Source organism: Leptospira dzoumogneensis (assembly GCF_004770895.1).
In the GTDB taxonomy this organism is placed as follows: Bacteria; Spirochaetota; Leptospiria; order Leptospirales; family Leptospiraceae; genus Leptospira_B; species Leptospira_B dzoumogneensis.
On the sequence record NZ_RQHS01000001.1, the window covers coordinates 57,672 to 115,342 of the forward strand.

Sequence of the window (57,671 nt, forward strand, 5' to 3'; positions counted from 1 at the left end):
CATTTGATAGGATTCTTCCAAAATTCGGGCGTCTCTTAAAAGGTTTTCAGGATTACAGGAAATATAGATCAACTGGGAAACAGGGTTAGAATTTAAAAAGGCGCATAATTCGGGAGAAAGGCCGCTCCTGGGAGGATCTGCGATCACTACAGAATCCTTCCAAGGAAGATCCGCTGAGGACATTTTCTCCAAACCCTTTTTATGAAATAGATCAAATGCCAGAAATTCTATTTTTTTATCCGGGAAAATATCCTGCAGGAACTCCTCACCCGCTGATACGGAAGAAGATATAATATCTATCCCTAATATCCTGGAAAAATTTTCCCCGAATAGAATGGAGAAAAATCCACTCCCGCAGAAAAGATCCGCAAGATTTTCTGCCGGTTTAATTTTAGATTTGATAAATTCTAAAATTTTAATGAACTCTTTAGGGTTCGGTTGGAAGAAACCGTCAAAAGGAATTTTGAATTTTTTACCCCAGATCTCTTCTATCAGATAAATATTTCCTCGGATAGCGATCGCTTCTCCTGAGGCGGAAATTTCTCCCTTTTTGCGGTTAAAACAGAATACTATATTTTTGGCGCTTAGGATCTCCTTTGCTTTTTCCGCAACTTCATTCATCAGAACGTCATTTTTGAAATCTTCCGTGAATGTAAGAATACTCATGGAGTCATCATTGAATACCGATTTGCGAAGAGTGAAGTATTTCAAATAACCTGTTTCTTTTTTGCGGTCATATTCCAATTCAGGAAAACATTCCAAAAGTTTCTGGAATAAAGGCATTTCGGAATTTGCCCAATCGGATTGGATAGAACAATTTCCTATGGGTACAATCCTTCTGAAATTTCCGGACATTCTTAAGCCGACGACTCTCCCAGGAAAGACCGCAAAGTCCATACGGTTTCTGTAAGAATAGGAAGAGTCCGCGGGAGATAGTCCTTTATGGACCGGATTAAAATTTTCTAATCCTTTTAAGATCGGCCCGGATGTTAATTTGAATTGGTCTGGATAGGGGAGGTGTTGGCCGGAACATCCGCCGCATTCTCCGAAACTTGGACACTTGGGAGAAGAAGCCCTCTTTTCTAAATGAGTAGGGTTCCATTTATAGAAAACTTTTCTTTTTCCGAATTTGTACACATCGTATACGTCTCCCGGAAGAGAATAAGGGATTTCTATTTTTCTTTTTCCTAATGTACCTTCTCCTCTTAGGTTGGGCAGAAGGTTTTCAATTTCTAAAACTCCGAAAGGTTCCTGATCAAACATGAATTAAGGACGAATGTCTATATTCTCCAGGCCTTGATTCGTAAATATTTCTTCGTACTTGCTGATATAAGGAGCTTCTTTTTCGATCCTTTCTTCGATTGCCATAGAAGCAACACCGGTTTCTCCGTATTCTTGGAGGAAATCTCTTCTGGCCATTCTGTGGATTAGCTCATCCCAGAATAATTCATTATCGTAATCGGAGATGATATCGAATATATCGGTCTGGTCTTCGAATTTGCGGGTGGGGAAGTAGACATTATCCGCGGCATCATAGTCTACGAATTCCTGCTTCCCAAAATCTTTTGCAAAGGAAAGTATGTATTGCTCGAGTTCGGCGTAGGAATTTAATTCCTCGTCACCTTCGTTAAAAGCATTGATCATCCAACTGGAAATCGCGATGGATTTTAGTAAGGTTTCGTACTGCTCGGGTGTGAACTCAATTTTCATGAAAAATCCTCGAATTAAGGTCAATTTTAACCGGAGAGCCCAAGGAGCTACCAGATTTTTTCAGAGTATTGCTCGCTTTCGAACCTTCTTACTTTCTATTTGCCTGATTTTAGGGTTAACTTTTTGCACAAGCACTCAGAGATTCGACCAACTTAAAAAAGTAAAAGAAGACAAGGCACTTTTGTATGTGCTTAGACCTCAGAGACAGGCTCAGTCTTTATTCTCTTTTGCAGTAGAATTGTATAAATATCCGGGATCTTTCAAAGAAGGGAATCGTGTCTTATTCCAAAACTTCGGATTGGATTCGGGAGAATATAGAACCTTGGAGTTATCTCCCGGAGTTTATGCGCTGAAATGTAGAGATTTCGAAAAAGTATTTTTTGCGAAAGAAGGTAAGATCTCATTCTTATCCATAGAACTTTATAATACCGGAAACTTCTCTTTGCCGGAACTATTTATCCAAGAATCCAAACCGGAAGATGCACTAAGATCTTTATTAGAAGGTAAAAGAATGTTTTGGATCCCTTAGGAGAACTAAGGAGTCCAATGAGAGATCAGTTCTTCCAGGAATTTTACGAAATTTTTGGCGCCTTTAGACCTTCCCATTTCCATCCAATCTAAATGTCCTCCACCCTTGATTTCCCAGAAAATTTTAGGATCTTTTGCTTTTTGAAAAAGTTCCATCCCGTTCGGATAGGAAACGATCCGGTCATCCGTTCCATGAACGACCAAAAGTTTTACGGGAGAAATTTGATCCGCTACTTCTCCAGGGCTTAAATGATCGGAGAAGAAGAATCCGACCAATTGTCCTACCGGAAAGAAAAACACCTTCTCCGCCACGGTTTTCGCCACATGAGAATAATACGCGAAAGTTCCGTCACCTACAACCAGTAACAGTCCTTCTTTGTTTTGCATTTCTCCTACCGATCTGATTGCAAGCGCTCCCCCCATACTTTGTCCGTAAACGATCCAAGGGATTCCGAGTTCTTTCGCTCTATTTTGTTCGAATTTCAGAACTTCTTTAGAATCTTCTAATATAGATTCCTTCTCCGCTTCTCCTTCGGAATCTCCGTAACCTCTATAGTCCCATATCACTAATTCGTAGCCTTTTTCCACCAGCCAAACAAGACTGATATAATGGCTGGACATATTATCACCATTCCCATGGAACTGAAGGATGGTCGCCTTGGCTTTCCCTTTAGAAGGTTTGAAGATCCAAACTTTGATGTTCGTTCCATCTTTCATTTGAAGAGAAATTTTTTCGGGTTGGAATCCCATTTTTTCAGGAGGGATATACATTTCTCTCGTAGGATAAAATAACATAGAGGAGCAGTTGCCAAAAAATAGGAAAAGAAGAATGGAAAGGATATATTTAAAATTGATACACATAGGAGAAGCTGGCTTCATTATAATTCCTTTGGGCTTTCGCCTCTAATCTCAATTCATGATTTCTATGGATCGCATAACGAAATCCTAATTGTGCCTTGTAATCATCCGGGATTCCGTAAATCGAAAAAGTATAATAATGCAGGGAAAGCACCGCTTTGAAAGAATCGAAATTTGCGATCCAATAAGCCGCGATTTGAGGAGCCACTACCGCATTCGTATCGTATTTGCCGTTATATCTTACTTTTGCCCCCGCTTGAGCGGAGAATAAAAAACGTTTCGGTCCTTCCGAAAATTGGTCCTGAAAACTATAACCTAAGGTGGTTTCTATATTAGCATTTGTGACTCTTTCATATTTTTCCGATCTAGAAATTTCATCCAATCTGTAAAGTGTATATGATAGATCTTCTGGGCGAAGGATTGCCTGCCATTCTAGAAGTTTTTTATCTTCTTTATTTCCCTTTTTTTCATACACGGAGGAGTCGGCTCCTGAATCCACAAAATACGAAACGGAACGACCCAATGAATTATAAGGAGTCAAGGAAAGAAGCCGGATCAAATGAAATTCTTCCAAATGAAGTTTTTTAGAGTCTTGGTAATATCTCGCCTTGAGAGAAAAATAATCCACGGAAGAATTCGGGATATAACCTTGGTCAGTATTCAAAAGATCATGAACTGCTGCTCTATAACCGAAGCCTATAAAATTTCCCAGGTTGGATGTTCCGACTTCATTATACAAAGCGGAACTTCCGTGGCCCATATGAGGGCTTTGGGTGATCGGAGAATATCCGGAATCTTCATAGTCGGTTGGAAGTTTACTTCTGAATAAGAGTAATTGTTTATAAGTTTGGTCCCACTCTTTAGGAGAATCTCCTTCCGCTTTTTTATAACGAAAAGAATCCAGGATCGTGTCCGAAAGAAAAGAAGTCCTGATCTTGGGATCCGGTTCCCTGCTTGTCAAAAGGGAAATATTCCCGTTCTTCATTACATTTTCGTAAATGTCCTTTTCGTCCTCGTTCATTTTCCTGAGTTTTTGTATAATTTTACTATGTAAAGAAGGTCTATATTTTATATCTTTTACAAGACCTTCCTGCTCTATATATTTTTTAACAGTATCTCCCGGGATCACGAACGGAGCCTTATCCCTGAGATGAAGGCTTGGTCTTGCTACTTCTATCAAAGAAAATAGATGATAAGAACAGTTCTCGTCTAAAAAATAATAATCGAATGTGGCGGCTCCTAATTCCCAGAGATGCCTCGTCATTCTTCTAACTTCTTCCTCTTTTAGATCCAGTTCGTATTCCCAAAGATCTCTGCTTTCGATATCATTATATTCCGCTATTTTTACATAGTATGGATATAAGGAGAATGTTCCCGGATACCCGCCGAATAGGCCTAAAATGGAATAAACGATCGCGTTTGTAGATTCTGGATCTGCGTTTGCCGCGTAGTTCACTGAATATTCTAAAATTTCCTTTCGATGGAGATCTCCCGAATCTATTTTTAAGAGAGTATGACCAAAAATAGAAGCAGGAGCGTTCATATAATAAGAAGCGAATATGATTTTTGCACCTTTAGGGTTCAAAGTTGCGAACCATTTTTCGAATCTTCCGCAATCTACTTTTGCGAAATCGGAATCAGGGATGGAAAGTTTTTCTTGGATCCATCTTTTTCTTTCGGGGAATTTACATGCAGGATGCATCCAATTTTCTTCTTCCGGAGGAGGGGATATGTCCGTCATAAATGTTTGGATTGAACCTAGCAGCTCTTCTTCCGGATTTTTTCGTCCTTCTCCGGAAAGAAAAAAAGAGGAAGAGTCCGCTTCGCTTACCCAGTTCCCGAATGTGGTTTTAGTATAATGTAATAGAAGGATCCAGTATCTATCTTCCCAAAGTTTTTTGGTCCGGGCCAATTTTTGGTATTCCTGGATCTTTTCAGTGCTCGTCGCATAAACAGAGCTAAAAGTCCCGAAGATAGAAAATAGAATAAATATTATAAAAAGAGAATGGGACTTAGCTGGCACTTATAGTTTTAGATTTGTAGAATATTCCCTTCTCCTTTCGGAGAAGGGAATAGGACCTTATTTAAAAGGAGTGATCAGATTTTGCAACTTCCGACTAGAGCGGAGTTGTTTGCTACTTCGAATCTCATTTTTTCCAAAAAGGAATCCGGAGTGTTTTGGTCGAAAAGTGCGGAGAACTTCTCCTTTCCTACTTTTCCGAAAGTTCCCATATCGGAACAACCCATCAATGAAGCAAAAGCTTCCATTTTTTCACCGGAACCTTTTGCAAATTCCTGCTCCAAAGATTGGAAGTTCATGTGAACGAAGATCTGTTGCTCGGCTTGTTTTTGGGTAAACCCGCTGGTCTCACAACCTAAAGTTCCTGTGGAAATCCCGAAAGTTTGGTTTCCAAGAGTTCCGTTTACGGTTGCGGCGATCACTTGGTGAACTTTTTTGTTCTCGGTGATTACGATAGAACCAAGACCACATCCTGCAGCGCCGTGTTTAGCGGAAGCTACGTAAAGTGGAGAAGCTACTAAAGCGAGAAATAGAGATACTGCTAATATTCTTTTCATGAGTTATCTCCTTAAATTTTGCAGCTCTTAGAGAGTACTGCGTCTTTTCTGATCCCGTCTTTTACCGCGCTTAGTAAAGAAGAAGGAGTGGTTTCTTGGGTATACAATGCGTCGAAATTGGACTTAGTATATTCTCCCAATTGTACAGTTCCGTTTGTGGAGCAGCCCAGAAGTCCTGAAAGTGCTTCTAATTTTTCTCCTTTTCCTTTTGCCATTTCAACTTCCAAAGAATTGAAATTGAGGGAAACAAATACTTCTTGTACTTTTTCTTTATGGACTAATCCATCAGTAGCGCATCCCAAAGTTCCGGTAGTGATCCCGAAAGTTTGGTTACCTGAAACAACACCGTTTGTGGTAGCCGCTAAAAGTTGGTGGCCGCCTTTATTTTCCTTAAAAATCAAAGATCCAAGCCCGCAACCAGCTACACCATAGTCTGCGGCAGTGACTGAAATTCCCGAGGACAAGCAGAGTAAACCGACTAATCCTATCGATAGAAGTTCCTTTTTCATAAATGAACCTCTCCTTCCTTTTTTAATCGGAAAATATAAAATTCCTTCGAACGGATATGTCAACCAGAATTAGAGAAAACACATCAATTGCCTTCGTGATAACGGAAAAGTTCTCTCTTTGGAAAGAATTTTTTGCTTTGTGGTTTGTTTACTCGCAAAATCACGGATAATCGGAAAAATTTTTAAAAGCCTCTGTCCGTGTTTGCGGAAAATTCGGATAAAACTTTTCGTATGATTTTTGTCTCCCATTTAGAATACTATATTTGTAGTTTTTTTGTTATTTTTCTTTTTTTAAATCTTGACTCGAATCTTCTCAAAAAGATGATCCTCTCTTGAGTTTTTGCCTTCTAAAAATTTCTAAAGAAGGTATGACGTTCCTTTCTTATGTATTTTTATCTTGCCGAAAAATTTTCGGATCTAAACATCACGCAAAACTAAGCGAAAATAAACAAAAAAGTAATATAGTACACGGAGATAGATTCAATGAGAAAAATCATGTTATTAGCTGCGGCATTAGTATTTGCTTCTGTTGCCAGTAATTGTGCTGTCGTTTACGGATCTCTTTATACAAACGTAACCGAAAATGCGACCATCTTCAACAGAGACAACTCTCAAAAAGACGGAATCGGCGAGAAATCAGGAGAAGCTTGTGCATCTTCTATTTTAGGGCTGATCGCTACTGGTGATGCAGGTATTAAAGCTGCTGCTAAAAAAGGTGGGATCAAAATAGTTAAATCCATCGATTCCAACAGATCCAACGTTCTTGGATCCGTTTACGTTTCTGAATGTACGATAGCTTACGGAGATTAATCATCTCTTAGTTCGTTTTGTAACGAACAAAACTATCTGTGTTTCCGATTTGATCCATTCGGATCATCTAGGAGAAACGGTTTTTAAGGGTCGCGTAAATTTTAATTTTATGCGGCCTTTTTTATATTTCCTAAATTTTCTCCCTTCGTATTTCCTTCTTAGATGAGATCCAAAAATATGATCCGCTTCGGTTCTAGAATTTTTTTATTATTTTCTATATTCGCTTTTTCTAACTTTTGCAGCGGAAGGGCGGACGGAGACCTAAAGGTTTCCGATCCGGGCCCGGAAATGAAAAAGGTTTCCTGCGATACTCCTGCATATAGGGTCAAAAATCTTTGCGAAGATGAAAAGGCGTACTTGGATTGGGCCTCCAAGTCGTATCCTGAATTGGATTCATTGGACAAATTAACCGAGGAGAATCTTTTAAAAGTTTCAGATGAGACTGATGATATAGATAAGGGTGCCGCGATTTTTTATCACAGGATCATCAATGATCCGAATAATAAAAAATTCCTGGAGTATTTGGATAAGAAGGAAAAAGAATTTGCCCAAAAACGCCCCGACTTTTCTTCCAAAAAGATAGTACTCGTAATGGTGCCTGGAATGTTCTATGCGGATAATCCGAGCGTGGGGGCGGACGGTGCATCTATCCGCAAGATGGTGGCTTCCGTCGGAATTCGTTCCGATCTGATCCCGATCGGACAGGTTGGCGATGTGCGCGAAAATGCAAAGATCATCTGCGAATACTTAGAAGTTTCAAATCCGGAAGAAACAATGATTATTGCATCCCCGAGCAAGGGTTCTTCCGATTTTAGGATGGCTATCGAAAGATGTGGGAACGAGCCCTATTTTAAAAAGGTCAAGGGCTGGTATAGTATAGGCGGGATCTTAAAAGGTTCTAGAATGATAGAAGGGATCCTGAATGATTTTTGGACCAAGCTGGAAGTTAGAAGTTATTTTTTCTTCAAAGGTTATAATTGGGACGGATTTTTATCCATACGGAAGGGACAAGATGCTCCTTTAGATAAGGATTGGAAACTTCCTGCCGGGATCAAAATGATCAATTTGGTGGGAGTTCCTCTGTTCCGTCACGTTACGGAAAGAGCCCGTCCATATTATAATTTTTTAATGAATTACGGTCCGAATGACGGAATTATTCTTTTGTCTGATTCTATCCATCCTGGCAGCCTGGTATATCCTTCCTTTCGGAATGATCATTATTTTACCAGGCCTATGCCTCAAGAAAGGATACTTGCTATGATAGAATATCTTTTGGACCCTAAGGCTCCCGCACTTTAAGTTATAGTTTAGAGGAATGTAGATCCGATTCGAATTGATCGATTACTGCCTGGTATGCTTCCGTTTCAGTGGGATATATATAGTTTAACCAAAGAACAGGAAGAGTCAGTATCCAAATGAATGTCTTTCTCGTGATCTGATATTCGAATGTTCTCCAGACTGAATCGTCCTTATATACAGTAAATGTAATATTGGCCCCATCCTGACCGATATAAGCGGGAACTATGGTGAATGTCGCATAGGCTAAGTATAAAAATATCATCGATGATAAGGACGGGTCCTTTTGAAAGGATTTCATATCTATATAATATCCTTTTTTAGGCGGATAATTTTCGATCTCTACCCAACCTTTTTCGCTCAATGCTTTTCTTACGTCCGGCTCACTTCTGCTTATTCCCGGAAATCTGCTGATCAAAAATTGAATCTTGTTCTTCCTGTCTATGGGAGGTTTTCCGGGATTTACTTCTCTCCAGCCTCTACCTAGTAATTCTTTTCTTCTTTCCTCTGGATCCCATTCTTTAGGGTCCCTTACGCTGAAATAGATAGCAGGTTTCTCCGGGGCAGAAGTTTTGCCCTTTGTAGGAAAATCTGCATAACTAATGATACAATTCGGGAAATATAGAAAAAAAAATAGAATATAGCAATGGGGTTTCATGCAAGTTATGTGTCTTTTTCGATACAGAAATGATTGAAATTGTACCGGTTAAAGAGGCAAGGATTTTATTAGAGAAAGTTTACTCCATTTCCGCGAGAGAATAACCTGTTTCCAAATAGAATTGAAATGTTTTATCCAGGCTGTAAGGACCTGCATATCTGGAAAGGTCCTTCTCCAGTTCACCTGCTTTTAGATCCTTATACATGTCCTTCCATTCTTTGGAAACGATGAGTGCGGATTCTTCCGGTTCTGTTTCAGAGACGGATCTAAGTGCGAAAGCCAGTACTTCCCAACTAAAGGAAGAATGTTTTAATAGTACGTTCCATTCTTCTATACTTGGGCTTTTTTTTGTGCGGATGATCTCTTCTAAAAGTTCCGTTCCTAAGATCCCTGAATCCGATCCGATTTGTATATAATATCTTCTTAAAGGAAGAAGGTAGTCCTTATCCGGAAAAAGATTTTTTCTAAGAGAAAGTAAAAGTGCTCTTCTTGCTAATGCCGCGGATTCCACAAATCTTCTCTGGTCCAAATATTCCATGCTCAAGATATGATGAAAGATCGGTTCGTCCCTGAAGATATTCGCTCTTTGTAGTAGGCCTTCTTCATATAAATTGGAATCTTTGGATTTATAGGATAAGATACAAAGTCTATGTAAACTTTTGTTTCTAGGAAAGTAGGGCAGGAACCTTTTACATCTTGCGATTGAATCTTCTATTTTTCCTGCCTTTTGAAAACTTGAGATCTCATCTAATAGAGCTTGTTCTTCCGCGAGGTATGGATTGGAAGATTCTAATTCTTTTAAGGTGGCTTTATAATATTCAATGTCTCCGATACGAGAAGACCAGAGTAATGCTTTGTATCTTAGATCTCTATTCTCCGGATCTCTGGATAATAGTACCCTAGCAGTGTTCAATGCCTTGTCCGGAAATCTGAGTGAATCGTATAGATCCGTCATTTCTTCCAATAATTTGGTTTGGTCCGGATTCAATCGAAGGCTTGTTTCGTAACTTTTGAGTGCTTCTAATTCTTCTCCCTTTCCTTTTTGGGATTTTCCTAAAATCCAATAATAACGGAAGTCTCTGGGCTCTCCTGTCTCGTCAGCGATCTGTAATTTTTCTAACGCTTGTTGGTATCTGCCTCGTAAAGCTTCTTCTGCAGCCTGCTGGATCAGCTCTTCCCAAGAAAAGGTTGAACTCAAGGCCAGGACCGATTTTATAGTGCAAATAACTAAAAAGAACCAAATGGAAAGTGTACGTCTCATCTTACTTTGGGAAACACAGGTCCCATCTTTTTAATCCATCGGAAATTTTAAAAAAAAACAAGAGGTTTCCCTGAATGAATTCGGTAACCATTATTCTGGCTTTTGCCGTCCTGGCTATTTTGACCGCCGTAGTATACGCATTGAAGGTCACCAGGATCCAAATCGGAACTGAGGGCGGAAAAGACCAAGAATCCAAGAAATTGATCGAAATTTCTTCCGCAATCTCCGAAGGAGCCATGGCTTTTCTCGTGAGAGAATACAAGACCATTTCTCTCTTTATCGCCTTTATGGCAGTTCTGATCTTCTTCCTTTTGGACAATCCGGAAACTCCGGATTTTAACGACGGGTTGTTTACTGCGATCGCTTTCGTGTCAGGAGCACTTATTTCCTGTCTTTCCGGTTTTATCGGAATGAAGATCGCGACCATAGGAAACGTTCGTACTGCTCAAGCAGCTAAAACTTCGATGACCAAGGCTTTCAGAGTCGCTTTCGATTCTGGTGCGGTGATGGGATTCGGGCTGGTTGGTCTTGCGGTTTCCGGTATGATCGGACTTTTCCTGCTTTATACTCATTTATTCCAAAACGTTGGAACTCTTTTCCTTATGGAAGCTCTTGCCGGTTTTGGTCTAGGTGGTTCTGCTGTGGCTCTTTTTGGAAGAGTGGGTGGCGGGATTTACACTAAGGCTGCCGACGTTGGCGCTGACCTTGTAGGTAAGGTGGAGAAGGGAATCCCTGAGGATGATCCTAGAAACCCTGCGACTATCGCAGATAACGTGGGAGATAACGTAGGTGATGTTGCCGGTATGGGTGCTGACCTTTTCGGTTCCTGCGCTGAGGCTACTTGTGCCGCTCTTGTGATCGGTGCAACTGCTACTGCTCTTTCCGGTAACACTGACGCTCTTTTATATCCACTTTTGATCTCCGCTTTCGGGATCCCTGCTTCTCTTTTAACTTCCTTCATCGCTTCCGTGAAAGAAGGAGGAAATGTGGAGAAGGTCCTAAAGATCCAACTTTGGGTCTCGACATTGATCGTTGGTGCGATCATGTATTTTGTAACTGATAAATACATGGTGGATTCTTTCGAGATCGCTGGCAAAACGATCGGTAAATGGAATGTTTACATCTCCTTGATTGTGGGTCTATTCTCCGGAATGTTCATCGGTCTCATCACTGAGTATTATACTTCTCATTCTTATAAGCCTGTAAGAGAAGTTGTGGACGCTTCTAAAACCGGAGCTGCTACGAACATCATCTACGGACTTGCATTAGGTTACCAAAGTTCTGTGGTTCCTGTGATCCTTCTTGTTATCACCATCGTTACTGCGAATATTTTGGCGGGAATGTACGGGATCGCAATTGCTGCTCTCGGAATGATCTCCACTATCGCAATCGGTCTGACTATCGACGCTTACGGTCCAGTTTCGGATAACGCGGGCGGTATCGCTGAGATGGCGGAACTCGGAAAAGAAGTTCGTAATCGTACGGATACCTTAGATGCGGCCGGTAATACTACTGCTGCTATCGGAAAAGGTTTCGCGATCGGTTCTGCTGCTCTCACTTCCTTGGCATTGTTTGCTGCATTCATCACCAGAACTAAAACTACCGGTCTGGATATTTTAGACGCAGAAGTTTTCGGTGGATTACTTTTCGGAGCTATGCTTCCATTCGTTTTCACTGCGATGACTATGAAATCAGTAGGTAAAGCTGCTGTAGACATGGTAGAAGAAGTTAGAAAACAATTCCGCGAGATCCCTGGGATCATGGAAGGAAAAGCTAAACCTGATTATAAAAGATGTGTGGATATTTCCACCACTGCGGCTTTAAGAGAAATGATCCTTCCCGGACTTTTAGTTCTTTTAACTCCGATCGTAGTAGGTTACTTATTCGGAATTAAGTCTTTATCCGGTGTTTTAGCTGGAGCATTGGTAGCAGGTGTGGTTCTTGCAATCTCTTCTGCGAACTCCGGTGGTGGCTGGGACAACGCTAAAAAATACATCGAAAAAGCTGCCGGTGGAAAAGGTTCCGACCAACACAAGGCTGCAGTTGTGGGAGATACCGTAGGAGATCCTTTAAAAGATACTTCCGGTCCTTCTATCAATATTTTGATCAAGTTGATGGCGATTACAAGTCTAGTGTTTGCGGAATTTTTCGTGCAACACGGCGGATTATTACTTCGTTTGTTCCAATAAGAATTTTCTAAAATTCTAATATTAAAAAAGGGATCGGAAACGATCCCTTTTTTATTTTGGTTTCGCACCAAGCTCTCGGAGTTGAGTGGAAATGTAGGAATTCCTACATAGTTTTGAAGAGGAAGATTTTATTGACAGAGATAGGATTTTGTGATAAGGAGAACGGGCGCTCCCACGAGCCACTCCCCCCAAATCCCAATGCAGGGCGGGGGCGATCTTTGCCGATGTAGGAGTTCTTACACGGATTTTCTAAATCTCACATAGAACGGATCGAATCCCATCTTCTTCCAGAATTCTACCGCTCCTTCATTCTCGGAAATTGCTCTTAATTCTACAGCTAAGATACCTTTTTCTTTCGCGTAACGAAACGTTTCATCTACAAGAGGTTTCATATATCCGGATTTTCTTTTACCTTGTTTGGTGATGGCCAGGTCTATGAATAAATTTTTCTCCTCTAAAAGATACGGTTTTTCTTCCACTCTTGCGATCAGAAGAGAGACAAGTTCTTCTTCTATAAATCCACCGATAAATAATACTTTGTCAGTTGCCCTGAGTTTTAAGTAGATATCCACCATTTTGGCAGCGGCTCTAGGACGGATCTTGAATATTCCATCTAAAGGAAGCTTATTGACCATTCTAAAAAATTGATTTACCAATTCAATTGCTGCCTCCCTATTTTGAGGGAGGATCGGTCTTATCTCCAAAAGTTTTTCAGACATTAAAATAAAACTTTGCAAATGACCGGAGTTTGTGGAGTATTTTTTATAAAAGAAAAGAGAAGTTTCTCTCCTTTTTGCAAATAAATAAAAAAAGAAACGATTCCGGTTGTTACTAATACGAAGGCAAAATGATCTTTCGAGCACTTATAATTCTATCCTTCTTCTCACTTATCAATTGCGAAAACGGTAAATCGGAACTACCACCTGTAGTTTTGGGATATATAGCTTTGGATTATCTCATTCTAACGGACCCGGATCGTTCTTCCGTTTATTTTTCCACGGTCAGATCCCTTGATTTAGATATTGCTTATGAAACGGATGCGGAACCTTTCACTGGGAACTATATCGTCGGAGGTTCTAATATTTGGAATGTGACCGATAGTAATTTGCAGGATGTTTTTGCAGACAGAGGTTATCCTGTTGCAGTTACTGTTCCGACTGATCTTTCGGAGATGAACGAGATCCCGAATCAGAATAGATCCACTTGGAGTGTGAATCAACTTTTGGATCTGGTGCCTAGATATAGAAAGAAATCTTCCAATTTTCAATCCACTAGTTTCTTTATCGTGTATGTAAGAGGACAGTTGGCAGACGCGCCTGGTGTGATTGCGGTTACAATTTCAGGAGTTTTAGGAATTGGACCTCCCGTGATTTTTGTATTCAAAGATATGATAGAACAGTTTAGCAATATCGCTTCACCTGATAGAGTGAAGAAGGCGGAACAAATGACAGTGACCCATGAGCTTGGACATGCACTCGGGCTGGTTAATGCTGGGATCCCTTTATATTCTTCTCACCAAGACAAAGATCATGGAAATCATTGTACGAATTCATCCTGCGGAATGTTCTGGGCCTTAAGCGAGACCAAGGTCGAAACTTTCAGCCCAGCGAGTCCTTTAATTTTCGGACAAGAATGTAGAGACGATATTCGAAACTACAATCCTTGATTAAAGTAACTTATTCGCGAAGTAAGACTTTAAAGAATCTATGGAGACCCTTTCTTGGGACATACTATCTCTTTCTCTTACCGTAACGGATTTATCCGTTAAAGAATCATAATCTACAGTGATACAATAAGGAGTTCCGATCTCGTCCTGTCTGCGGTATCTTTTTCCGATAGCGCCGCCTTCGTCGTATTCCAAATTCCCTAAAGAAGATAGGTTCGCATAAATCGATTTTGCAAGTTCTGGAAGTCCGTCTTTTTTCATGAGAGGAAAAATCCCTATTTTCACAGGAGCAACTTGAGGAGCGAAACGAAGAACTGTTCTTGTTTCTCCATCCGCTAGTTTTTCTTCTGCGTAAGCGTCTGAAACGACCGCTAAGAATAAACGGTTTAAGCCCAGTGCAGGTTCTACCACATAAGGCACATATTTTTTGTTAGCTGCCTGGTCTTGGTATTTCAGATCTTCTCCGGAGAATTTTTCATGTTGGGAAAGATCGTAATCAGTTCTAGAAGCAATACCCCAAAGTTCTCCCCATCCGAATCCGTATTTGTATTCGATATCGGAGGTAGCTTCGCTGTAAAAAGAAAGTTCTTCTTTCTCATGTTCTCTGATCTTCAGATTTTCTTTTCTTAAACCTACATGATCCGTTAAGAACTTAAGGCAATATTCCACCCAATGAGAGAACCATTCTTTTTGGGTTCCCGGTTCGCAGAAGAATTCCATCTCCATCTGTTCGAATTCTCTGGTGCGGAAAACGAATTGTCTCGCCATGATCTCGTTACGGAAAGATTTGCCAATCTGAGCGATCCCGAACGGGATCTTGTTCCTAGTCGTTGAGATAACGTTCTTAAAATTGATAAAAATACCTTGGGCAGTTTCCGGGCGAAGATAAATATCCTGCGAATCTTCTGCGGAAGCCCCATGAGAAGTTTTGAACATCAAATTGAAGTCTCTTGCTTCCGTGAAAGTTCCTCTATTACCGCAGTTCGGGCAGGCGAAATTTCCTGCCTTAATGACCTCGTTCATTTTTTCCAGGGTCAATCCTGTTGCCGCGCCTTCTCCTTTTTGGTCTTCCAAAAATTTGTCGGCTCTGATCCTGGTCTTACAATTTTTACAATCGATGAGTGGGTCGTTAAAATTAGAAACGTGTCCGGATGCTTCCCATACTTTCGGGTTCAGAAGGATAGAAGAATCCAATCCGACAACGTCTTCTCTCAAGTGGACAAAATGTTTCCACCAGAGTCTTTTTAAGTTATGGAGAAGTTCGGCTCCGTAAGGGCCATAGTCGAAGGTATTGGAAAGTCCTCCGTAAATTTCGGATCCGGGATAAACAAATCCTCTTCTTTTACAAACGGATACAATATCCTTGAGAGAGGAATCTAGGGTTTCTTTTTTCTCCATAGGTCCAAGGATTCTCGAATAGGATTCGTGATAAAGTATTAAATTCGTAGGAATTCCTTCAATTCTTGTTTGCTTCCGGAACAAGCTAGGGTCCAATGGACAAGGATATTCGGAATGAAAAAGGAAATTTCGCAGAAGGAAAAATTAGTCTTTTGGGGGATCAATTTTCTCTCTTGGACCTCTCCCATTTCCATGATTGGGTTCGGGATCTTTTTTCCTCTGGGAGTTATCTTCCTATTTCCGAAAGAGGATAGGGTACTTAGGCCGGCATTCCATTCCGTTTTTCTACAAGTAGTCCTCGGGCTGTTTTTATTTTCTCTAGAACTCCTATTTTTAATTTTTCCAAAAGCAGAAGAGATATTTTCTTTATTCGTTCTGCTCAGTTCGGAAGAGCCTAGTTCATCCGGATTCCTTGTTCTAACTTTAATGTTCTTCCTGGGCCTGGCAGTATTTTTTCTACAGGCAAAACATATTCGAAAAAGTTTAAGACCGGAAGATCCAAGACCTCTTATCTTAAATCCGGTTTTAGTATTTCTGACCGTCGGCTGCTTAATACTATTCACTCATTATTTAACATATTCCGATCCGTTCCGAACGAAGATGGCTACCTTTGCGGTCTTCTCCGAAAGCGTTTGGATTTTCTTTTTTACCGCAGTAGGACTTGCGGAACTTCTATCCGGCAAAAGACCATTCTTCTTATTCAAGAGGCCTTGGGCCTGGTTTGTAAGACAAACCAGAGATTCGTTTGCAAAGGAAGAAGGGGATCTGCCTGCTTCTGCCAGAAAACGTAAGAACGCAAAAGTTAGAGATATTATCTTAGCGGGCTGGGGTCATATCTATACGGGACGTTTGTGGAAAGGATTTCCGATCCTATTCGTATATCTGCTCGGGTTATTATTATTCGCTACATTTTTCTTCTCTTGGTGGGAACCTGCTTTAGGGATCCGCTTTCTTGCAAGTTTAGGTTTAAAACCTGGGCTTTCCGATAAAAAGTTTTTTGAAGTGGCATCTTCCGTTTGGATTTGGTCTGCGATCTTAACTGTATTAGTTTTAGTTAATGTGTTTTCAGGATGGCTGCTCCGGAGATCCTTTCATTCTAAAACTCCTCTTTTGGGTTTGAGCCCGGGTTTTGAGAATAACCTTGGATTAAGCGTTTTGGTCCATCTAATAGTGATCTGTTTGATCTTACTTATGCCGACCACGATCGCTTTCCAAAAAGAAAGTAAATCCCGTCCTACGGATCATTTTACACCCGAGAATCATGCTGAATTCTATTTTATAGATCCGAATCTTCCGGATGAGGTAAAAGGACTCAATGGCGGTGTGATTACCGGAACGGATACGCCTAATAGTACCCAAGGTGAAAAGATCCCTGAAGAAAAACCTTCAGACGAGGGCAGAGTAAAGGGAGAAGTTAAAAAGATCAAAGGTAAAAAACTTCCTCCTACTTATTCCAATTATATCTCCGCAAAGATGAGAACTTTCGAATCCTTTATGGATTATTGGAGAAGTGCTCCTCGAAATTATTCCTGCGTAGTAGCTTATACGATTACTCCGGATGGAGAAGTTGTGGATGTGGAACTTGTACAAAATTCTCCTTATCCGGAACAAGACCAAAGAACATTGGAATTGATCGAGAACCTATCTCCTATGATGCCTCCTCCCGGAACAAAAGGTTATATAAGAGTCACGGAACTTTTCTGGAATGGGCCTTTGGATGCTAAGGCTATGCCCACTCCTTTACAACAAGAGCTGGTGAATATGTTCGACGGCCGTTATATGGAGGAATTATGAGTTTAGAAGTAATTCTTCTTGCGATCGGAAGTATTTTTCCTTGGGGATTTTATCTTATCTATACCCAGCCCAACACGGGTAGAGAAAAACGTTTCTTTTTTATAATATTCTTCGCGCTACTTTTAGGATGGATCTCCACTGAACTAGTCCTTCGTGCGAGTGCCTTCATTTGGCCAGAGACGGAGATCAAGGCTAAGGTAGCAAAATCAATTCTTTCCCAAACTGCATTTCTTGCATTCGTGAAAGCGGGAATGATGGAAGAATTATGTAAATCCATCCTGATCGTTTCATTATCCCTTATCCTCGCTTTTGATTGGAAGAAAAAGGAATTCCTCCCGGAAACGTTTTTAGTAGGTGGGTTTGTAGCATTGGGTTTTGCAGGAATAGAAAATTATCATTATATTCTGACCGCAAAAGAAGATGATAGGATCCATACTTTCATTCTAAGAACATTAAAATCTTCGAATGCACATTTACTCATTAATTTATGTTTTGCACTTTGTCTGATCAAAAGTAATAAAAGACAGTTCCCGGACAAGTATTGGTATATTCTTTCCGGGTTCTTACTTGCTGTGGTCCAACACGGACTATTCGACTTTTTTGTGATCCCAGTCGGAAGATTCGGACATTGGGCGGCAACAGCACTCTTCGTAGGGATTTGGGTCTGGATCGTGAAAGACAGAAGAGTGTATATGAAAGAAGAAAAAATATATAAAGAAAAACCTCCCCAGGAAAAGCCTCTTAATGAAGAAGTTTCTCAGGTCGTTCCAGAGATAATCCGTTGAAATACAAAGAGATAAGAGTTTCCATTCCGAAAGATTTTGCGGAAGAATTTTCCGCCTACTTGGACGAATGGCAGGTAGCAGGATATTACGAAATTCTATTCGATAGGGAAGAACCTAGAAAACCGGACGAAGAGATTATCTCGGATAATACTCCGATCAGAGTGTATCTGGCAGAAGATGATGTTCAGTCGGAAGCCAAAATTTGGGTCTATCTACAAACAGTCGCTCCGGAAAATTCTTTTGCAGAATCCAGATGGATAGAAACAAAAGAATACGAAGAAGCTTATAAAGAATTTTATAAACCGTTTTCAGTCGGAGTTTTCTGGGTGGTGCCTACCTGGGAAAAAGAAGACTGGGAAAAAAACAAAAAGTTAGAACAAAAAGATTCCCTTCCGGTTTATATCAATCCGGGGCTTGCATTCGGAACAGGACATCATGAAACTACTCGTTTGGTTTTATCCAGGCTTGGCTCCATAGATCTGAAAGGAAAGAAGGTCGCTGATATTGGTGCAGGTTCCGGGATCCTATCCGTGGCAGCGGCAAAATTAGACGCATCTAAAATTATAGCAGTGGATATAGATCCGAATGCCGTACGTTCCTCCACATTTAATAGGGACGAGAACGGGATCTCTCCGGAAGTTTTAGTAGTGGAAGAAGGGGGATTCGATCATCCGCAAATTTCTTCCGAACAATTCGATCTATGTGTTGCTAATATCACATTCGCGGTCTTAAAAGCGAATATGGAAAAGATCGCAGGACTTCATACGGATCATTTTCTTTTTAGCGGTGTGATCACGGAAAGAAAAGAGGAATTTCTGGAACTTCTATCTTCCCAAGTAGGAGGTAAATCTTTATATGAAACCTCCTGGAACGGATGGGAGCTGATAGAATGGATCCGCAAATAGTATTACGTTTTATTAATAATTAATATCGGAGAAAAAATGAGACATTACGACGTATTCGGAATAGGGAACGCACTTGTGGATATTCTAATCCCTACCGAAGATTCTTTTTTACAAAAAATGGGCTGGAACAAAGGGATCATGACCCTGGTGGATGCAGAAGTGCAGGGTGGGGTCCTTACCGCTTTAGATGGACATAAAAAAGAATTAAGATCAGGCGGAAGTGCTGCGAATACGATGATCGCACTCGCAAATTCAGGAGGGACCGGAACCTATACCGGAAAAGTAAGCGAGGACACTTACGGGGAATTTTACAAACAGGACATGGAGAAGGCAGGGATCTTATTCGAAGTTCCTCCTTCCAAGGAAGGGCATACCGGGACATGTGTGATCCTTACGACTCCAGATGCAGAGAGAACAATGCTCACTCATTTGGGAATTTCTTCCACATTGACCAAACAAGATCTGGATCTGGAAAAACTAAAGGTCTCTTCTTATAGTTATGTGGAAGGATATCTTTGGGACGGACCATCCACCAAAGAAGCTTGTCTTTTGGCAATGGAAGAATCCAAAAAAGCGGGAGTAAAGGTGGCATTTACCTTCAGCGATCCGTTCTGCGTAAACCGTTCCAGAGAGGATTTTTTAAAACTCACTAAAGAATATTGTGATTTAGTTTTTTGTAATGCAGAAGAAGCAAAGGCACTCGCCGCTACAGAATCCAAAGAAGACGCTTTAAAATTTATCTCATCCATTTGTAAGAATGTAATGATGACGGACGGTTCCAACGGTGCGTTCTCTTCCGTAAACGGGACTATCAGTCATATCGGCGGATTTCCTGCCCAGAATTTATTAGATACTACCGGAGCAGGGGATTGTTTTGCGGCAGGTGTTCTTTACGGACTCACCCACGGATTTTCACCTGATAATGCGGCAAGATGGGGAAATTACGTTGCATCCAGGATCGTACAAGAGATCGGACCTAGACTTTCCGTCAGACTTATGGGCAGACAGGAAGAAATATTAGGGAAGACACGTAGTTAAGAGAGAGACGCTAAGGTATCTCACGCAGAGGCGCTAAGTCGCAGAGAGAAACAGGTTGGTGGAAGCTTGGTACTTGCATGCTTGCTGTAGGTATTCCAACAGGATTCAACTCTGAATATGAAAAAAACTCTGCGACTTTTCCCCTAAGGACAAGAATAAGTTAAAGAAACAGTGCTCATGTTTCCGTTCTCCGGAACGGAAAATGTGAGCGGAGTTCCTACGATCGTATCCGGAAAACCGTCCAGGTTTCCAGTATCAGCCAGACAATACAGCTTATGAGTTCCGGAATTGATGTATTTCATCTTTACTGTTCCATTTCTTGCGGGTGTGGCAGCTAATGGAAGTTTTGTAAGAATATCCGTTTCATTCTCTCTAAAAACCGCAAAATAATGAGTTAAATTTCCGGAGCCGCCTGTGATTGCCAAAGAAGAGGCCCCGCTTGGATAGATAGTCCTGGATCTGGACAAAATCCCTCCACCCATATCAGTCTGTCCTTGGTGATTTACTTTCCAATCGCTGATAGAGATCAAAGTCGCCGCAGTACTTCCGTCAGCTGCTTTGATGGAGTGAACCATTAGATTTTCCTTAAGGTTCATTCTTACTTCGAAAATATAAGGCTCGAATCCAGGTTTAAAGTCCATATCCGCTTCTCCGGGTTGTACGGAATAGAGAAGAGGGAATACTAATGGATACGCCGATTTATCGGTGGTCCCTGCTGCGTATGCAAGTCTTGGAACTATATTAAATCCATACACACCATAGTTATCGAAGAAGGTTACTTTTGTAAGATCTACCCCCGGTGAATTTCCCCAACCGGTAACAAGGGAGCGGATATAAGTTCCGGTATAATAATACTGGCTTGCGAGTCCTGAAGAAGTTCCTGCAGTAGGATCGTTGGAAGGAAATTCCGCTCCTTCTCCATTTAAGAACTGGATCATTTTGAATTCGCCGTTCAGGGATCGGCAGGTGTTTGCATTCAATGTATAAGGTTGGGTACAATACACTTCTCTATTAGGAGCGACGTTATCCCAGAAAGCTTTTGCAGCTGCAACAGTTCTGATCTGAGAAAGATTATTCAGACCGTCTTGGTATTTGGAAGAAATTCGGATCTCACCTATATCGATATAGATGGGAAGATTTGCCATTTTAGGAAGACCTGCTAGATTGAAAGCAGTATCCCCGGACAGATCTTCGTATACATTCCCGGTTCCGTTATTGTATTCTGAAAATTCCAAAGGACTGTCCGTGGCATAAGTACCTTTCATTAGAAGTAACATTCTATTATTGAAAAGGGTACTAATTACGGGGTTATCAGTGGCGTTCCCTTCCCAATGCCCTACCTTACAATCTGAAACGAATGCTAGCGAAAAACAAAAAAGGTATAGAAGACGATTCGTTTTAGAGATCATAAGAATACGCTCACCATTAAACCGAAATGGAAAAATTCAGTATCCACTTTATTGTAATAATACGGGTTATTTAACCTGGAATCCACAGTAGGACCTACATAAGGATACTTTGTTTCCGCGGGTGAATTTAAATCTGATTCATAAATTTTATTATAATCCAGTCGGATACCGATCCGGATCTTCTTCCCGGCAACAAAACTCGCTTCGAATCCTGCATATAACGTATTGTCCCAGCGGGAAGTGTTTGCAGGTCTTGCAACCACATAGGTTTCTCCGAATCCGGCCTTCACCATAAATGTGATCGGAAGTTCGAAGGGAAGTTTGTAACAGAGAGCGGAATATACAGGTATAGTGGTAAGTGCTCTTTCCGATCTGGACAGATAGTTGGAATAGGAAGCTCCTACTTCTACATAAAAGATCCAAGGCCAAGGAATTCTATAGAAGAATCCACCACCCAAAGTGGTATCCAAATATTTCTGAGCTTCCGATCCAGGGAATGGGTTAGAAGCACCAACCCAGGCGCCAATTTCCGGTTTTCTATTATCATAGAATGCAGGAAGTTCTTCCTCTAATTCTTCGTCGTCGGTGCCGTCTTTTTTATCGGAACGGGAGAGTCCGGAAGAAGGCAGATTTCCGCCTGCTTGTGCCAGGATCAATTCTCCATTTCTAAAACTGTTCCCGATCTTATTAAAATCCATAGGAGGAGAAACAGGATTACCTCCCAGGTATTTTACCGCTTTATTATCCAGTTGGTCCGGATAAGAGAAGGCCTGCGCCCATGGGAAAAGTAAAAATGCGATCGGAAGGAGTTTTTTCATCTAGGAACTCCGCCGAATTCTTTCCTGTTTTGGTACATTCGATCTATTTGAGGAAATGAATCGTAGTACGCTTTTAGAAAATACAATCCGTAAGGGGGGAGGGTAATCCCTGCTATGGTTCTATCTTTGGAAGAAAGTATTTTCAATATATTCGTCTCTTTGCGCTTCTCTATCGCTATTTCAAAAAGTGTTCCGGTCAGGATCCGGACCATATTATGGAGGAAACCGTTTGCCTTGATCCGTAAACGAAGAAGTCCGGGCTCTTCTTCACTTTCTATAAGGCTCGCATCATAGATGACCCGGGTAGTTGTCCTTCGGTTCCGCATCGAAGTGGCTTTTGCCAGACTTCTGAAGTCATGCTCTCCCTTTAGTAGTTCCAGTTCTTCTCTTAAGCGGGAAACGTCAATCCGATGTTGGTACCAGAATGCTCTGTTTTTCCAAACCGGTCTTGGAAACCTCGCATTTACCAAAAGATATTCATATTCTCTTGCGGTACAGGAAAACTGAGAATTGAAGTTCAATGGGACTTCTGTGATCTCATGAATTGCCAGACCCCGGTCGGTGAGCGCATTCATTCCGAGTAGGAACTTCGACAGATTGGAAATAGGGGAATCCGTCTTAAAATTTACGATCATTCCCCTGGCATGGACTCCAGTGTCGGTCCTTCCCGCTCCCCAGATACGAGTTTGTTTTTTGAGAAGAATATCCAGTGCCTTTTCTATTTCTTCCTGAACCGTGGGAGATTGTTTCTGGCTTTGGTATCCGAAAAAACATCCACCATCGAATTCAATCAGCAAGGCATAGTTTCTAGGATCTTCTGTCATAGTCTGGAGCGAGAATGGGAAGGAGTAAGACTAAGTGGAGAAGGGAGAAACAATTCTCTTATTTTTCTCCGCCCATTTCTTCTATGATCTTATTGTATTCGTCATAGAGTTCTTTTGCCATATCGATGATGACGGAAGGTTTGGACTTAGATGCCTTACCTGAACCGTACAATCTAGAAAGAGTTCTTTTGGCGCGGATGAGAAGGTTCAGTTTAGAAGCCGCATCGGATGCTAGTTCTTCCTTGAACTTCATTGTGAGATAAGCGGAAAGATAGATGACTCCGTCGAATCCCCAGTTTTTGTCCGTATCGGGCCCGAGTAGATAAGAAGCTGCATCCACAGGTTCTGAACCTGATTGCATGATCTCCATTGTGTCCGTGTACCAGCCCGCGGATTTTTGGTATAAAAGGTCCCGGATCTTGTCGTAACCCATACCTGGAAACTCAGTATTCACATCATCGAAGTACCAAGCGCCTCTAACAGCGCAGACCGCTTTTTTAGGTGTAGGAGCTACTGTCACTTTTCTGGACTGGTAACATTCTATCGCTAATAGATAAGACGCAGCACCCAAGATCAGGTTCCTTTCCTGGTAAAAATCGGTAGGTCCCATGATGGACTCTATGTTTTTGCGTCTAACTTCTGCGGATTCCCTTAATTTTGCGAGTTCGTCCGCATCTAGTCCGGACCAATCTTTAGGGAACGCGGTATAAAGACAACGAGGGCAGACGTTTAGAACGTAATCGTTCGGGCTCACACGGCCGAATTTTTTGTTTTTTTCGTATAAGCGACGTAATTCCTGGGTGAGTTTACCGGCGATCAGCCTTCCACCCCCTTGGAACATACTTTCCCTTTGGTGGACCTCGCTACAGATAGGGCAGACCGTATCTTCTTTGTTGCGAAACGAGATTTTTTTGCCTTGGGCTAATGCTGTTGCTGTCATACGAAGAATTTCCGGAAAAATCGAGCCGGAAGCGTCAATTCTCACCGTATTCTAACCGATAGACTAAGAAGAAAAGCACGATTTTCGGGTTGAACCCGGTCTTCTCAGGAAGATACTAAGGAAAAGGTCCGCCAATGAAAAAACTTCTCGTTTTCATGATTGCGATGTTAGTCGCCCCAGTTCTATTACACGGCGAAGCCGTTTCTATGAAATCGTATAAGAAGAGAATAGAACTCTTAACTTATTTAAGAGCGATAGAACCTGTTGTTAAAAATTATCCTGGAGAGGTAAAATCCTCCGGGCAGGGTCAGGCCCAAGCAGATGGGGAAAGACTCGCGAAGTATAAAGAACTCAAAAGATTGTACCAAGAAGGTCTTCTGTATTTCTTCGAAGGGAATTTCGTAAATTCTTATCGTAGATTTTTAGAATCCCAGCTTGGAATGGAACTTCTTCTGGAAGAACTTTCTCAGGCATATGTGGAAAGAACGGAAGAGATCCTGAAAACAGCGATCGAAAAGAAAAATCCGAATAATCCTATGGATAGAGCGCTTGTGGATATTTCCGTGGAATACGGAAAAACAAGTTATATCCGTGCGGATATCAAGGAGAATAGAGAAGCTCCTTATACCCGCAGAATGTACAACCCTAGAGAATTCCATTACGTGGTAAATAAATACACCATCGAAAAAAATATGGAGTTAGGTTATCAATTCTTGGGAGAAGCCAAGGAAGCACGTAATAACGCACTTAAGATAGAAAAACATCTGGAGAAACACCAAAAACTCCAGCCTGAGCATAGAAAACATCGTATCGAAATGTATTTGGGAGCGATCAATCTTTGCAGGGACGCAAGATCCAATGCGATGAATATTTTCAAACTCAAGTATCCTTATGATAATTATTATCTGCAAAGATCGGACGCTAAAACTGAAGAGACTCGTAACGAGATCGGAGAGATCACTCCGGGTGAAGTTGTTTCGGTAGAAGGAGTTACATATGACTTCTCCACTAACCCTCTTGTCCGTGCGGATAATAGAATGAGCCCCGTATTCGATAAAAGAATTCCGGACGATTATCGTAGAGACGCTGTGGATATTTTAGGCAGAGTTTATGACGATGAGATCGACAATAAACTATATCTTCGCTGGGATGCTGATACTCGTAAAAAACTTCTGGGAGATAAGATCCCTCCAGGAGCTCAGAAGAGAAAACAAGCTGCAGCTGCTTCCCAGCCTGCTAATAAATAAGAACCTTCCATTCATCTGAAAATAAAAAGGCCGGTCTCATAGAGATCGGCTTTTTTATTGGATCAGGTCCTTTATATACCAAGCGAACATCGTAAGTTATGATCGGATTGGAATATTTCATTCGTGTTTCTCTCTTTGACTAATGTTAAGAATTTGCTTTCCTTGTTCACTGCGATACTAAAGCATAGTTCGCATGAATCCACTCAAGTTTATGGAAAGCCGTTTGGGCAGGTTTTCCCCGAAGTATCGCAAACTGGTATTACGCACCTATGTCGTAACCTTAAGGCTGGTACTTACGGTAGCGTTTCCTACTATGATCGCCGGGATTTTTTATGCGGTCATCGGTAAGAGAGAAAAACAATATGCTTCTTTTCTAAAGGGTGCAAAAACTTGGGGACCAGTTGTGATCCGTATGACCAAAACGGATCTTATGATCAAGAATGAGATGCAGATCCCGGAAAAGGGTCATATGATCTTTTTAAATCATGTAAACGAAATAGATTTTCCTTATGATTGCCTGGTGGTCAACAAACCGTATCTGGCAAACCAAGTGATCAAAAAAACTTTAGTGGCCTATTGGTGGATGAAGGCGATGGGTTCTCAGGTTTTTGAGACCTCCAAAGCGGCTACGATCGCAGTATCCGTTCGTAATTTAATAAAAGGGCTTTCCACTACTTCTTATATAGTTTATCCGGAAGGTCATAATTCTTATTCTGAAATTATCCAACCGATGCAAAAAGGGATGATCAAACTTGCGTATGAGAATAAAATTCCTGTGGTGTTGGTACTAAAATCTGGAATTACCACTTACCAGACGGAACCTATGTTTGCTAAGGTTGGATACAAGTTTATAGGAAGATATGAACCCTGGACTTACGAGACCTGGGAGAATTTTAGGGATTTCTTATACGAAACCATGAGCAAGGAAAAGATCGCATTAGACTCCGAGATCGGAACAGTGCGCGAACCTGTCTCTTCTAAATCCAAGTGATCAAAAGACTACTTATCGCAAACAGAGGAGAGATTTCTCTCCGTATCCAAAAGACCTGCAAAAGGTTAGGTATAGAGACAGTAGCCGTATATTCGGATGCGGATAAGGATGCACCTTTCGTAAAAGCGGCGGACTTTTCCTTTTATTTGGGAGAGTCGGAACCTTCTAGATCCTATTTAGTAATTCCTAATATACTAAAAGCAATTTCCGAAACGGGAGCGGATGCGGTCCATCCCGGTTACGGGTTCTTGTCCGAGAAGGCAGAATTTGCAAGAGAACTTTCCAAGGCAAAAATCTCTTTCTTAGGACCTAAGCCTGAAACTGTGGACCTGATGGGTGACAAGATCCGATCTCGTGCGGCAATGGAGAAGGCAGGAGTCCCTGTCGTCCCGGGATACGAAGGAGACTCCCAGGAACATTCCGTTTTATTAAAAGAGGCGGAAAGGATCGGATTTCCGGTCATGATCAAGGCGAGTGCGGGCGGCGGCGGAAAAGGAATGAAACGTGTCTTTTCCAAAGAGGAATTTTTGCCTGCATTAGAATCCGCACAAAGAGAGGCAGGAAACGCTTTCGGGGACTCAAGAGTATTTTTAGAAAAATATATTATAAATCCTAGACATATAGAAGTCCAGGTATTCGGAGATTCTTCCGGAAAAGTGATCCATCTATTCGAAAGAGAATGTTCCATCCAGAGAAGGCACCAGAAAGTAGTGGAGGAATCTCCCGCACCTAATCTGCCTTCTGAACTGAAACAAAAGATCTGCGAAGTAGCTGTTAAGGCCGCTTCTTCCATCGGTTATATCGGTGCTGGAACGGTTGAATTTATTCTGGGGGAAGATTCCTCATTCTACTTCTTGGAAATGAATACAAGACTTCAGGTGGAACATCCTGTTACTGAATCAGTAACAGGTTTCGATCTAGTAGAATGGCAGATCAGAATTGCAGAAGGTGTGAGTATCGAAAAACTCACCGGCGGAAAATCTCCCTCCCAGAGTGGACATGCGATCGAGGTCCGATTATATGCGGAAGATCCTGAGAATGAGTTCCTGCCTTCTATCGGTAAGATAGAACTCGCCAGATTCCCGGAAGTCCAAAATTTGAGAGTGGATTCTGGAGTGGTCACAGGTTCAGAAGTTTCTCTCTATTACGATCCGATGCTTGCTAAAGTGATCGGGACCGGAAAAACAAGAGAAGAAGCTCGCAAAAATCTGATCTCCGGCCTGGAAGAAACGATCGTATTCGGGCCGATCACAAATCTGAATTATCTAAAAGCGATCTTGGAACATTCCGAATTCGTAAAAGGAAACACCAATACTCATTTTTTAGAAAAACATAAAATAGTTTGGGAAGAATCCGGAGAAGAAAAAGAAGCACTCATGAGAACTGCATCTTTTCTTGCGAACCGAACAGTGAAAACTTCCTCCGTATGGGAAGCCGTCGGGCCGAACGGAGTTTGGGGAGAAATATCTTGAACCGTTTGTTCCGACTCCAATGGAAAGAAAAAGAATACGTATTGGATCTGGGAGATTCTTCCTCCAGACTATTCGGTCCTGAAAAAAAATGGGAATCACTTCTCACTCATTATTCTTGGACGGAAGGTGAGGACGGTTCTTATTCTTTGCCTGATGGAAGCGTAGCATTACTTAGAAGCGGGAAACTTTTCATCCATACAAAAGGAAAAACATTCCAGTTCGCGATCAAAGGAAGAGAAACTTCAGATGCACAAGCCGCTTCTTTAGAGATCAAAAGTCCTATGCCAGGAAAGATCATCAAGGTAGAAGTAAAGCCGGGAGACTCCGTTAAAAAAGGACAGACTCTTGCAGTCGTAGAAGCTATGAAGATGGAACATGCCTTGAAGGCTGGAGCAGATGCTAAAGTATTAGAAGTACTCGCTCATCCAGGTGATATTGTTTCCCAAGACCAGTTGCTGATCCGATTAGGCGAGTAAATTTATTTCCTTCTTCACATTCTTCGATCTTGTTTCATGCTACTGAAACATTTCAGTATTGTTAAAAATTAAATTCTTATTTCGAACAAACGGTATGATAATTTTAGAATCAGGTTTAAGTCGAAGCCCATGACCCAATATCAAAAGAAAAGGTTCCAGGAATAAATTTGACATCGAGTCAGATACTATTATACATTGCGAATTCCATAAAAATTTTCAGGTTACTGCATGAAGCATTTCCTTATTCGCATAGGCATAATTGCTATATTGGCCTTTGTTTCGACTCAAAGTATCTCCGCCGATCCGGGGCTTTTGGATGGTTGTGAAAAACCTCCTGAAAGAACGGATCTACCATTCTTTATTAGTCCTAAAAGACAGCTTTGTAAAAAGGATCTAGAAAAGAAGAAGGAAGGTTGGTTCCCGACTGGACTTCCTCTTCTAAACTCGGATCCGAATACTGGGATCGGTTACGGAATTCGTGTATTCGCATATAATAATGGAAAAAAAGAAGATCCATTTTTCGAATATACTCCTTATAAATTCAGAATTTACGCTCAGTACTTCAATACCACAAAACAACGCCAATACCAAGATATCGCTTTCGATGCTCCGTATGTGTTTGGAACACAATGGCGTTTGAGAGGGGAAGGTGTTTATGATGCCAACCCGAATACTTTATTCTTTGGTATTGGAGAATCTTCTCTCCAAACCTTAAGTTATACGGATAGGAACCAGGACGGAGGTTCTGTGTTCACTAACGCAACTTTTGCGGACCAACAAAGAAACCTGGCTTACACTAGACCTGGTGGTCCTGGAGATCCTGTAGATATTAACGGTGCCGTTTACAACGGATTCCCCGCACAAAACGGATTTAGAGTAACGGACTCTCAATACAACCGATATAATTTGATCTCTCCAACTGCTATGTTGAGTGGAGAAAGATCTTATGTCGGAGGAACTGTTCGACTCGTTGCTGGACTTCGTATGTCCCAGAATATCGTAAGAGCATTTGACGGAACTCTTGCGAATGCTTCTGATCCTTACTTAGATGGATTCGGGATCAATTCAGGTGGAAAGGCGATTAACGGTACTACTAAAATTACCGAAGATTATAATTCAGGAAAGATCTTAGGTTATCACGGCGGTATGGTAAACACACTTCGATTAGGAGTCGTTTATGATACGAGAGACTTGGAGCCGGATCCGAACCAGGGTGTTTTTTTAGAAGCAACCTACGAAAGATCCGCAAAAACTTTCGGATCTAATTTCGATTATTCCAAATATTTCACTCAGGCAAAATTTTTCTGGAGCCCGTTCCCAAGAGTTTTCGACAAATTGGTTCTCGCAGGACGAGGCGGTTTCTCCGTCACTGAGGGGGATGCACCATTCTTCGAATACCGTAACATGTGGGGAACCGAAGGTGTGATCTCCGGACTAGGTGGACGTACTACATTAAGAGGTTATAAACAAGACCGATTCGTGGGACGTGCAATGGGTTGGGGTAATATCGAACTTCGCTGGAAATTCGGATCTCTTTCCGTTGCAGGACAACACTTCGCATTCAACTTAGTTCCTTTCATGGACTTCGGACGAGTTTGGGACGACGAACATAAGGTGGGAACCAAGGATTATAAATATTCCCGAGGTATCGGTCTTAGGATCGCTTGGAATCAAACAACTATCATCATGTTCGACTATGCTGTTTCCAGAGAAGATAAACAGCTATTCGTAAACTTCAACCACGCGTTCTAAGGAAAAAGAAATGAGAAGAATATTAATAATAGTAAGATCCTTATTCACCTTATTCGCGTTTTGTATGTTCGCGATGGGTTGTGAAGAGAAGCTGGATCATAGTCCTTATGGTTTCAGAGAAGAAGATGACAGCGATCTAATTGCAGGAGCGCTTTTTTTCCAAAGTTTTACGACTAATCCAGATGGAACAACATCTGATTCTACAAGCGGTTTGATGTGGAAGACTTGTAGCCAAGGACAAGTGTTTAGCGGCGATGCTACAAATTTCAGTTGTAGGGGAGCGAGTGGAACACTGGCGAATCCGAGTTCCTTCGGAGCCTCAGAATTACAATATTGTAGTGTGGATCTGAATTCTTGTAATACATTAGGAATACCTCAAACATTAACGAATGTGTCCCCGATAGGTATCCCGGGAAATTCGGAAGCATATAATTCTTGTGCGAACGATAATACGGGTGGTTATAATGACTGGAGAGTTGCTAGTTTCTTAGAGTTAAAATATTTAAGTTCTAATAGCCGCAACTTCATGCTGTTAAAGTTCCCTGATACAATAGAGGCGTTCTATTGGAGTTCTACGGCGAATGAACAAGATGTGGCGGGTAAGACAGCTAGAGCGGTATCTTTTACCAGAGATAGATTTGGAGAAGATGAGGCTTTTAGCAAAACCAGCAGATATTTTATTCGCTGCGTAAGATAAGACACAGGATTAAGAGACACAGGGATATTTGGCACGCAGAGACGCTGAGCCGCAGAGGGTTTGGGTTCGCACAGAGTCTCAGAGATGTTGTTTTGTAGGAATTCCTACATTCGACATTTCTGTTTTATGAACCTCCGTGCCTTTGTGTCTCGGTGCGAAAATTCTCCGCGTCTTCGCGCCTCTGCGTGGGATTTTATGGAACTTTCCTAAACTTTATGGTAATATTATAAATTATTAATGTTTCTGATTTGCCTTGTTTTACTTTTCTATGTGACCTAAACAAAGGTTCACTTATATATCCCTTATATCTGGGTCGAAATCGTGTTTTAGTAATGTACAATTCGCTAATTTTTTTATAACCCTTGTGATGAAAGGGAACTTTTGCGTGACGAACGGGGTCACCAAAACCCTAATTCGAAATTTTCAATTGACATAAGCTCTTATAACTTCAATAACTAACGAACTTAAAATCTTAGATCCGGAGTGTACATGAGGATTAAAGAAATTAAATCGTTGGTGCTAACGATTTGTTTTGTAGCAAGTTTCAATATAGACGCCCAAGATTTTATCCCTGAACCGGGTTGCGACAAGCCTCCAGCGCGCAAAAATATGCCGTTTCATATGGATTCTTCTAAACAGCTTTGTGCAAAAGACTTAGCCGTTAAACGGGAAGGTTGGTATCCTACCGGACTCCCTCTAATCAATTCAGATCCGCTTGAAGGTGTTGGTTTTGGTGTTCGTGCGTATGCTTATAATAACGGTTTAAAATCGGATCCGTTATTCGATTATACTCCGTATAGAGTGCGGTTTTTTGCTCAGTATTTTAATACTAGTAAGAATGCTCAATACCATCAGCTCAGTTTGGATATGCCGTTTATTGCGAATACACAATGGCGTCTTCGTGCAGATGCATTCCTAACAATTACACCTACCACACTCTACTTTGGAATAGGTGAAGGTTCCTTAAAAACTCTGAGTTATTTTGATAGAAACCAACCTGGCGGGGATTATAATAATAACGCAACTTTTGCTGACCAGAGCAGAAATTTTAGTTATTATAGACCGGGAGGTCCTCAAGATCCGGTTTCCTTCGGAGGTAATACCTATTACGGAGTTCCAAGCCAACCGGGTTTTGTTGTTACCAATAAGATGTACAACGGATATATCATAGAAACTCCTATGATCAATTTAAGTACGGAGAGATCTTTCTTCGGTGGAACGGTTCGTTTAGTTGCCGGGATAAAAGCTTCCGAAAATATTATCAGGACCTTTGACGGAAAAAAAGCACCGGGTTATGATCCGGTTCTAGGTATGGATTACGGAGCAAATGTGCCTAACGCTAAAACCCGTCTGACCGAAGATGCGGAAGCTGGAAAGATCTTAGGTTATCATGGTGGATACGTAAACGCGATCCGTCTCGCGTTAGTATATGATACTCGTGACTTCGAACCGGATCCGAATAGTGGTGTATTCTTAGAAGGAACCTTCGAGAAGAACAGCAAAACATTCGGTTCAGATTTCAATTTCCAGAAATACTTTGCTCAAGGAAAATTTTTCTGGAGTCCGTTTCCTAAAGTTTTCGAAAAACTCGTGATCGCTTCGCGTTTTGGTGCGGGACTATCCGAGGGAGATGTTCCATTCTTCGAATACCGTAACATGTGGGGAACGGAAGGTCTGATCGGAGGACTCGGAGGTATTCGTACGATCCGCGGTTATAAACAAGATCGTTTCGTAGGAAGAATGATGGGCTGGGGTAATATCGAAGTGAGATGGAAATTCGGATCCTTACGTGTAGGTGATGAATACTTCGCATTCAACTTAGTTCCTTTCATGGACTTCGGACGAGTTTGGGACGACGAACATAAGGCTGGAACCAAGGATTATAAATATTCGCATGGTCTCGGACTTAGGATCGCTTGGAATATGGCTACTATCATCATGATCGACTGGGCAAAATCCAGAGAAGATGAACAGCTATTCGTAAACTTCAGCCACGCGTTCTAAGGAAAAAGAAATGAGAAGAATATTAATAATAGTAAGATCCTTATTCACCTTATTCGCGTTTTGTATGTTCGCGATGGGTTGTGAAGAGAAACTGGATCATAGTCCTTATGGTTTTAGAGAAGAAGATGACAGCGATCTAATTGCAGGAGCACTTTTTTTCCAAAGTTTTACGACTAATCCAGATGGAACAACATCTGATTCTACAAGCGGTTTGATGTGGAAGACTTGCAGCCAAGGGCAAGTGTTTAGCGGCGATGCTACAAATTTCAGTTGTAGGGGAGCGAGTGGAACACTGGCGAATCCAAGTTCCTTCGGAGCCTCAGAATTACAATATTGTAGTGTGGATCTGAATTCTTGTAATACATTAGGAATACCTCAAACACTAACGAATGTGTCCCCGATAGGTATCCCGGGAAATTCGGAAGCATATAATTCTTGTGCGAACGATAATACGGGTGGTTATAATGACTGGAGAGTTGCTAGTTTCTTAGAGTTAAAATATTTAAGTTCTAATAGCCGCAACTTCATGCTGTTAAAGTTTCCTGATACAATAGAGGCGTTCTATTGGAGTTCTACGGCGAATGAACAAGATGTGGCGGGTAAGACAGCTAGAGCGGTATCTTTTACCAGAGATAGATTTGGAGAAGATGAGGCTTTTAGCAAAACCAGCAGATATTTTATTCGCTGCGTAAGATAAGACACAGGATTAAGAGACACAGGGATATTTGGCACGCAGAGACGCTGAGCCGCAGAGGGTTTGGGTTCGCACGGAGTCTCAGAGATGTTGTTTTGTAGGAATTCCTACATTCGACATTTCTGTTTTATGAACCTCCGTGCCTTTGTGTCTCTGTGCGAAAATATTATAACGGAGCCTGAAGATCTCCATGGACCAGGTCATTGATCAGAATTGTATCATGTCTGGATGGGGATCTGTTCTCCGGATAATCCGTAGAATAATGAAGACCTCTACTTTCGTGTCTGGCAAGTGCAGAGCGAATGATCAATTCGGCCACCAGAACCAAATTACGAAGTTCTAATAAAGGATTTGTGACTATTGTCCTATTATAATAGTCCCTGACCTCCGCATAGATCAGATCCATTCTTCTTTTTGCTCTTTCTAAACGTAGATTGGAGCGGACAATCCCCACATAATTGGACATCGTATTTTTGATCTCCGAAAGATCATGGGAGATCAATACCCATTCTTCCGTATTGACTAGTCCTTCTTTATCCCAGGCAGGGATCTGTCCATGTTCAGGTAAGAAGTCCGGTGGATTTTTGCGGATCTCTTCTGCGATACGATTGGAGAATACTAAACATTCCAATAAACTATTAGATGCAAGACGGTTACCGCCGTGGACCCCGGTGCAGGAAGCTTCTCCCGCTGCGAATAGATTTTCTATTCTAGTTTTTCCCCAAAGGTCAGTTGCAATTCCTCCGCACATGAAGTGGGCGGCAGGCACAACTGGGATCGGATCCGTAGTGATATCTATTCCTAATTCAAGACATTTTGCATAAATGGATGGGAAGGATCCTTTGATCTCTGCCGCAGGTTTATGTGAGATATCCAACCAAACATGTGGATCTCCCGACTTCTTCATTTCTGCGTCTATGGCTCTTGCGACTATATCTCTTGTGGCAAGATCAGCCATTGGATGGTATTTTTTCATGAACGGTTCACCGTCCATTCCAAGTAATACCGCGCCTTTTCCTCTAACTGCTTCTGAAATTAAAAACGAATCTCCTTTTTCGTGGTAGAGGGAAGTAGGGTGGAATTGGTAAAATTCCATATTCCGGATCTCGGCGCCTGCACGATATGCACAGGCAACACCGTCACCTGTTGCAATTTTAGGATTTGTAGTATGAGAATATACCTGTCCTGATCCACCGCTTGCTATAATCGTTTTTTTAGCAAGGATAGGGATCACTTCTCCGGTTTGGTTGGAAAGAACATAGGCCCCGAAACAGATCAGACCCTTCTTTTTGAGATGGTGGGGAGTGATCAGATCTACCACAGTATGGTATTCTAATATTCTAATATTTGGGTTTTGTTTTACGATCTGAAGGAGGGTTTTTTCGATCTCGTGACCGGTCCTGTCGTGAGCATGGACGATACGATTTGTTCCATGTCCGCCTTCTCTATGAAGATCGAATTCTCCCTCTGGATTTAAGTTGAATGGAACGCCGTATTCTAAGAGTTCTTTGACTAAAGGAGGACCTTCTTTCACCAAAACCCGGACAGCTTCCGGATCGCATAGTCCTGCGCCTGATTCTAATGTATCTTTTACATGGTCCTCGAATTTGTCTCCCTCGGCAAAAACGGAGGCGATGCCGCCTTGTGCATAATTGGTGTTAGACTCGTAATCGGACTTTTTGGTCACGATCACAGTCTCACCTACATTAGAAAGTTTTAATGCTTGGAAAAGACCGGTAATACCGCTCCCAATGACTAGAAAATCGGTTTTAATTCTTGGCATTTGTACAAATTCGGCGGTATTACACCGCCGAGATCAGTTACTTACGTTTTGTGCCGGTGTTTAGAAGAGCTTCTACGTAATCAATGGAACGGATCAACTGGAAGTCAGGTTTGATCGGATCGTTCTTATGTTCTTGTATGAACTTCTCCGCTTGACCGTTCGATTTTACCCAGCCTTCCAATTTTTTTACGTCGAAATGGCTTTTTTCCTCAGCAGAAGATGGTAACTCAGGAAGGTGATTCCACATATTCTCTTCGCGGTAATGGAATGGGAAACTGCCGTCTTCTTCGGAAGAAACATCCACATCAGGTTTGACTCCGACTACTTGGATGGTGTTCCCGGAAGGAGCATAGTATCGTGACTGTGTAAGTTTGATATAATAAGCTCCGTTTCCTCTTAACTCTTGCAGCTTTTGAACGGTTGCTTTTCCGAAAGATCTCTCTCCCAGAATTAAGCCGCGGCCATGATGTTTGAGTGCAGAAGCTACGATCTCAGAAGCGGAAGCAGACTTAGCATTGATCAAAACTGCAACAGGCAGATCAGTCAGATCTTTTTTACCGGCGTTTGAATCTTCAGGGCTTCTGTTCGGACTTTTTACGGAAACGATCAGTCCGTTCGTCACAAACATATCCGCAAGATCGATTGCCAGATCCAAATAACCTCCCGGGTTATTTCTAAGATCTAAAACCAATGCTTTTAGTTTGGTTCCTTTAGAAGTGGATTGTTTTTCTAATTCTTTAAAATGTTGAACGAATTCTTTATCAACGGAAGGATCTGATTTTACGAAACCGGTCAGTTTGATATATCCAATATAAGGATGATTATCTATCAACTTGCTTGTGATATTGCGGATCTCGATCGTATCTCGGATCACATCGATTGCCAAGGTTCCTGCCACTCCTTTTCTGCGGATGGTCAGAGTTACTTTGGATCCTTTTTTTCCTTTGATCCTTTCGACTACCTTGTCGAGTAACATTCCTTTTGTGGATTTTCCATCCACAGCAAGGATCACATCACCTGCGCGGACACCTGCGGTAACTGCAGGTCTTCCTTCCAACGGGTTTTCTACGATAACTTCTTTATTACCGCCGCCGCTTAAGATCGCGCCAATTCCTTCGAAACTTCCGTCTTCGATCTTTGCCATGGATTCTTCCCAGGCGGCTTTTAGGAAAACTTGGCTATGCGGATCTAAAGAAGAAAGATAACCGTTAGCCGCAGCTAGATATACATCCTTGATACTGAACGGTTCTTTTTCTTTAGGATCTTCTTCTCCAAACGGGTCTTTGAGTGGAGGAGTAGTGTAGTTTTGCAGATTTTTTTCGAGGTAAGCAAGAATTCTATCAAAGTCTTTCTTGGAGAAGTTGGTCTGCTCCCATTTAGCGGTAAGCACTTTTTTGCGGACCTTCTCCCTTTCCACCAACTTGAGGACCTCGTCATTTGAAAGTTTAGGTTTGTTAGACTCTTCTTTTAGTTTTCTGTCTCGGATCTTCTCTACTTCTTTATAGTCCGGATCGAATAGAACGAATTTGTCCTCAGTAGAAAGTTTGAAAGATTTGCCCGGGAAAATATCATCCGATTCTTCGTATTTTTCTCGGTCGGTAAAATAACTTTCCGGATAGAGATAGAGGCCATGAGGCAAAGATAAAAGTGCAAAAACCGCTGCATCCTTATAGGCGCGGTTTTTATCTATATTTTTATCTATATAGTTTCCCTCAACAGTCTTGACTACGCTGTCAAAATCTTTGAGAGTGAAATCTGCCGTGGTCTTGGAATTTCCGGAAGAAGGTTGGCAGAAGAAGATGCTCGTACATAAGATAACTGAGAGAAAGGATAAGGAGAAGGATCTCAAGCTTTTCAAATCGGGTCCTCTTTTTGCAAGGTTGATTTTCGATCATTTTCCACCCGGAACAAGCATTGTCAATCTATTCCCCCGAAATCTCTTATTCTATGGAGCTTTGGAAAAGTTCTGTATTCTTCCTTTTTTCTGCTTTGTGGGAACTTTTTACTGCACTTCTGTTTCCGTCCCGGGCGGGGGAAGGTTCGGGTCGGAACTCATACAAGAACAGGCAATCCTAGATTTTTACGGAACGGAAGAAGAAAGAAAATCTTCTTTAGATTTATTAAAATCTTCCTGCAGATCCTTGAGAAAAGACAGGGGACTCGCTTGTTATAATTTGTCTATTTTATACGATTCTCTGGGAGAAAATCAGTCTGCTTGGGAATATGCAGTCAGAGCAAAAAACTCGGACCCAAACGATCCACTTTACCAGGAACTTGCATTCACTTCTTCTTTAAAATTGGGCTCTGAAAAGCCCACACTCGCAGACCAGGAGGAAGTTTTATATAAAACGGCAATTTCCGCATGCAAAAAAGGGAATATTGCAGAAGCTTCCGAATCCGTTTCTAAACTCATAGAGATCCAATCCATTTCCAAAGAATCCTTAACCAAGGGGGTATTTGCAGAATGTGGACTGGACAAGGAATTGGTCTCAAAAGCAAAACCGAATAATTTCAAACCTTCTTCCGAATATTATAAATTTCTGGAGAAGAACCATCCTTATAAAAAGGTCTGGGATCTGAGCGGTGAATTCGGCAGGGCCCCTAAGGATCAGGTTTCCGGAAATAAGGCCACCCAATCCTGGAAAGAACTCAAAAAAGCGGTCTCTACGAAGGATCAGGTTTCCGCCAAAAAACATCTTCTCAGTTTTAAATCCAGCTTGGAAGAATTAGCCAAAACAAATTCAGAAGCATCTCTACTTTCCGCAAATTTAAAAAAAGCAGCCTTTTTATTACTCTCAGAAGATTCGAATTATTCTTCTTTTAAGGAACTGGCAAAGGAACTCTCCGAGGGAGAGACGCAGAGAAAATAGAGTCGCTGAGAATTTCTCACGCAGAGGCGCGGAGCCGCAGAGGGTTTGGGTTCGCCAGAGGCCACGGAGAACACAGAGTTAAATTGGCACTGTAGGAACTCCAACATCCGGATTCTCTCTCCGTGATCTCAGTGTGCTCCGTGCGAAAAAAAACTCCGCGTCTTTGCGGCTCTGCGTGCCAATCCCTTTCAGCGTCTCTTCTACCTCTGCGTGCCAGTCGCTTTCAGATATTCCTTCACTGCGGCTCCTAAACCGATTTCGAGAGCATAAGACATGAGTCTGTGGCCTATGGAAACTTCTTCCAGGCCCGGAAGTTGGGAGAATAACGGAAGATTGAAATGGTCCAGGTCGTGGCCCGCATTAATCCCGATCTTTTGGGATTGTAGGAACTCCGCCGCTTTTTGGAAAGATCCGAAAATAGATTTACCTTCTTCCGGAGATTGATCGAAAGCGTGGGCGTAAGGACCGGTGTAAAATTCCACACGGTCTGTGCCCGTATCTTTTACTAGTTTAAGATTTTCTAAATCCGTTTCCATAAAGATAGAAACCCGAATTCCTGCATTTTGGATCTTCCGGATATACGTTTTTAGCTCGGAGGAGTCCTTCTTCAGATCGAAACCATGGTCCGAGGTGATCTCACCCGGAGTAACCGGGACTAACGTTGCCTGGTCCGGTTTTGCTTCCAGAACAAGATCTAGAAATCGGGGAGAAGGTTCTCCCTCCATATTATATTCTATCTTCTTCTTTTTATTCTGATTGTATAGCGTGAGGAACTCCCTCAGGTCGAATACGTCCTTCTTTTTTATATGTCTTTCGTCTTCTCTGGGATGGACTGTAATTCCATGAGCGCCTGCTTCCAGGATCAGCTTGGATAGATAGATCAGGTCCGGATGATTTCCGCCTCTGGAGTTTCTCAGAGTTGCAATTTTGTTTACATTTACGCTCAGATGGACCATAAACCTCTTATTCCGAATCCAATTCTTAGAAAATACAAATTAGCGGAAACTAGATTTCTGGCTGCTTTTTCTGCTTGAATCGGAATAAGTGTCTTCCAGCATGGTCAATTCCGATGGCAACAGCTAAGAAAACGGCTAAGAAAAAAGCTGCACCGAAGTCTAAACCTCCGGTGAAAAAAAGCGCCCCTAAGAAAAAAACTCCTCCGGCAAAAAAGAAGGAAGTTGCTAGCGCAAGCAAGCCTGCAGGGACTAAAAAGTCTTCTGCATCCAAATCTTCCCTCAATCCTCTGGGTAAAAAGTTCACCTGTCATACTTGTGGAACTAAGTTCTACGATCTAAACAAAGAAGTAAAAATCTGCCCTAAATGCGGAGCCGATCAGAGTAAACGTCCTCCTTCCAAATCCAGGTCTCGTGTGGCCAGAGTGGAAGAAGAAGAGTTTCCAGAAGAAAACTTAGACTACGATTCCGAAGTAGGTTTCGAAGAAGAAGAAGGTATTGTGGAAGAACCTCTTGAAGAGGAAGAAGACGAGGAAGAGGAGGAGGAATAATTCCCCCTTTCCATTCCATTCTAATTATCACCGCTCCCACCGGGGCCGGAAAAACGGCTCTGGTGAGAGAATTAGATCCTTCCCGTTTTGAAATTATTTCCTTCGATTCCAGACAGATCTATAAAGAGTTAAGTATCGGGACTGCAGCCCCTAGTACCGAAGACTGCGAAAAAATCCCCCACCATCTGGTTTCATTTCTTTCTCCTTCTCAGTCCATAGACGCAGCAAAATTTGTGACAATGGCAGAAGAAGCGCTGGATGATATACTTTCCAGAGGCAAAATCCCAGTTTTAACAGCTGGAACAGGGTTTTATTTAAATGCTTTTTTGTACGGAATGTTTCCCGTTCCGAAAATCAGCGAAGAAATAAAAGCTAAAGTAGAATCCTTGAGTATGGAAGAAAGGATCCAAGAACTCCAAATATTGGACCCGAAAGCTCTCCAAAAAATCTTTCCAAACGATAATTACAGATACGGAAGAGCCCTCGAAGTAAATTGGATGGGAACTCTTTGGTCCGAACTAAAAGTGGAAGAGGGGAGCGGTGCCCTAATTTCCAAAAATTTGAATATACTTGGGGCATTCTTCTTAGATCTGGATCGAAAAGAATTGTATGAAAGGATCGATTCCAGGGCCAGAAAAATGATAGAATCCGGAATGGCTGAAGAAGCAAAAAGGGTCTCGGATAAATACGGGGAAGATTGTCCCGGTCTTCAGTCCTTAGGTTATAATTTCGCGCTTGAAAATATTAAAGGAACGTCCAATCTTGAGACATTCTTTGGGAATTTAAGCCAGTCCCATAGGAATTACGCCAAACGTCAGATTACTTGGTTCCGAAAGCAAAAGATATTGGAACCGATCCATCCGAAAGAAGCGTATAAAAAGATAAAAAATATAAACGGATAAAAATCTATGTCTGCTAAAAATAATATACAGGACCAACTGCTCAATACGGCTAGAAAAGAAAAACTAGAATTGACCATCTATCTTCTAAACGGAGTTCCTCTAAAAGGGAAAGTGGTAAGTTTTGATAATTTTACTATAGTCCTTGAGCAGGAGAATAAGCAGAGTTTGGTGTACAAACACGCGATCTCCACGATCATTCCTTCTAAAGTAATCAAACTTTATACAGAAGAAGCAGCAAAAGAAGCTCCTTCCGCCTAAATGTTCCGAAAGATAGGCCGGGCACTTTTCATTCTATTTATATTAGCGGGGATCCTACTGGTATCCTATCCGCTTTTTTTTATAAAAGAAGGAGAGGCCCTGCTTGTCTGGGAACAAGATTCCAAGTTAGTTTCCTTTGTTCGCGGCCCGGGCTTTGCCTATGAACCTGCTGTAATTCAGTTCTGGGACAAGTCTGTTCGTAAAGAATCCTTACACTCGCTGGCTTTAGAGTTAGAGATCCATCACGATCTTTCTTCCGGATTATTTTCGGAAAAATCGGAAGAAGGTAAGATCAGAGCGAAATTGGATCTATCCTTTCATCTAGAAGGAGAAGGATCCAAAAAGTTTTTTCTCTCCGGAGGAAAGACGGACCAAGGAAGAGCAAAATATCTCTCTAATATATTCCAGTCCAAACTTAGGGCCGGGATAGAAGATGAGAAAAATATCAACTTAAACAAAGATTCTATCTCCGCCTTTTTAAGGAACGATATCGTTCGAATTCTTTCGAATGAGGTTCCTTGGCTTAAGATAGAATCGGTTCGTATCATCAGTCTGGATATTCCTGACCCGATACTCATCGCGAATATATTCCGTAATCCTAACTATATTTTGGCTAAAAAGTTAGAAAGAATAGAAGCCTTAAAAAAGGCGGAATCTTACTCTATACAAGAAGAAGCAAAACTTGCAGTATCCAAAAAGAAATGGGAACAATATAAGGATTTTCTAAAGAAGAATCCGGATATGAAAGAGTTCCTGCTTTATGATAATATCGGGGAGAATGTGGATGTACTACTTCTTCCTTCCGATACGGTTTTTGGAGATCCTAAATCTTTGAGTAAGAAAAAGTCCGCCCCCAAACCCAAAGAGGTGGAATAAATGACACAAGATAAACCCGTAGTACTCATTATGGCGGGGGGAAAGGGAGAAAGATTCTGGCCTAGATCCAGAGTTTCCACTCCTAAACAACTCCAGAAAGTATATTCTAAAAATACTCTTTTGAAAGAGACTTTGAATCGTGCTTATACGATCACAAGTCCTGATAGAGTATTCATCGGAACGAATGCTACTTTAAAAAAAGCGATCCTAGCTCAGGAAAGAACTTTCCCGGAGAATAATTTTATCATAGAACCTGAAGGAAAGAACACCGCGCCTATCATTGCCCTAGCTTCTTTGTATTTTCAGGAGAAGTTCGGGGATCCGATCCAGGTCGTATTATCTGCGGATGCTTGGGTGAATTCGGAAAAAGAATTCGCTAAGAGTATCCAAAAGGCTTTGAAAGAAGCGGACGAACATTTAGTTCTACTAGGTATCAAACCGAATCGTCCGGAAGTAGGTTACGGTTATATTGCTGCGGGAAAACCGACTAAACACGGATTCGAAGTAAAATCATTCTTCGAAAAACCGGATGTAAAAACTGCGATCAAGTATATTAAAAAAGCGAACTTCTATTGGAATCCAGGTATCTTTCTTTGGAAGACAAGTTTGATCCTCGACGAATTTGAAAAACATTCTCCTAAAATATTAAAACCTCTTAAGGATAGATTTCCATTCAAGAAGATGGGAGATTTGGGAGAAGCATTCAAACTTCTACCCTCCGAACCCGTTGATATAGCCATCATGGAAAAGAGCGCTCGTATCAGAATGGTAGAAGCAAGCTTCTCTTGGGATGATGTAGGCTCTTGGCTTTCTTTGGAAAGAGTATTGCCTGGTGATAACCAAGGCAATCGTCATATCGGTAAAGAAATTCTATTTTATAAATCCGGAAACAACGTCACTCAGACTAGAAAAGAATTCACCGCTCTACTCGGAGTGCAGGATATAGTAGTGGTAGAAGAGGAAGACGTTCTCTTCATCGCTTCTAAAGAAGGAATAGGTGATATCAAGAATATGGTAGCCGAGATCCGTAAAAATAAAGGTTTACAAAAGTACACCGAATAATTTCCTGGCAGGTTAGGAACAGAATCAGGAGAACCGAATGCCTTCCGGTAAAAAAAGAAAGCGAAGAAAGATCGCGACTCATAAGAGGAAGAAAAAAAGAAGACAGAATCGTCATAAGAAGAAAGGCAAATAAGATACCATTTTGATATCTAAAGACCGGGAAATCGAATCGAAGACCCGGTCTTTTTCGCCCGCCATCCTCATCGGGAACTCTCCCGACTCGAAATTAGCAACTATCAAAGCCTAAAGCAAAATTCGAAATTGGCCGATCATGTTGCTGTATGGCCTCCTTCCAGGACTATTCTCTTTTAAGACGTTGGTGGAAACCTGAGTTTCCTCCAGCCAAAGGATATACAAAATCCTACCAAGCTAAAACTCCGGATGGAGATATCCTCCAAGCCGACTTTCATTTTCATGATCGTAAGATCAGACTTACTTTGGAAGCCGCCGGAGAGAATGGCCGCATTTATGTTTCCACTATTAGAGATGGATCCATCCTAAAAGAGACAGACCTAACCACAGGCAGATCTTATCCTCTTTATTCCAGATTCGCACCTTTTAGGGACTTATTATCTTCTCTTCCAGATAAGGACGCTCTGCAGATTTTGGGCGGTGCATACGGGGTTTCTCCGGAACCGTTAGGGGGACCGGAGAGAAGGACTCTTAAGCCTTGGGAAATTTCTACCAAGTACGATCATATTTTCGGAATAGATCGTAATCCTAGATCCTGGAAAAGATTTTTCCAAAGAGAGAAAAAAGAGCCCTTATGGACCAGGATCAAGAGAAGGATCTGGGGAGATTTACAGGACTATTCCTTAGGTCTCGCATCCGCTCTAGGGATTTGGTACGCATACATGGATTTTTATTTGCTCGGATTTTCACTCGCCGTTTTCGGTTTGCTTTTTGGCGGATTGGACTGGATACTGAGGAAACGCGATCCACTTTTCTCGAAAGTTGTAATCTTTCTAGGTTCTGGATCGTATTTTTATTACTACGGATTCACCCGTTTCTAAAGGAGGGGGAATGTCCGCCGAAATCGAACACCAGTACATTCTATTTAGCTTGGGAGAAGAGGAATACGCTCTTCCAATCGTTCTCGTGGATGAGATCATAAAGATCCATAACCTGGTAAAGGTTCCCAGATCCAAAAACTACTTCGCAGGTATCATGGATATCCGCGGTAAAGTGGTAAAGATGGTGGACCTAGGCGTGAAGCTTAATATTCCCCATTCCCACGAGCAGGGTTACGACCGTGCGATCGTGGTAAAGATCGGCGGAGAATCAGTCGGCATCATAGTAGACAAGGTAGCTAACGTAGCTCTCTTTCCTCCCGAAACAATCAATCCTCCTCCTCCTTCTATCAAAGGAATTTCCTCCCGTTATATCACGGGTGTCGGTAAAAAGGACGATAGGTTCATCATCCTGATCGATATCGAAAAAATCCTAGGATCTGAAGAATTAGCGGAGTTGGGTGCCGGAGCGAAATGAAACAAACCCGCCTGATACTGGGCGCATTACTCCTGATCTTCTTCGGGTTAGGGGTAAACGTCCGAACCGAGGCGGATGAACAGGACCAAAGACTAGGTCCTGCAGGTATATATAAACTTCCTCATGAGGTAATTCCTCCTGCGAGTCTCCGAACATTAAAGGAGAACTTACTCAATTCTACAGACACTGCTACCGATCCGATCACTTCGATCCGCCAAGTTTTAGATCCTTACTATGCTCAATTCGTAGATCCGAAAAGAACGGAAGAAGAAAGAAGACTTGGTCGTATTTTCACGGAAAAAACGGATCGAAACACACTTCGTCTTTTGATCTTAAAGATGTTGGGTAAGATCACACAAGGACAACAGCTCCGTGATTCTCCTATACTTTTCGAATTACATTGGTTACTCAGCCAGGAATATTCCAAGAAAAAACAAAACTTCAAGGCATTGGAAGAAGCCTTAGCAGCACTCAGATACAGAGATTTTTCCCATACGGAAGAATCATTCTCTAAAGAAGAAAGACTGAGAGAATTATACGATACGAACGAAGTGGAAAGAGCCAGACAGCACGCAAAGGTCAAAAAAGAATTAGAAAAAGCGAATTTAGATCTGGAGAATGCAAAGGACAGAGTCCATCTTTTAGAAGCCTCTTCCGCAAGGGAGAAGGACCTGATCTTCGAATCTAATCCTCCAAACAATGCTCGCAAAGTTACTCCAAATGATATCAGTCTTGCAAAACAGAATATAAAAACTGCGGATGATTCATTAAAAAGAGCAGCCAGCGCTTATAAAGATTCATTCGAAAATAATTATTATCCATTTTTCAAAAGAAAGTCCAGAGAAGACGCGGACACAGTTTTTGCCTTAGCAAAATTCGTAAAAGATTCGGAGAATGAAAACAAGGAAAGACTTAAAGTAGTCAATAAAACCTCAGTGAGCGGGCAGGGGATCTTCGTTTTATTCGATTATAAAAGAAATACGGACTTCTTTGCGTATGCTGCATTACTTGAGTTGGCATTTCGTTTAGATCCGGAACATTCCCAAGTAGTTTTAGCTTTGGCAGAAGAACTAAAGGCCTCGGGTAAAAAAGCAAAGTCTCTAGACTTCTTCTTAAAATATCTGGCTCTTGCATTAAAAGAAAATAAAAATCCGGCAGAGATCGCTTATGTATATCGTGCGATCGCTTCCTTGCATACGGAGCTCAAACAATATGTTTTGGCCGCGGAGTTTTATGAAAAATATTATCTCTCCGAGCCGGATCCAAAGAAAAAAGGGATCTATGCGTTCGAGCTTGGGAATTTTTTCGAAAGTAAATTAGGCAATCTAGAATCAGGCAAAAAATACTACGAAGACTGGTTGCAGATCAGAGAACAGGAAAAAGCGACTGCTTCCGATCTATCTTTTCCTGACTCGCAGGAAAGAATACGGATGGAAGTCCTTGCTTATTTAGGGATCTCTAAACTATATAGGTACGAGAAAAAACCTCCTAAAGAAAAAGAAGAACTGATCAAATCCATCCAAGCATACGATCGACTCAGGGAAAATCTCAAATTAGAAGAAGAGAAATACTCCCAAGGTAAAAAGGAATTACTCCAGATCAAAAAAGGTCTCTTGGAAAGAACAAACGACCAGGACATGGCTCAATACAGACTCAAAAGTTTAGAGATGGAAGAGTCCAAGGAAAAAATGGATATTATTCGGACCAAGCTGGATTCTTCTCCTGGACCGAGAGCAATGCAGAGATTATCCGTATTATACGAGTTCGAAAAGGATTATGGACAATCCAAAAGAATGAACGAAGAGATCCTAAAAGTAGGGAATCAGACTGAGATCAATTTGGCTCTAAAAAATATAGAAAGGATCAATAAGATCTTGGAAGATGGAATGGCGAGAGATCCTTATCCAAGGGATCCGCTTTCCGGAGATACATATTAGGAACCGGCTGCAGGAGTTCCAACATGTGATTTTAATTCAGCGTCTTCTTCGCTTTTGTATATTTATCCACGTCGTCGCCGGATTCTTTTTCTTCTTCCCTATCTTCCGGCTCTATTACTCTGAATTCCACTTGGTCGATCACTTCTCCTTCATAGGAGACTTTGATCAAATATTTGCCTGCGATCAATTCTTGGAAACGACCTGTGATACTGGAACTGGAAATTTCAGGTCTTTTACGTTTTACTTCTATCTCGTTAAAGCCCACTTGGAATCTGCTCAGGCTCACGTAGATCTCCGCTTCCGGATTCGGAATTCTGGAAAATTTATAAAGATATACCAAAGTTTTGTTGGTGGGGAAGATCAGCTTCTCTCTTGTAAGAGTGAATTCTTGGACCGTGGTGAATTTTTTCTCTAGTAAACTTTGTTTGGTCTCATCCACCAATGCCCATCCGAATTCTCCGCTCATGCCCAAACAGGAAAAAAAGAAGAAGGAGTATAATAAAATGATAAAATAGGAAAACCGGATATTCACTGCTTGGATCATTCTCCCTTCTCTACTACTCTTCCCTTGTCGGAAATGTCTTTTTCTCTCTGGGAATATTCTCTATCAGGAAACACTACTCTGAAACCGGAACCTTCGTTTCTCCCGGGAAACATGAGTCTTTGTAAAAAACGATAGGTTAAATATGCGAATAATATAATTAAAAGTAGTTTCATCTATTTATTAGGGCTCGGTTTTGGATGCTGCCTTAGTCTATACTTGCCGGAAAAGTGATTCCGGCAACCCGATTTCCAAAAAACAGAGTTGCGGGTTTGGGTAATGGTATTACCTTTTAGGAATTAACGGGAATACCCGAATGTGAGCCACTTGCCCCCTGGATATAATCCAGGCGGGGCATTTTTCTATACATATCTAATAGGTTCGGTGATCGGGGAAACTCCCGTCAGAAGGAATAAACAGGATCAGATAAATCCGGATTCGCTATATATATAATTTTTTAAGTTTTTATTCTCTTCTTCCGTTTTTGCTATTTTGGCTTTTACTGCATCCCCTATGGAGATGATTCCCACCAATCTATTCCCATCCAGAATAGGCATGTGCCGGATCCTTTTTTTTAGCATAATGGAAAGAACATCATCCACCTGGTCGTTCGGTTGCATAGTAGTCAATGTGGTGGACATTAGGTCCGCCACCGTTTTATCGAATACTGCTTCCCGATCTGTGGAGGCGAAATGAAGTAAATCCCTTTCTGTAAATATACCGGCGAGTTTCCCTTCTTTGAGCACTATCACGGAACCTATATCATACTTGGTCATAAATCGGATCGCTTCCCAAACGGTGGTATTCGGTTCCACCGAGAGGATCTTTCGGTCCTTTTTCTCCAAGATATCTTTTACCAGCATGGCTACCTCTAGGCCCAAAGTGTAGTTTTGAGGGAGCTTCGATTCAAGGACTTTTTTTGGAAAAAAGAGGTCGGAACTATGACAAGCTTTTGGTTCTTTTAGTCGAATGAGCGGAAAATTGAGGACTAAAAATGGAAAAAAAACAATAAAATAGGACTGTATTTGGGTTTATAGAATTCGGTGATTTATTCCTGGATTTCATAATGCTAAAATAGATCAAAGGAGAAGTTTTGAAAATTTTGCGGAAACAATTATATTCCTAAAAAAGGATTTCCCAATTCACTCCTAACGTGGGAGCATAACGGAAGAGCCGCAGTTTTTACCACCTCAGGAATATGTTATTATCGAACATGAGTTCTTCTTCAGAACAACCGAATATTCTAATCGTCGAAGACGAGTGGCTTCTATCCTTCAACCTCCAAAAGACTCTCCAAAATTTAGGTTATAAGGTTGCGGGAGTCGCTGCGAACGGTCAGGACGCCCAATCTATTTTTAAAGAGACGGATCCTGATCTGGTTCTTATGGATATCTCTATCGAAGGTGATATGGATGGGATCCAAACCGCTCAACATATCCAAAGGATCAAAGATGTTCCGATCGTTTTTATGACTGCTTATACCGACGACTCCACTTTCATGAGAGCGATGGATGCGGCTTCTACTTACGCATATATTACCAAACCTTTTCAGAATCATCAGCTTAAGTCCTCGATAGAGATCGCACTTCGCCAACAGAAACGTTTGGGGATCGTTAAGGAAAGCGGCAAAGAATTTAAGAATGTCATCCAAAGTATTTCGGAAGGTGCGGTCTCTCTGGACGGGGAAGGAAATATTATATTTCTAAATCATTCCGCAGAAGAGCTTACGGGTTGGTCCCTGGAAGAAGCTCTCGGAAAACCGGGAGATGTGGTTCTTTCTTTTATTCAGACCCAGATCGGTTCAGGAGAACATCCTGATAATTTAGGTCATAATCTCAGATATATTCCTGCAGTTCTTGTCAGAAAGGATGATAGAAAGATCAGAGTAGGATTCAGGGTTTCTCCTATCAGGGACGAAGCAAATCGGATCGTAGGAAGTATCGTGACCTTCTCCGAATTGGACCTTCTATCCGTATCCGAAAAAAGGATCTCTGAAATGGAGAAGGTAATCCAATCCGAAAAAAGATTGGAGTCCATCCAGAAATTGGCGGCAGGTATCGCTCATGAGATCAATAATCCTCTTATGGGTGTGATCAATTACGGAAATATTATCCGTAATAAAAAGGATCTGCCTGCGGATATTCGAAATTACGCAAGAGTCATCATCGAACAAGGGGAAAGGATCTCCGGTATTATCAGAAATCTGATCTTATTCTCTCGTTCCGATAATGAAGAGCCTACTTGGTGTAAACTGGATGATATTCTCGCCGGGGTAGAAGGGATTATCTCCGAATTATTGAAGTCTAAAAACCTGGAAATTTCCAAAAATATTCCTGCAGATATGCCGGATATATTCTTAAAACAGAATCAAATTAAAGAAGTATTATATTATCTTTTGTATTTTTATGCGGATGGAGTCGGCTCCGATCTAAAAGGAAGTACGATCCATTTTAACGCAGGGTTGGAAGATACTAAAACGGATTCCGGACAGTATCTGGACATTCGACTTTCAGGGACTTTGAACGGAGAACTAGATCCTGAGAATGCTTTCCAACCTTTCGAAAGGATACAGTCGGATGACTCTAGGATAGGGATGGGACTTTCGGTTTGTTACGGGATCATTCAATCCAATCATGGAAAACTGGATGTCCAAAAGTCCAGCTCAGGCACTGATTTCCATATCCGCCTTCCAGTCCAAACTAAATAAAGAACCTGCTTTAAGCCTCTCTTCGCCTAAAGATTCTTGCCGAAAATCGATGGAAATTTTGGGCTTCACCCCAAAACTAGTCATCAGATCGATAAAACCAATAGGTATAACTGGAATGTTAGATAAAATCAAGAGCGCATTAGGTGCGGAAGCGGATTCTCTCTTAAATCATGTCTCTAAAACCATCCCCAAGGAAACCCTGACCATCCCTGGTCCGAATTACATTGACGAAATTTTTTCCAAGACCGACAGAAACAATTCCGTTCTTAAAAATTTCCAATCCATCTATAATACAGGACGTCTTGCTGGAACAGGATATCTTTCTATTCTTCCTGTGGACCAAGGGATCGAGCATAGCGCGGGTGCTTCCTTCGCTAAAAACCCTGCATATTTCGATCCGGAAAATATCGTAAAACTCGCGATCGAAGGCGGATGTAACGCGGTTGCTTCCACTCTTGGAGTTTTAGGATTAGTATCTCGTCAGTACGCTCACAAAATCCCTTTTGTAGTTAAGATCAATCATAACGAACTTCTAAGCTATCCGAACAAATTCGACCAGATCCTCTTTGCAAACGTAGAGCAGGCATTCGATATGGGAGCTGCTGCCGTAGGAGCTACGATCTATTTCGGTTCCGACGAAAGTTCCAGACAGATCCAAGAGATCTCCGAGGCTTTCCATAGAGCTCATGAGCTTGGACTAGTCACTATTCTTTGGGCTTATCTTAGAAATGACGCATTCAAAAATGATAAAGCGGATTATCATATCGCTACCGACCTTACAGGACAAGCAAACCATTTGGCTGCTACTATCCAGGCGGATATCGTAAAACAAAAATTACCTGAAACCAACTTAGGCGGATTCAGAGATCTGAAATTCGGTAAAAAAGACGATAAGATGTATACCGATCTTTCTTCCGAACATCCGATCGATATGGCAAGATACCAAGTAGCAAACTGTTACATGGGTAAGATCGGTCTGATCAATTCCGGTGGACCTTCCGGTTCTAATGACTTGGGTGACGCGGTAAAAGCTGCAGTTATTAATAAGAGAGCAGGCGGAATGGGACTTATCTCCGGAAGAAAAGCGTTCCAAAAGCCTATGAAAGACGGAGTAGCATTATTAAACGCGATCCAAGACGTATATCTGTCTAAAGACGTAACAATCGCTTAATAGTATAGGCTCTTGAAGTCCGCGTAAGCGGTCTACAAGAGCAGCTCAAAAACATAGATCATTTTTCCGGAACAAAAACAAAACCGGAAAAATTCGAGGGGGAAAGCGGATCCATGAAAGTGGGTTTGCTTTCCTTTTTTTATTGGTATATATTAAAATAGTATAATAAAGAGGCTCTTATGGAGATCAAAAAAGGTTTTGCGGACGCGATCGGGAATACTCCTCTCATCCGTTTGAATTATTATTCCGACCTGACAGGTTGTGAAATTTTAGGAAAGGCGGAATTTTTAAATCCGGGAGGATCCGTAAAGGACAGGGCCGCATTATTCATTATAGAAGAAGCGGAGAAGAAGGGACTCTTAAAACCGGGCGGCACGGTAGTCGAAGGCACCGCAGGTAACACCGGGATCGGTCTTGTACATATCTGCAATGCGAAAGGGTATAAATGTCTGATCGTGATCCCGGATACACAATCCAAAGAAAAAATAGATCTGCTTAGGACATTAGGAGCGGAAGTCAGAACTGTTCCCGCGGTTCCCTATAAAGATCCAGGGAATTATGTAAAAGTTTCCGCTCGTATCGCGGAAGAAATTCCGAATGCGATTTGGGCAAATCAATTCGATAATGTGGCAAACCGTTTGGCGCATTATCATACTACAGGACCTGAGATCTGGAGACAAACGGAAGGAAAAGTAGACGCTTGGCTTGCGTCTTTAGGAACAGGAGGAACATTCAGCGGTACTGCAATGTTCTTAAAGGAAAAAAATCCTAAGATCAAAACGATCGCGGCGGAACCGTATGGATCGGCAATTTATAATTTTGTAAAGAAGGGAGAGCTAAGCTCCGAAGGAAATTCCTTCACAGAAGGAATAGGCAACGGTAGAATTACCGAAAACATGAAAGATGCTCCTTTTGACGATGCGATCCGAATTACAGATGCTGAATGTTTAGAGTATATTTATACACTTCTCCGCAAGGATGGATTGTTTGTGGGCGGATCGAGCGGGATCAATGTAGGTGCTGCAGTCAAACTTGCAAACGAACTGGGGCCAGGACATACTATAGTCACGATTCTTGCGGATAGCGGGGCAAGATACCAGTCCAGGCTGTATGACCAGGACTGGTTGAAATCGAAAGGATATTCTATTCCGGAAGTTTAGAAAGTACTCACATATCTCAGATCGGTGCGGTATTCCCAAAGATTACTCGCTCCGCCTGCAGCAATCGGCATATAATTACTTTTGAAATTGAATCCTTCTTTCACCGCTTCTCCTGAAGGAGTCTGGATGATATTATGAGTGGCCCATTTTTGACCTAAGAAATAACTTTGAGCCAACTGAACTAAATACAGACCAACACCCATATAAAGTCCCGCTCTGCTGTAATTTTCGTATTGGCCTTCTTTACTTTTGAAGGAATTATATTCCGAAATACTATCCGATTGCATTTTAGTTACCACAAGGGAAGCGCCTGTAATACCTGAACCTTGTATCTGCGCATAAGTAACTGGATCTTCGAATAAAATTTTGCTCAGACGATTTTCCGCTTTATTATGCTGCTCGGTCGCCGCTTGGCTTCCACCGATCGCAACAATAATGGAAAGACCGATCGCTATCTGGTAAGCTCTAGCATAATTATCATGTTTCATTGTGGAAAGTCCCCAACCCGGCAGGATTGCGGATTTCCAAACTGGTTCCCAAGGATTTCTGTTTGCGGAAATATATTCTTCCCAACTGGAATCTTGTTCGTCTATGTACTTTTCGATCAATGCCAGACGTTTTTGGACCGCCTTATAGCTGTTCTCCTTGATCATTTGTTCCAGAAGAATGGTATCCAATTGTTCTTCTTTTTCAGATTTCTTACCGTCTTTATTCAGTTTCTTTTTTTCAGCATCGAATAATTTTGCAAGTTCCGCCTCATCCTTGATCTCTTTGAAGATGATCTTTAAGATCTGGGATTTAGGCAGTGTTTGTCTTTTGGTTTCTTTCAGGATCGTAACCGAGTCCGTAGATTGATCGATTACAGTTCCGTAGGTTTTTTCACCGTTTTTTAAAAGGATCGTTTCCGCCGAAACTTGGCTGAATGCGATCGTGAAGAAGATAACGGATATTGATAAGGACTTAGGTCCTGGTAGAATTGAGCGGAGAGTTTTCATTCGAATTCCTATTCGGTCTTTTGAACTTTTCTCTCTTTTTCACCTTCGCAAGGCCGCTGAGTCAACGTAAAAACTTGACTTCGGTTTTTGAATTCGGGGATTTTTCCTTGCCTTGGAAACTAATTCCGGAGATAAAATAGCTAGGATGAATTTCAGAACTCTGATCTTGGTTTTTGCCTTTAGTTGTCTTTGTTGGATCGTCACATCAGTCTCAGGAGTTTCCCCTGAGCAGCCAAAGGATGCCAAAACTTCGGAACCTTCTCCTAAAAAAGAAAAACCTTCTAAGACCCAAGGATGTTGCAGGATCAAATACGAGGGCGGGGGGATAGACTATTTCCCTTCCACTGAAGAAGAATGTGCGGCTAAGCCCGGCTTCCAAAGTTTCGAAAAAAATTCAGCACTCTGTTTCCAATCCCTTTGGGATTAAAATTTTCTAATATAAAATCATTTCTAACGGAGATCACGGATAAGGGGCTGGATTTAAAAAATTACTTAGAATAGCGATGTAGGAATTCCTACATCACAAAATTACCAAAACTAAAATCCGACTCTAATCCTCCGCGCCTTAGCGCCTCTGCGTGAGAAAAACCTCCGTGTTCTCCGTGGACTCTGCGTGAACTACTTCTTCTCTAAATCCTCTTCCGACTCGAATTCCTCCACTTCTTTTTCCGACTTTTTGGAAGAATCTCTCCATTCGGGAAGTTCAAAAGAAATAGAAGTAGTGATCGCATAATCATAAAGCCTGATCTCCGGATCTCTAATCAAAGGGAGACGACCTGCAATCGTAAGATAGGTACCTTTCGTAAGAGTATAATTAAAACCTAAACTAGCTTCTTTGAAAGCTTTCGGGAATTTTTTCTGGGTTTCCGAATCTTCTTCCAAAAGACTGCCGCCTCCGATCACATTCACATAAGGAGTTCTGTATAAAACCCCGCCGAAAACACTAAAATCCTTGGTCCAAAAATAAGTAACGTAGGCAAACCATTGGGTGATCTTTTGGATCTCGGGATGTTCTTCCGTGTTTTGAGCGGTGGAACTCTGGGCCCAATAAGGAAGACCGGATTGAGTCGTTAAATCTGCATGATCTTTAGAAAGAGGAAAGATCCCTGAACCTCTAAGCACGAATAAGAACTGTTTCCAGGTAGCTCCTAGGGTAAGATTCGCAATTCCAGAATAATAATCCCCGCCGGCAAATTTATCAGTATCGCCGCCGGAAGGAAAACCGAGTCTACCTTCTAAAATGATGAAGAATGGCCAGCCTGTATCTATCAAAGGATTCCATTTCGCTCCTACGAATGCTTTTCCGTACCGAGCAGCGTCACTTCTATCCTTCTGCTCATAATAAGTCCAAGGAGCGCTGAAGTTTGCCGCGAACTTACCACCTGCAAAATTGAACTCACCGAATACGGTAGTAGTATGAAGATTGGAATTATCGATCGTACCTTTTTGAAAATCCTGGGTGATCAAAAAATAATCGGAAGGCTTTTCTCTTTTACCGGTAAAAGGATCTACGAACCTTGTGGAAGAGATCATATTTTGTCCTTCTCCCGCATGGTGGGCAAAAACTTCCCCGCCTAAAAAGAGAAAGAATAGAAATACAAAAAGTCTGATAAAAAGAAGAAGATGATGTTTTTTGAATATTAGAAACATGAATATAATACCAAAACCTGGCCGCTTGTTTCCAGATTCTCCCGGATTTCGGAGTAAAGTGTAGTATTTTGAAAATCGTTGATGGTGATCTCTGAGCCGGAAAGCGCAAAGATCCCGTCCAAGATGGAAACGGAAGAACCTGCTCTTTGAGAGAGTAGGCCGTCCGTCCTAAATCCAATCGAAAAAGGAACATTCTTTTTATAAGGGATCTCTATATCGCAGGAGGCTTCTACTTGGAATTCCGCCCCTCTTAATTCTACATGGACCGTTTTGGTGGTTGATCCATTAAATATTTGGAATGTAAGAAGAAGGTCCGAAAATTCCCCGTAAATATGTTCTAAAGTCCCGTAAGGCACAGCAGGGAAGGGGGACAAACTTTGTCTTTTTACGGGTCCGGTTAAGGCGTTAAAATCAGAGACCGAAATATCTCCTGCAGAAAAACTTCCTGTGATCCCGTATTTTTGGGAATAAGAACCGGTCCCTGGAGTAGGGGTTTCCGAACCGCCGGAATGAAATGTAGTATATTTCCCGTCAGTAGAGGAGGAGGAAACTGAAAAAGAACTTTCAGGTGCCTTGAACAACATGGAAATACTTTCTAATACTACTTCATTTTGGATAAGTTGTATTTGGTAAGTGTTAGAACTTCCGCTTAAGGCAAAAGAACCTATATCGGGATCTCCTTGGTCATCAGAGTAGTATAACCAAGGAGAAATGATCGCTCTTCTTTCATCCATAATACGGAATAACGCCTGTAATTCCGTGGATCTTTCTTCCGTTGAATTTCCTAAGGTTCCATAAGTGCATGCCTGGAAAGACAGGAGGAATAATAAGATATATTCGAATTTTATTCTATTCTTCATCATATTTGTCTAAAGTTTCAGAACGGGTCCTGGAATTTAGGATTGGTCGTAAATTCAATGTCCGTTAGGCTTTTTAAGAATTCCACGAGATCCTGTTTTTCGGATTCGCTTAAGGAAAAACTTCTTACAAAAACATCTCTGTTCGGGTTTGTGGTGCCGTCCCCGGTCCCGCCGTTTACATAATGATTGATCACGGACAATAGATCCGGGATAGAACCGTCATGCATGTAAGGAGCAGTCAGTTCTACGTTACGCAAAGAAGGTGCTCTGAATTTTCCGCGATCCGTTTCCTTAAAAGTGAACTCATACAATCCGCCGTTAGGACTTACGAATCTGGAAGAATCCAATCCGTTATTATGGAATGTAACTTCTTCGAATACTGTTCCGACGTGAAGGATCGTATCCGTAAAATTGAAACCGCCATGACAGTGAAAACATTCCGCTCTTTCTCCAAAGAACAGATTTTTACCTCGGATCGCAGAAGCGCTTAGAGCGGAAAAATCTCCCGCTTGGTATCTATCATAAGCGGAATTTCCGGAGATAAATGTTCTTTGGAAACTGGACAGAGCTTTCGTAATATTTAATATACTGAAAGGATTTTGGTCGCTTGGGAATGCTGCCTTGAATTTAGGAACATAGTCAGGGTCATTCTCCAATCTTTCCAATAAAAGATCTTCTCTATCCTTCATTCCTAATTCCACAGGATTGTCTCCGAACATGGGAACCCTTGCTTGGTCTTCTAATTTTTTCAGTAGAGGATTGGCCCAGGTTTGTCTGAGATTATATACAACGTTAGAAAGATGTTGTGCGTTTCGCGGATGAATTTGTCCCGTAGAACCTACGGAAACGGTCAGCCCATCAGTAAATGCATTCTCCTGTTTATGACAACTTGCACAGGATTGGGTTTCGTTTTCGGATAATCTTGTATCATAAAACAAAAATTTGCCTAACTCTACCTTCTCCACGGTGATCGGGTTATCGTTTGGGACTTTCGGAGTTGGAAATCCTGCAGGAAGATCCCAGGTATAAGGAGTTCCTTCCGGAGTGCTTGTGCCTAAAAGCATAAGTATACTTTCCGATCCGGAACTTTTTTCCTTCTCCAATCCCAATTGTGTACATTGGAAAAGTAAAAAGAAGGATAATAAAAATTTAATAGATTGATTCATAAAATACTCCGGTTTCGGCCGAATCGACCGAAACCATCGCCGTAATTCTTATTTGGAGACGATCCCAAATACTGTCTGAGCAGTGGACCCGGCATTCCCTGTGGAATAATCCAAACCGAAATTCGGATACACTAAGGAGCAGGTCGCGCTGTCCATGGCTCCCATAGAATGGCAGGATTTGCTCCCGGTGCTGATATCCCAGCCGGTCACCGCTTTTTTCAGGTCGAATTGAACCTTTTGTGTGAATGGATTGAATCCTTCCGTTGGAGTTAGCTCGATCACAGCTCGGTTAGAATTGGTGCATGTATAAACTCCAGCTGACTCGGAACAGCCTGCAGAGCCAATATGTAAAACCGCAGCATTTCCTAATGTCGCAGCATCGTTGGATAAAAATTCTCCTACGAAAAATCTATAACCCATGGTCCAGCTCCAAGCAAGTCCGGAGACATTGAGTGGGCTTGGAGCAACACTATAATCTATATGATTTAAACTTTCAGGAACTCCTAAAGTGAATCTAAGAGTTTTGTAGGTTTTATTTTCTACTGTAGCTTGCACAAGATTGTTTGTTTCAGTAGTTCCGCTGCAGCTTCCTTTTCCATTCTCAAAATCCAAAAGAGCAACTCCTCCATACTGCCAAGAACCAGTATTAGGAACATCTAAAGTGATTACATTATCGTTCTGATCTACCAGTTCGAATTCGGAAACATAGAATCTAAGATCCTTGAGCCTGATCGGCATTACACCGGCCACATGTTGGATGGTTACTGTAGAACTGGAAGTTACAATAGAACTGGAATGAGAATCCCCATGCCCTGTAATATCTCCGCCGCAGATAGCATCGCTGTCTCCTACCACAGCTTTGAATTGTATTCCCGGAACTTCAGTCTGGCTTATCAAAGCCAAAAGAGCCGTGTTCGGGTTAGAAGATCCGTCACAACCCGCAAAAATTAACGAAACGGCCGCAATTGCGACTTTATATAATAATTTCATAATATTCTCCTGAGGAAAGGTTTTACTTTCCTATTTTTCGTTTGAGCATTAGGATATGATTGTCCTATGCTTCCTCGTTCGAGGTTTAGAAAATGTTTAGGAGAATCGAGGAGGTCTTTCTAGATCGAAGGAAACAAACACTCCGGAACCTTCTTGTATACGGCTTAAAAGTTCAGAGCCAATAGTTTCAGGAGAAATGTTCTCTAATTCGGAATAAGTGAAAAATTGAGTGCAGATGGTCCCGCTTAAATAAGAAGCCTTGTCTTTTGCTTTTTTACAGGCACATTTATGAGCCTCTCCAGACTTAGCGGAATGACAGTCGGGCAGGGAAGAGGTCTTATGTTCTTTATGATCTTCTCCCGCATCAGCAAGTTTGGAAGAGAATCTTGAATCTTCAGAGTCCGAATGTTTTTCTTTCTGGCTTCCGTGATTACAATGGCAAAGT

56 protein-coding genes (2 of these 56 cut by a window edge) are annotated in these 57,671 nt (G+C 41.7%); 30 read left to right on the plus strand and 26 right to left on the minus strand.

The features are described from left to right. A protein-coding gene (locus EHR06_RS00240) for a class I SAM-dependent RNA methyltransferase (RefSeq protein WP_135755181.1) crosses the window boundary here: on the minus strand, window positions 1-1,263 show its 5' portion. It extends 81 nt beyond the left edge of the window; 1,263 of the gene's 1,344 nt are visible here — the first part of the coding sequence; it begins with the start codon at window positions 1,261-1,263; its stop codon lies off the left edge, out of view. 3 nt (window positions 1,264-1,266) lie between these two features. Next, on the minus strand, window positions 1,267-1,710 hold the full coding sequence (locus EHR06_RS00245) for a hypothetical protein (protein ID WP_100707761.1): 444 nt from the start codon (window positions 1,708-1,710) through the stop codon (window positions 1,267-1,269). Between EHR06_RS00245 and EHR06_RS00250 the strand changes: the two genes are divergently transcribed. Further along, window positions 1,709-2,239 (plus strand): hypothetical protein, encoded by a 531-nt coding sequence (locus tag EHR06_RS00250; protein ID WP_135755182.1) that lies wholly within the window; start codon window positions 1,709-1,711, stop codon window positions 2,237-2,239. The genes EHR06_RS00245 and EHR06_RS00250 overlap by 2 nt on opposite strands. 5 nt (window positions 2,240-2,244) lie before the next feature. On the opposite strand, the gene EHR06_RS00255 is transcribed toward EHR06_RS00250, so the two are convergent. From EHR06_RS00255 to EHR06_RS00270, 4 genes are all read right to left on the minus strand, one after another. Continuing rightward, entirely contained in the window at window positions 2,245-3,117 is an 873-nt protein-coding gene (locus EHR06_RS00255; protein WP_135755183.1) for an alpha/beta hydrolase, read from the minus strand. Then, window positions 3,083-5,119, minus strand: a complete 2,037-nt coding sequence (locus EHR06_RS00260; RefSeq protein ID WP_135755184.1) for an Lnb N-terminal periplasmic domain-containing protein — start codon at window positions 5,117-5,119, stop codon at window positions 3,083-3,085. The genes EHR06_RS00255 and EHR06_RS00260 overlap by 35 nt, the downstream gene beginning before the upstream one ends. Before the next feature lie 74 nt (window positions 5,120-5,193). Beyond that, on the minus strand, window positions 5,194-5,673 hold the full coding sequence (locus EHR06_RS00265) for a DUF3015 family protein (protein ID WP_008590522.1): 480 nt from the start codon (window positions 5,671-5,673) through the stop codon (window positions 5,194-5,196). An 11-nt stretch (window positions 5,674-5,684) separates the two neighbouring features. Further along, window positions 5,685-6,182, minus strand: a complete 498-nt coding sequence (locus tag EHR06_RS00270) for a DUF3015 family protein (RefSeq protein ID WP_135755185.1) — start codon at window positions 6,180-6,182, stop codon at window positions 5,685-5,687. 483 nt (window positions 6,183-6,665) lie between these two features. On the opposite strand from EHR06_RS00270, the gene EHR06_RS00280 reads away from it, so the two are divergent. Further along, complete coding sequence (locus EHR06_RS00280; RefSeq protein ID WP_135755187.1) at window positions 6,666-6,992, plus strand: TRL domain-containing protein; 327 nt, start codon at window positions 6,666-6,668, stop codon at window positions 6,990-6,992. 162 nt (window positions 6,993-7,154) lie between these two features. Further along, window positions 7,155-8,291: a hypothetical protein gene (locus EHR06_RS00285; protein ID WP_208757719.1), complete on the plus strand. Its 1,137-nt coding sequence runs from the start codon at window positions 7,155-7,157 to the stop codon at window positions 8,289-8,291. A gap of 1 nt (window position 8,292) precedes the next feature. On the opposite strand, the gene EHR06_RS00290 is transcribed toward EHR06_RS00285, so the two are convergent. Next, a complete protein-coding gene (locus EHR06_RS00290; RefSeq protein ID WP_135755188.1) occupies window positions 8,293-8,946 on the minus strand; it encodes a hypothetical protein in 654 nt (217 codons plus the stop codon). Window positions 8,947-9,025: 79 nt separating this feature from the next. After that, a complete protein-coding gene (locus tag EHR06_RS00295; RefSeq protein WP_244288448.1) occupies window positions 9,026-10,144 on the minus strand; it encodes a hypothetical protein in 1,119 nt (372 codons plus the stop codon). A 137-nt stretch (window positions 10,145-10,281) separates the two neighbouring features. On the opposite strand from EHR06_RS00295, the gene EHR06_RS00300 reads away from it, so the two are divergent. Continuing rightward, window positions 10,282-12,396 (plus strand): sodium-translocating pyrophosphatase, encoded by a 2,115-nt coding sequence (locus EHR06_RS00300; RefSeq protein ID WP_135755190.1) that lies wholly within the window; start codon window positions 10,282-10,284, stop codon window positions 12,394-12,396. A 236-nt stretch (window positions 12,397-12,632) separates the two neighbouring features. On the opposite strand, the gene EHR06_RS00305 is transcribed toward EHR06_RS00300, so the two are convergent. Then, window positions 12,633-13,115, minus strand: a complete 483-nt coding sequence (locus tag EHR06_RS00305; protein WP_167492254.1) for a GNAT family N-acetyltransferase — start codon at window positions 13,113-13,115, stop codon at window positions 12,633-12,635. 128 nt (window positions 13,116-13,243) lie between these two features. Between EHR06_RS00305 and EHR06_RS00310 the strand changes: the two genes are divergently transcribed. Next, on the plus strand, window positions 13,244-14,062 hold the full coding sequence (locus EHR06_RS00310; RefSeq protein ID WP_135755192.1) for a hypothetical protein: 819 nt from the start codon (window positions 13,244-13,246) through the stop codon (window positions 14,060-14,062). Here EHR06_RS00310 and EHR06_RS00315 read toward each other — a convergent pair whose 3' ends face one another. Further along, the gene (locus EHR06_RS00315) at window positions 14,063-15,460 is read right to left on the minus strand and encodes a glycine--tRNA ligase (RefSeq protein WP_135755193.1); all 1,398 of its coding nucleotides are present in this window, start codon (window positions 15,458-15,460) and stop codon (window positions 14,063-14,065) included. A 114-nt stretch (window positions 15,461-15,574) separates the two neighbouring features. Between EHR06_RS00315 and EHR06_RS00320 the strand changes: the two genes are divergently transcribed. From EHR06_RS00320 to EHR06_RS00335, 4 genes are read left to right on the plus strand one after another with little or no spacing between them, the layout of a single operon-like run. Then, entirely contained in the window at window positions 15,575-17,254 is a 1,680-nt protein-coding gene (locus tag EHR06_RS00320; protein ID WP_135755194.1) for a TonB C-terminal domain-containing protein, read from the plus strand. Beyond that, on the plus strand, window positions 17,251-18,039 hold the full coding sequence (locus EHR06_RS00325; protein WP_135755195.1) for a PrsW family glutamic-type intramembrane protease: 789 nt from the start codon (window positions 17,251-17,253) through the stop codon (window positions 18,037-18,039). The genes EHR06_RS00320 and EHR06_RS00325 overlap by 4 nt, the downstream gene beginning before the upstream one ends. Further along, the gene (locus tag EHR06_RS00330) at window positions 18,036-18,944 is read left to right on the plus strand and encodes a 50S ribosomal protein L11 methyltransferase (protein ID WP_135755196.1); all 909 of its coding nucleotides are present in this window, start codon (window positions 18,036-18,038) and stop codon (window positions 18,942-18,944) included. The genes EHR06_RS00325 and EHR06_RS00330 overlap by 4 nt, the downstream gene beginning before the upstream one ends. 36 nt (window positions 18,945-18,980) lie before the next feature. Then, window positions 18,981-19,982, plus strand: coding sequence for an adenosine kinase (locus EHR06_RS00335; RefSeq protein WP_135755197.1), 1,002 nt, complete (start codon window positions 18,981-18,983; stop codon window positions 19,980-19,982). A gap of 143 nt (window positions 19,983-20,125) precedes the next feature. Here the strand turns inward: EHR06_RS00335 and EHR06_RS00340 are convergent, their stop codons facing one another. The 4 genes from EHR06_RS00340 to EHR06_RS00355 are packed head-to-tail and all read right to left on the minus strand — an operon-like array spanning window position 20,126 to window position 23,973. After that, window positions 20,126-21,391, minus strand: a complete 1,266-nt coding sequence (locus EHR06_RS00340) for an LIC11270 family surface protein (protein ID WP_135755198.1) — start codon at window positions 21,389-21,391, stop codon at window positions 20,126-20,128. After that, window positions 21,388-22,209, minus strand: a complete 822-nt coding sequence (locus EHR06_RS00345) for a hypothetical protein (protein WP_135755199.1) — start codon at window positions 22,207-22,209, stop codon at window positions 21,388-21,390. Before EHR06_RS00345 ends, EHR06_RS00340 begins: the two co-directional genes overlap by 4 nt. Then, the gene (gene truA, locus EHR06_RS00350; RefSeq protein WP_135755200.1) at window positions 22,206-23,033 is read right to left on the minus strand and encodes a tRNA pseudouridine(38-40) synthase TruA; all 828 of its coding nucleotides are present in this window, start codon (window positions 23,031-23,033) and stop codon (window positions 22,206-22,208) included. Before truA ends, EHR06_RS00345 begins: the two co-directional genes overlap by 4 nt. Window positions 23,034-23,091: 58 nt before the next feature. Continuing rightward, window positions 23,092-23,973 carry a DUF2225 domain-containing protein gene (locus EHR06_RS00355; protein ID WP_135755201.1) on the minus strand — a complete coding sequence of 294 codons (882 nt, stop codon included), beginning with the start codon at window positions 23,971-23,973 and terminating at the stop codon, window positions 23,092-23,094. 134 nt (window positions 23,974-24,107) lie between these two features. Here EHR06_RS00355 and EHR06_RS00360 point away from each other — a divergent pair, with 134 nt between their 5' ends. The 8 genes from EHR06_RS00360 to lsa25 (EHR06_RS00395) all read left to right on the plus strand — a co-directional run bounded on the left by EHR06_RS00360 (window position 24,108) and on the right by lsa25 (EHR06_RS00395) (window position 33,309). Beyond that, window positions 24,108-25,220, plus strand: coding sequence for an LIC11274 family protein (locus EHR06_RS00360; RefSeq protein ID WP_135755202.1), 1,113 nt, complete (start codon window positions 24,108-24,110; stop codon window positions 25,218-25,220). A 193-nt stretch (window positions 25,221-25,413) separates the two neighbouring features. Then, complete coding sequence (locus tag EHR06_RS00365) at window positions 25,414-26,211, plus strand: lysophospholipid acyltransferase family protein (protein ID WP_135755203.1); 798 nt, start codon at window positions 25,414-25,416, stop codon at window positions 26,209-26,211. After that, window positions 26,208-27,683 (plus strand): acetyl-CoA carboxylase biotin carboxylase subunit, encoded by a 1,476-nt coding sequence (locus EHR06_RS00370; protein ID WP_135755204.1) that lies wholly within the window; start codon window positions 26,208-26,210, stop codon window positions 27,681-27,683. The genes EHR06_RS00365 and EHR06_RS00370 overlap by 4 nt, the downstream gene beginning before the upstream one ends. Next, window positions 27,680-28,159, plus strand: coding sequence for an acyl-CoA carboxylase biotin carboxyl carrier protein subunit (locus EHR06_RS00375; RefSeq protein ID WP_135755205.1), 480 nt, complete (start codon window positions 27,680-27,682; stop codon window positions 28,157-28,159). The genes EHR06_RS00370 and EHR06_RS00375 overlap by 4 nt, the downstream gene beginning before the upstream one ends. 228 nt (window positions 28,160-28,387) lie before the next feature. After that, window positions 28,388-29,911 (plus strand): Omp85 family outer membrane protein, encoded by a 1,524-nt coding sequence (gene omp85 / locus EHR06_RS00380; protein ID WP_135755206.1) that lies wholly within the window; start codon window positions 28,388-28,390, stop codon window positions 29,909-29,911. A 10-nt stretch (window positions 29,912-29,921) separates the two neighbouring features. After that, a complete protein-coding gene (lsa25, locus tag EHR06_RS00385) occupies window positions 29,922-30,608 on the plus strand; it encodes a surface adhesin Lsa25 (protein ID WP_135755207.1) in 687 nt (228 codons plus the stop codon). A 489-nt stretch (window positions 30,609-31,097) separates the two neighbouring features. Further along, window positions 31,098-32,612, plus strand: coding sequence for an Omp85 family outer membrane protein (gene omp85, locus EHR06_RS00390; protein ID WP_135755208.1), 1,515 nt, complete (start codon window positions 31,098-31,100; stop codon window positions 32,610-32,612). 10 nt (window positions 32,613-32,622) lie between these two features. Next, on the plus strand, window positions 32,623-33,309 hold the full coding sequence (lsa25, locus tag EHR06_RS00395; protein ID WP_135755207.1) for a surface adhesin Lsa25: 687 nt from the start codon (window positions 32,623-32,625) through the stop codon (window positions 33,307-33,309). Between the two features lie 163 nt (window positions 33,310-33,472). Here the strand turns inward: lsa25 (EHR06_RS00395) and nadB are convergent, their stop codons facing one another. Continuing rightward, on the minus strand, window positions 33,473-35,089 hold the full coding sequence (nadB, locus tag EHR06_RS00400) for an L-aspartate oxidase (protein ID WP_135755209.1): 1,617 nt from the start codon (window positions 35,087-35,089) through the stop codon (window positions 33,473-33,475). Between the two features lie 37 nt (window positions 35,090-35,126). Further along, window positions 35,127-36,947, minus strand: a complete 1,821-nt coding sequence (locus tag EHR06_RS00405; RefSeq protein ID WP_135755210.1) for a S41 family peptidase — start codon at window positions 36,945-36,947, stop codon at window positions 35,127-35,129. A gap of 97 nt (window positions 36,948-37,044) precedes the next feature. Between EHR06_RS00405 and EHR06_RS00410 the strand changes: the two genes are divergently transcribed. Further along, window positions 37,045-37,959, plus strand: coding sequence for a hypothetical protein (locus tag EHR06_RS00410; protein WP_244288449.1), 915 nt, complete (start codon window positions 37,045-37,047; stop codon window positions 37,957-37,959). 200 nt (window positions 37,960-38,159) lie between these two features. Here EHR06_RS00410 and EHR06_RS00415 read toward each other — a convergent pair whose 3' ends face one another. Beyond that, on the minus strand, window positions 38,160-38,915 hold the full coding sequence (locus tag EHR06_RS00415; protein ID WP_135755211.1) for a pyridoxine 5'-phosphate synthase: 756 nt from the start codon (window positions 38,913-38,915) through the stop codon (window positions 38,160-38,162). 113 nt (window positions 38,916-39,028) lie between these two features. Between EHR06_RS00415 and EHR06_RS00420 the strand changes: the two genes are divergently transcribed. From EHR06_RS00420 to EHR06_RS00455, 8 genes are all read left to right on the plus strand, one after another. After that, a complete protein-coding gene (locus EHR06_RS00420) occupies window positions 39,029-39,463 on the plus strand; it encodes a TIGR02300 family protein (RefSeq protein WP_135755212.1) in 435 nt (144 codons plus the stop codon). A gap of 17 nt (window positions 39,464-39,480) precedes the next feature. Next, window positions 39,481-40,365 carry a tRNA (adenosine(37)-N6)-dimethylallyltransferase MiaA gene (gene miaA, locus EHR06_RS00425; protein ID WP_167492256.1) on the plus strand — a complete coding sequence of 295 codons (885 nt, stop codon included), beginning with the start codon at window positions 39,481-39,483 and terminating at the stop codon, window positions 40,363-40,365. A 6-nt stretch (window positions 40,366-40,371) separates the two neighbouring features. Then, window positions 40,372-40,623, plus strand: coding sequence for an RNA chaperone Hfq (gene hfq / locus EHR06_RS00430; RefSeq protein WP_008592014.1), 252 nt, complete (start codon window positions 40,372-40,374; stop codon window positions 40,621-40,623). Continuing rightward, window positions 40,624-41,499, plus strand: a complete 876-nt coding sequence (locus EHR06_RS00435) for a hypothetical protein (RefSeq protein WP_135755214.1) — start codon at window positions 40,624-40,626, stop codon at window positions 41,497-41,499. Then, window positions 41,500-42,561: a mannose-1-phosphate guanylyltransferase gene (locus tag EHR06_RS00440; RefSeq protein ID WP_135755215.1), complete on the plus strand. Its 1,062-nt coding sequence runs from the start codon at window positions 41,500-41,502 to the stop codon at window positions 42,559-42,561. A gap of 281 nt (window positions 42,562-42,842) precedes the next feature. Beyond that, window positions 42,843-43,574 carry a hypothetical protein gene (locus EHR06_RS00445; protein ID WP_135627349.1) on the plus strand — a complete coding sequence of 244 codons (732 nt, stop codon included), beginning with the start codon at window positions 42,843-42,845 and terminating at the stop codon, window positions 43,572-43,574. Between the two features lie 10 nt (window positions 43,575-43,584). After that, entirely contained in the window at window positions 43,585-44,049 is a 465-nt protein-coding gene (locus tag EHR06_RS00450) for a chemotaxis protein CheW (protein ID WP_008591961.1), read from the plus strand. Beyond that, a complete protein-coding gene (locus EHR06_RS00455) occupies window positions 44,046-45,986 on the plus strand; it encodes a tetratricopeptide repeat protein (RefSeq protein ID WP_135755216.1) in 1,941 nt (646 codons plus the stop codon). The genes EHR06_RS00450 and EHR06_RS00455 overlap by 4 nt, the downstream gene beginning before the upstream one ends. Window positions 45,987-46,017: 31 nt before the next feature. Here the strand turns inward: EHR06_RS00455 and EHR06_RS00460 are convergent, their stop codons facing one another. The 3 genes from EHR06_RS00460 to EHR06_RS00465 form a co-directional block, all read right to left on the minus strand. Continuing rightward, window positions 46,018-46,530 carry an LIC_12238 family plasminogen-binding lipoprotein gene (locus EHR06_RS00460; protein WP_135755217.1) on the minus strand — a complete coding sequence of 171 codons (513 nt, stop codon included), beginning with the start codon at window positions 46,528-46,530 and terminating at the stop codon, window positions 46,018-46,020. Continuing rightward, window positions 46,527-46,703 carry a hypothetical protein gene (locus EHR06_RS19075; protein ID WP_167492255.1) on the minus strand — a complete coding sequence of 59 codons (177 nt, stop codon included), beginning with the start codon at window positions 46,701-46,703 and terminating at the stop codon, window positions 46,527-46,529. The genes EHR06_RS00460 and EHR06_RS19075 overlap by 4 nt, the downstream gene beginning before the upstream one ends. Window positions 46,704-46,949: 246 nt before the next feature. After that, window positions 46,950-47,390: a CBS domain-containing protein gene (locus EHR06_RS00465; RefSeq protein ID WP_135627346.1), complete on the minus strand. Its 441-nt coding sequence runs from the start codon at window positions 47,388-47,390 to the stop codon at window positions 46,950-46,952. Between the two features lie 350 nt (window positions 47,391-47,740). Between EHR06_RS00465 and EHR06_RS00470 the strand changes: the two genes are divergently transcribed. The 3 genes from EHR06_RS00470 (at window position 47,741) to EHR06_RS00480 (ending at window position 51,565) form a co-directional block, all read left to right on the plus strand. Then, the gene (locus EHR06_RS00470; protein ID WP_135755299.1) at window positions 47,741-49,234 is read left to right on the plus strand and encodes an ATP-binding response regulator; all 1,494 of its coding nucleotides are present in this window, start codon (window positions 47,741-47,743) and stop codon (window positions 49,232-49,234) included. Between the two features lie 115 nt (window positions 49,235-49,349). Continuing rightward, window positions 49,350-50,405 (plus strand): class I fructose-bisphosphate aldolase, encoded by a 1,056-nt coding sequence (locus EHR06_RS00475; RefSeq protein ID WP_135755218.1) that lies wholly within the window; start codon window positions 49,350-49,352, stop codon window positions 50,403-50,405. 179 nt (window positions 50,406-50,584) lie between these two features. Beyond that, on the plus strand, window positions 50,585-51,565 hold the full coding sequence (locus EHR06_RS00480) for a cysteine synthase A (RefSeq protein WP_135755219.1): 981 nt from the start codon (window positions 50,585-50,587) through the stop codon (window positions 51,563-51,565). Here the strand turns inward: EHR06_RS00480 and EHR06_RS00485 are convergent. Beyond that, window positions 51,562-52,560, minus strand: coding sequence for an LA_0442/LA_0875 N-terminal domain-containing protein (locus EHR06_RS00485; RefSeq protein ID WP_135755220.1), 999 nt, complete (start codon window positions 52,558-52,560; stop codon window positions 51,562-51,564). The genes EHR06_RS00480 and EHR06_RS00485 overlap by 4 nt on opposite strands. A gap of 145 nt (window positions 52,561-52,705) precedes the next feature. On the opposite strand from EHR06_RS00485, the gene EHR06_RS00490 reads away from it, so the two are divergent. Next, window positions 52,706-52,987: an LIC_11321 family protein gene (locus EHR06_RS00490; protein ID WP_135755221.1), complete on the plus strand. Its 282-nt coding sequence runs from the start codon at window positions 52,706-52,708 to the stop codon at window positions 52,985-52,987. A gap of 191 nt (window positions 52,988-53,178) precedes the next feature. Here the strand turns inward: EHR06_RS00490 and EHR06_RS00495 are convergent, their stop codons facing one another. The 5 genes from EHR06_RS00495 to EHR06_RS00515 all read right to left on the minus strand — a co-directional run. Then, complete coding sequence (locus tag EHR06_RS00495) at window positions 53,179-54,210, minus strand: LIC11086 family outer membrane transporter (RefSeq protein ID WP_135755222.1); 1,032 nt, start codon at window positions 54,208-54,210, stop codon at window positions 53,179-53,181. Beyond that, entirely contained in the window at window positions 54,201-55,073 is an 873-nt protein-coding gene (locus tag EHR06_RS00500; RefSeq protein WP_244288450.1) for a hypothetical protein, read from the minus strand. The genes EHR06_RS00495 and EHR06_RS00500 overlap by 10 nt, the downstream gene beginning before the upstream one ends. Before the next feature lie 14 nt (window positions 55,074-55,087). Continuing rightward, window positions 55,088-56,224, minus strand: coding sequence for an MbnH family di-heme enzyme (locus EHR06_RS00505; RefSeq protein WP_425269468.1), 1,137 nt, complete (start codon window positions 56,222-56,224; stop codon window positions 55,088-55,090). A gap of 60 nt (window positions 56,225-56,284) precedes the next feature. Next, window positions 56,285-57,226 carry an MbnP family copper-binding protein gene (locus tag EHR06_RS00510; protein WP_135755224.1) on the minus strand — a complete coding sequence of 314 codons (942 nt, stop codon included), beginning with the start codon at window positions 57,224-57,226 and terminating at the stop codon, window positions 56,285-56,287. Between the two features lie 96 nt (window positions 57,227-57,322). Further along, window positions 57,323-57,671 carry the 3' portion of an LIC_11090 family protein gene (locus tag EHR06_RS00515; protein ID WP_135755225.1) on the minus strand. 98 nt of this gene lie beyond the right edge of the window, so the window shows 349 of its 447 coding nt (coding positions 99-447); its start codon lies off the right edge, out of view; its stop codon occupies window positions 57,323-57,325.

What these genes read in the sequence shown, in the direction of transcription:
- EHR06_RS00420 (WP_135755212.1), top strand. Translation starts at nt 39,029, where the DNA reads ATGGCAACAGCTAAGAAAACGGCTAAGAAAAAAGCTGCACCGAAGTCT.
- EHR06_RS00245 (WP_100707761.1), bottom strand. Translation starts at nt 1,710, where the DNA reads ATGAAAATTGAGTTCACACCCGAGCAGTACGAAACCTTACTAAAATCC.
- EHR06_RS00500 (WP_244288450.1), bottom strand. Translation starts at nt 55,073, where the DNA reads ATGATGAAGAATAGAATAAAATTCGAATATATCTTATTATTCCTCCTG.
- EHR06_RS00315 (WP_135755193.1), bottom strand. Translation starts at nt 15,460, where the DNA reads ATGGAGAAAAAAGAAACCCTAGATTCCTCTCTCAAGGATATTGTATCC.
- EHR06_RS00485 (WP_135755220.1), bottom strand. Translation starts at nt 52,560, where the DNA reads ATGAAAACTCTCCGCTCAATTCTACCAGGACCTAAGTCCTTATCAATA.
- EHR06_RS19075 (WP_167492255.1), bottom strand. Translation starts at nt 46,703, where the DNA reads ATGAAACTACTTTTAATTATATTATTCGCATATTTAACCTATCGTTTT.
- omp85 (WP_135755206.1), top strand. Translation starts at nt 28,388, where the DNA reads ATGAAGCATTTCCTTATTCGCATAGGCATAATTGCTATATTGGCCTTT.
- EHR06_RS00450 (WP_008591961.1), top strand. Translation starts at nt 43,585, where the DNA reads ATGTCCGCCGAAATCGAACACCAGTACATTCTATTTAGCTTGGGAGAA.
- EHR06_RS00365 (WP_135755203.1), top strand. Translation starts at nt 25,414, where the DNA reads ATGAATCCACTCAAGTTTATGGAAAGCCGTTTGGGCAGGTTTTCCCCG.
- EHR06_RS00480 (WP_135755219.1), top strand. Translation starts at nt 50,585, where the DNA reads ATGGAGATCAAAAAAGGTTTTGCGGACGCGATCGGGAATACTCCTCTC.
- lsa25 (WP_135755207.1), top strand. Translation starts at nt 32,623, where the DNA reads ATGAGAAGAATATTAATAATAGTAAGATCCTTATTCACCTTATTCGCG.
- EHR06_RS00305 (WP_167492254.1), bottom strand. Translation starts at nt 13,115, where the DNA reads ATGTCTGAAAAACTTTTGGAGATAAGACCGATCCTCCCTCAAAATAGG.
- EHR06_RS00460 (WP_135755217.1), bottom strand. Translation starts at nt 46,530, where the DNA reads ATGATCCAAGCAGTGAATATCCGGTTTTCCTATTTTATCATTTTATTA.
- EHR06_RS00255 (WP_135755183.1), bottom strand. Translation starts at nt 3,117, where the DNA reads ATGAAGCCAGCTTCTCCTATGTGTATCAATTTTAAATATATCCTTTCC.
- lsa25 (WP_135755207.1), top strand. Translation starts at nt 29,922, where the DNA reads ATGAGAAGAATATTAATAATAGTAAGATCCTTATTCACCTTATTCGCG.
- EHR06_RS00355 (WP_135755201.1), bottom strand. Translation starts at nt 23,973, where the DNA reads ATGACAGCAACAGCATTAGCCCAAGGCAAAAAAATCTCGTTTCGCAAC.
- EHR06_RS00470 (WP_135755299.1), top strand. Translation starts at nt 47,741, where the DNA reads ATGAGTTCTTCTTCAGAACAACCGAATATTCTAATCGTCGAAGACGAG.
- EHR06_RS00310 (WP_135755192.1), top strand. Translation starts at nt 13,244, where the DNA reads ATGATCTTTCGAGCACTTATAATTCTATCCTTCTTCTCACTTATCAAT.
- EHR06_RS00465 (WP_135627346.1), bottom strand. Translation starts at nt 47,390, where the DNA reads ATGCTGGTAAAAGATATCTTGGAGAAAAAGGACCGAAAGATCCTCTCG.
- EHR06_RS00415 (WP_135755211.1), bottom strand. Translation starts at nt 38,915, where the DNA reads ATGGTCCATCTGAGCGTAAATGTAAACAAAATTGCAACTCTGAGAAAC.
- EHR06_RS00335 (WP_135755197.1), top strand. Translation starts at nt 18,981, where the DNA reads ATGAGACATTACGACGTATTCGGAATAGGGAACGCACTTGTGGATATT.
- EHR06_RS00440 (WP_135755215.1), top strand. Translation starts at nt 41,500, where the DNA reads ATGACACAAGATAAACCCGTAGTACTCATTATGGCGGGGGGAAAGGGA.
- EHR06_RS00325 (WP_135755195.1), top strand. Translation starts at nt 17,251, where the DNA reads ATGAGTTTAGAAGTAATTCTTCTTGCGATCGGAAGTATTTTTCCTTGG.
- EHR06_RS00345 (WP_135755199.1), bottom strand. Translation starts at nt 22,209, where the DNA reads ATGAAAAAACTCCTTCCGATCGCATTTTTACTTTTCCCATGGGCGCAG.
- EHR06_RS00265 (WP_008590522.1), bottom strand. Translation starts at nt 5,673, where the DNA reads ATGAAAAGAATATTAGCAGTATCTCTATTTCTCGCTTTAGTAGCTTCT.
- nadB (WP_135755209.1), bottom strand. Translation starts at nt 35,089, where the DNA reads ATGCCAAGAATTAAAACCGATTTTCTAGTCATTGGGAGCGGTATTACC.
- omp85 (WP_135755208.1), top strand. Translation starts at nt 31,098, where the DNA reads ATGAGGATTAAAGAAATTAAATCGTTGGTGCTAACGATTTGTTTTGTA.
- EHR06_RS00510 (WP_135755224.1), bottom strand. Translation starts at nt 57,226, where the DNA reads ATGAAATTATTATATAAAGTCGCAATTGCGGCCGTTTCGTTAATTTTT.
- EHR06_RS00280 (WP_135755187.1), top strand. Translation starts at nt 6,666, where the DNA reads ATGAGAAAAATCATGTTATTAGCTGCGGCATTAGTATTTGCTTCTGTT.
- EHR06_RS00270 (WP_135755185.1), bottom strand. Translation starts at nt 6,182, where the DNA reads ATGAAAAAGGAACTTCTATCGATAGGATTAGTCGGTTTACTCTGCTTG.
- EHR06_RS00300 (WP_135755190.1), top strand. Translation starts at nt 10,282, where the DNA reads ATGAATTCGGTAACCATTATTCTGGCTTTTGCCGTCCTGGCTATTTTG.
- EHR06_RS00445 (WP_135627349.1), top strand. Translation starts at nt 42,843, where the DNA reads ATGGCCTCCTTCCAGGACTATTCTCTTTTAAGACGTTGGTGGAAACCT.
- EHR06_RS00290 (WP_135755188.1), bottom strand. Translation starts at nt 8,946, where the DNA reads ATGAAACCCCATTGCTATATTCTATTTTTTTTTCTATATTTCCCGAAT.
- EHR06_RS00360 (WP_135755202.1), top strand. Translation starts at nt 24,108, where the DNA reads ATGAAAAAACTTCTCGTTTTCATGATTGCGATGTTAGTCGCCCCAGTT.
- EHR06_RS00495 (WP_135755222.1), bottom strand. Translation starts at nt 54,210, where the DNA reads ATGTTTCTAATATTCAAAAAACATCATCTTCTTCTTTTTATCAGACTT.
- EHR06_RS00320 (WP_135755194.1), top strand. Translation starts at nt 15,575, where the DNA reads ATGAAAAAGGAAATTTCGCAGAAGGAAAAATTAGTCTTTTGGGGGATC.
- EHR06_RS00340 (WP_135755198.1), bottom strand. Translation starts at nt 21,391, where the DNA reads ATGATCTCTAAAACGAATCGTCTTCTATACCTTTTTTGTTTTTCGCTA.
- EHR06_RS00285 (WP_208757719.1), top strand. Translation starts at nt 7,155, where the DNA reads ATGAGATCCAAAAATATGATCCGCTTCGGTTCTAGAATTTTTTTATTA.
- EHR06_RS00435 (WP_135755214.1), top strand. Translation starts at nt 40,624, where the DNA reads ATGTTCCGAAAGATAGGCCGGGCACTTTTCATTCTATTTATATTAGCG.
- truA (WP_135755200.1), bottom strand. Translation starts at nt 23,033, where the DNA reads ATGACAGAAGATCCTAGAAACTATGCCTTGCTGATTGAATTCGATGGT.
- hfq (WP_008592014.1), top strand. Translation starts at nt 40,372, where the DNA reads ATGTCTGCTAAAAATAATATACAGGACCAACTGCTCAATACGGCTAGA.
- EHR06_RS00475 (WP_135755218.1), top strand. Translation starts at nt 49,350, where the DNA reads ATGTTAGATAAAATCAAGAGCGCATTAGGTGCGGAAGCGGATTCTCTC.
- EHR06_RS00250 (WP_135755182.1), top strand. Translation starts at nt 1,709, where the DNA reads ATGAAAAATCCTCGAATTAAGGTCAATTTTAACCGGAGAGCCCAAGGA.
- EHR06_RS00455 (WP_135755216.1), top strand. Translation starts at nt 44,046, where the DNA reads ATGAAACAAACCCGCCTGATACTGGGCGCATTACTCCTGATCTTCTTC.
- EHR06_RS00490 (WP_135755221.1), top strand. Translation starts at nt 52,706, where the DNA reads ATGAATTTCAGAACTCTGATCTTGGTTTTTGCCTTTAGTTGTCTTTGT.